At 62.5% G+C, this 56,365-nt stretch carries 56 protein-coding genes; 31 read left to right on the top strand and 25 right to left on the bottom strand.

The window, feature by feature from the left end:
• The first annotated feature begins 172 nt into the window (after positions 1-172).
• A complete protein-coding gene (locus tag NKJ67_RS33010) occupies positions 173-1,414 on the top strand; it encodes an MFS transporter (protein ID WP_128361821.1) in 1,242 nt (413 codons plus the stop codon).
• A gap of 71 nt (positions 1,415-1,485) precedes the next feature.
• On the opposite strand, the gene NKJ67_RS33005 is transcribed toward NKJ67_RS33010, so the two are convergent.
• The gene (locus NKJ67_RS33005) at positions 1,486-2,343 is read right to left on the bottom strand and encodes an alpha/beta fold hydrolase (protein WP_127267864.1); all 858 of its coding nucleotides are present in this window, start codon (positions 2,341-2,343) and stop codon (positions 1,486-1,488) included.
• Positions 2,344-2,494: 151 nt separating this feature from the next.
• Here NKJ67_RS33005 and NKJ67_RS33000 point away from each other — a divergent pair, with 151 nt between their 5' ends.
• A complete protein-coding gene (locus NKJ67_RS33000) occupies positions 2,495-2,923 on the top strand; it encodes a MarR family winged helix-turn-helix transcriptional regulator (protein WP_128307484.1) in 429 nt (142 codons plus the stop codon).
• Between the two features lie 92 nt (positions 2,924-3,015).
• Here NKJ67_RS33000 and NKJ67_RS32995 read toward each other — a convergent pair whose 3' ends face one another.
• A complete protein-coding gene (locus NKJ67_RS32995) occupies positions 3,016-5,022 on the bottom strand; it encodes a putative bifunctional diguanylate cyclase/phosphodiesterase (RefSeq protein WP_127408934.1) in 2,007 nt (668 codons plus the stop codon).
• Positions 5,023-5,316: 294 nt separating this feature from the next.
• Here NKJ67_RS32995 and NKJ67_RS32990 point away from each other — a divergent pair, with 294 nt between their 5' ends.
• The 7 genes from NKJ67_RS32990 (at position 5,317) to NKJ67_RS32960 (ending at position 11,444) form a co-directional block, all read left to right on the top strand.
• Positions 5,317-6,351, top strand: a complete 1,035-nt coding sequence (locus tag NKJ67_RS32990; protein ID WP_352585500.1) for a class I SAM-dependent methyltransferase — start codon at positions 5,317-5,319, stop codon at positions 6,349-6,351.
• Positions 6,352-6,600: 249 nt separating this feature from the next.
• Entirely contained in the window at positions 6,601-7,242 is a 642-nt protein-coding gene (locus NKJ67_RS32985; RefSeq protein ID WP_127270548.1) for a 50S ribosomal protein L25/general stress protein Ctc, read from the top strand.
• Between the two features lie 23 nt (positions 7,243-7,265).
• Positions 7,266-7,991, top strand: a complete 726-nt coding sequence (gene pth, locus NKJ67_RS32980) for an aminoacyl-tRNA hydrolase (RefSeq protein ID WP_127270550.1) — start codon at positions 7,266-7,268, stop codon at positions 7,989-7,991.
• 91 nt (positions 7,992-8,082) lie between these two features.
• The gene (ychF, locus tag NKJ67_RS32975) at positions 8,083-9,186 is read left to right on the top strand and encodes a redox-regulated ATPase YchF (protein ID WP_128307482.1); all 1,104 of its coding nucleotides are present in this window, start codon (positions 8,083-8,085) and stop codon (positions 9,184-9,186) included.
• A 218-nt stretch (positions 9,187-9,404) separates the two neighbouring features.
• Positions 9,405-10,379: a magnesium/cobalt transporter CorA gene (gene corA / locus NKJ67_RS32970; protein WP_127270555.1), complete on the top strand. Its 975-nt coding sequence runs from the start codon at positions 9,405-9,407 to the stop codon at positions 10,377-10,379.
• A gap of 121 nt (positions 10,380-10,500) precedes the next feature.
• The gene (locus NKJ67_RS32965; RefSeq protein WP_127269625.1) at positions 10,501-10,977 is read left to right on the top strand and encodes a MaoC family dehydratase; all 477 of its coding nucleotides are present in this window, start codon (positions 10,501-10,503) and stop codon (positions 10,975-10,977) included.
• Positions 10,974-11,444, top strand: coding sequence for a MaoC family dehydratase (locus tag NKJ67_RS32960; protein WP_127380574.1), 471 nt, complete (start codon positions 10,974-10,976; stop codon positions 11,442-11,444). Before NKJ67_RS32965 ends, NKJ67_RS32960 begins: the two co-directional genes overlap by 4 nt.
• Positions 11,445-11,608: 164 nt before the next feature.
• Here NKJ67_RS32960 and NKJ67_RS32955 read toward each other — a convergent pair whose 3' ends face one another.
• The 6 genes from NKJ67_RS32955 to petA form a co-directional block, all read right to left on the bottom strand.
• Entirely contained in the window at positions 11,609-12,154 is a 546-nt protein-coding gene (locus tag NKJ67_RS32955) for an adenine phosphoribosyltransferase (protein WP_352585496.1), read from the bottom strand.
• Positions 12,155-12,163: 9 nt separating this feature from the next.
• Positions 12,164-13,309 (bottom strand): alpha-hydroxy acid oxidase, encoded by a 1,146-nt coding sequence (locus NKJ67_RS32950; protein WP_352585494.1) that lies wholly within the window; start codon positions 13,307-13,309, stop codon positions 12,164-12,166.
• Positions 13,310-13,485: 176 nt separating this feature from the next.
• Positions 13,486-14,181, bottom strand: a complete 696-nt coding sequence (locus NKJ67_RS32945; protein WP_127269623.1) for an acid phosphatase — start codon at positions 14,179-14,181, stop codon at positions 13,486-13,488.
• 127 nt (positions 14,182-14,308) lie between these two features.
• Positions 14,309-15,181, bottom strand: coding sequence for a cytochrome c1 (locus NKJ67_RS32940; RefSeq protein WP_352585492.1), 873 nt, complete (start codon positions 15,179-15,181; stop codon positions 14,309-14,311).
• A gap of 28 nt (positions 15,182-15,209) precedes the next feature.
• Positions 15,210-16,511: a cytochrome b gene (locus NKJ67_RS32935; protein WP_127326789.1), complete on the bottom strand. Its 1,302-nt coding sequence runs from the start codon at positions 16,509-16,511 to the stop codon at positions 15,210-15,212.
• Positions 16,512-16,527: 16 nt separating this feature from the next.
• Positions 16,528-17,088 (bottom strand): ubiquinol-cytochrome c reductase iron-sulfur subunit, encoded by a 561-nt coding sequence (gene petA, locus NKJ67_RS32930; protein ID WP_352585490.1) that lies wholly within the window; start codon positions 17,086-17,088, stop codon positions 16,528-16,530.
• Positions 17,089-17,401: 313 nt separating this feature from the next.
• Here petA and NKJ67_RS32925 point away from each other — a divergent pair, with 313 nt between their 5' ends.
• A complete protein-coding gene (locus tag NKJ67_RS32925) occupies positions 17,402-17,746 on the top strand; it encodes a cupin domain-containing protein (RefSeq protein ID WP_127270961.1) in 345 nt (114 codons plus the stop codon).
• Between the two features lie 3 nt (positions 17,747-17,749).
• On the opposite strand, the gene NKJ67_RS32920 is transcribed toward NKJ67_RS32925, so the two are convergent.
• Genes NKJ67_RS32920 through NKJ67_RS32900 form a run of 5 tightly spaced genes read right to left on the bottom strand, consistent with a single transcriptional unit; the run spans position 17,750 to position 22,752 of the window.
• The gene (locus tag NKJ67_RS32920) at positions 17,750-18,061 is read right to left on the bottom strand and encodes a DUF6665 family protein (protein WP_127270963.1); all 312 of its coding nucleotides are present in this window, start codon (positions 18,059-18,061) and stop codon (positions 17,750-17,752) included.
• Position 18,062: 1 nt separating this feature from the next.
• Positions 18,063-18,542: a GNAT family N-acetyltransferase gene (locus NKJ67_RS32915; protein ID WP_352585487.1), complete on the bottom strand. Its 480-nt coding sequence runs from the start codon at positions 18,540-18,542 to the stop codon at positions 18,063-18,065.
• Positions 18,543-18,546: 4 nt separating this feature from the next.
• Positions 18,547-20,430: an ABC transporter ATP-binding protein gene (locus tag NKJ67_RS32910; protein ID WP_352585485.1), complete on the bottom strand. Its 1,884-nt coding sequence runs from the start codon at positions 20,428-20,430 to the stop codon at positions 18,547-18,549.
• Between the two features lie 10 nt (positions 20,431-20,440).
• Entirely contained in the window at positions 20,441-22,327 is a 1,887-nt protein-coding gene (locus NKJ67_RS32905) for an ABC transporter ATP-binding protein (protein ID WP_127271989.1), read from the bottom strand.
• A gap of 29 nt (positions 22,328-22,356) precedes the next feature.
• A complete protein-coding gene (locus NKJ67_RS32900; protein WP_127326784.1) occupies positions 22,357-22,752 on the bottom strand; it encodes a hypothetical protein in 396 nt (131 codons plus the stop codon).
• 443 nt (positions 22,753-23,195) lie between these two features.
• Between NKJ67_RS32900 and NKJ67_RS32895 the strand changes: the two genes are divergently transcribed.
• On the top strand, positions 23,196-23,654 hold the full coding sequence (locus NKJ67_RS32895) for a tRNA (cytidine(34)-2'-O)-methyltransferase (RefSeq protein ID WP_352585482.1): 459 nt from the start codon (positions 23,196-23,198) through the stop codon (positions 23,652-23,654).
• A gap of 132 nt (positions 23,655-23,786) precedes the next feature.
• Complete coding sequence (gene soxR / locus NKJ67_RS32890) at positions 23,787-24,248, top strand: redox-sensitive transcriptional activator SoxR (RefSeq protein WP_127269424.1); 462 nt, start codon at positions 23,787-23,789, stop codon at positions 24,246-24,248.
• Here soxR and NKJ67_RS32885 read toward each other — a convergent pair.
• Positions 24,245-24,502: a hypothetical protein gene (locus NKJ67_RS32885; RefSeq protein WP_127269425.1), complete on the bottom strand. Its 258-nt coding sequence runs from the start codon at positions 24,500-24,502 to the stop codon at positions 24,245-24,247. The genes soxR and NKJ67_RS32885 overlap by 4 nt on opposite strands.
• A gap of 166 nt (positions 24,503-24,668) precedes the next feature.
• Between NKJ67_RS32885 and hemF the strand changes: the two genes are divergently transcribed.
• The 3 genes from hemF (at position 24,669) to NKJ67_RS32870 (ending at position 26,572) form a co-directional block, all read left to right on the top strand.
• Positions 24,669-25,583 (top strand): oxygen-dependent coproporphyrinogen oxidase, encoded by a 915-nt coding sequence (gene hemF, locus NKJ67_RS32880; RefSeq protein WP_352585479.1) that lies wholly within the window; start codon positions 24,669-24,671, stop codon positions 25,581-25,583.
• A gap of 308 nt (positions 25,584-25,891) precedes the next feature.
• On the top strand, positions 25,892-26,152 hold the full coding sequence (locus NKJ67_RS32875) for a DUF1344 domain-containing protein (protein WP_127269427.1): 261 nt from the start codon (positions 25,892-25,894) through the stop codon (positions 26,150-26,152).
• 234 nt (positions 26,153-26,386) lie between these two features.
• Positions 26,387-26,572: a DUF1059 domain-containing protein gene (locus NKJ67_RS32870; protein WP_127269428.1), complete on the top strand. Its 186-nt coding sequence runs from the start codon at positions 26,387-26,389 to the stop codon at positions 26,570-26,572.
• Position 26,573: 1 nt separating this feature from the next.
• Here the strand turns inward: NKJ67_RS32870 and NKJ67_RS32865 are convergent, their stop codons facing one another.
• Genes NKJ67_RS32865 through NKJ67_RS32855 form a run of 3 tightly spaced genes read right to left on the bottom strand, consistent with a single transcriptional unit; the run spans position 26,574 to position 29,097 of the window.
• Positions 26,574-27,839, bottom strand: coding sequence for a CCA tRNA nucleotidyltransferase (locus tag NKJ67_RS32865; protein ID WP_352585476.1), 1,266 nt, complete (start codon positions 27,837-27,839; stop codon positions 26,574-26,576).
• Positions 27,836-28,468, bottom strand: a complete 633-nt coding sequence (locus NKJ67_RS32860) for a CoA pyrophosphatase (protein WP_352585474.1) — start codon at positions 28,466-28,468, stop codon at positions 27,836-27,838. The genes NKJ67_RS32865 and NKJ67_RS32860 overlap by 4 nt, the downstream gene beginning before the upstream one ends.
• Positions 28,468-29,097 (bottom strand): DUF1285 domain-containing protein, encoded by a 630-nt coding sequence (locus tag NKJ67_RS32855; protein WP_127271874.1) that lies wholly within the window; start codon positions 29,095-29,097, stop codon positions 28,468-28,470. Before NKJ67_RS32855 ends, NKJ67_RS32860 begins: the two co-directional genes overlap by 1 nt.
• 154 nt (positions 29,098-29,251) lie before the next feature.
• Between NKJ67_RS32855 and NKJ67_RS32850 the strand changes: the two genes are divergently transcribed.
• From NKJ67_RS32850 to NKJ67_RS32835, 4 genes are all read left to right on the top strand, one after another.
• Positions 29,252-30,256, top strand: a complete 1,005-nt coding sequence (locus tag NKJ67_RS32850; RefSeq protein ID WP_013529968.1) for an AAA family ATPase — start codon at positions 29,252-29,254, stop codon at positions 30,254-30,256.
• Entirely contained in the window at positions 30,256-31,221 is a 966-nt protein-coding gene (locus NKJ67_RS32845) for a DUF58 domain-containing protein (protein WP_256747473.1), read from the top strand. The genes NKJ67_RS32850 and NKJ67_RS32845 overlap by 1 nt, the downstream gene beginning before the upstream one ends.
• Positions 31,218-34,040 (top strand): DUF4159 domain-containing protein, encoded by a 2,823-nt coding sequence (locus NKJ67_RS32840; RefSeq protein WP_352585471.1) that lies wholly within the window; start codon positions 31,218-31,220, stop codon positions 34,038-34,040. The genes NKJ67_RS32845 and NKJ67_RS32840 overlap by 4 nt, the downstream gene beginning before the upstream one ends.
• A gap of 63 nt (positions 34,041-34,103) precedes the next feature.
• Positions 34,104-36,182 (top strand): hypothetical protein, encoded by a 2,079-nt coding sequence (locus tag NKJ67_RS32835; RefSeq protein ID WP_352585469.1) that lies wholly within the window; start codon positions 34,104-34,106, stop codon positions 36,180-36,182.
• 2 nt (positions 36,183-36,184) lie between these two features.
• Here NKJ67_RS32835 and clpS read toward each other — a convergent pair whose 3' ends face one another.
• The 4 genes from clpS to NKJ67_RS32815 form a co-directional block, all read right to left on the bottom strand.
• Positions 36,185-36,490: an ATP-dependent Clp protease adapter ClpS gene (gene clpS, locus NKJ67_RS32830; protein ID WP_023809857.1), complete on the bottom strand. Its 306-nt coding sequence runs from the start codon at positions 36,488-36,490 to the stop codon at positions 36,185-36,187.
• Positions 36,491-36,730: 240 nt separating this feature from the next.
• A complete protein-coding gene (locus NKJ67_RS32825; protein WP_127266561.1) occupies positions 36,731-37,096 on the bottom strand; it encodes a hypothetical protein in 366 nt (121 codons plus the stop codon).
• Between the two features lie 173 nt (positions 37,097-37,269).
• Positions 37,270-37,503 (bottom strand): hypothetical protein, encoded by a 234-nt coding sequence (locus NKJ67_RS32820; protein ID WP_013529962.1) that lies wholly within the window; start codon positions 37,501-37,503, stop codon positions 37,270-37,272.
• Positions 37,504-37,542: 39 nt separating this feature from the next.
• On the bottom strand, positions 37,543-37,845 hold the full coding sequence (locus NKJ67_RS32815; protein WP_127266560.1) for a hypothetical protein: 303 nt from the start codon (positions 37,843-37,845) through the stop codon (positions 37,543-37,545).
• Between the two features lie 252 nt (positions 37,846-38,097).
• On the opposite strand from NKJ67_RS32815, the gene NKJ67_RS32810 reads away from it, so the two are divergent.
• Positions 38,098-38,814 (top strand): response regulator, encoded by a 717-nt coding sequence (locus NKJ67_RS32810; protein WP_127290180.1) that lies wholly within the window; start codon positions 38,098-38,100, stop codon positions 38,812-38,814.
• Positions 38,811-40,217, top strand: coding sequence for an ATP-binding protein (locus tag NKJ67_RS32805; protein ID WP_127257508.1), 1,407 nt, complete (start codon positions 38,811-38,813; stop codon positions 40,215-40,217). Before NKJ67_RS32810 ends, NKJ67_RS32805 begins: the two co-directional genes overlap by 4 nt.
• 50 nt (positions 40,218-40,267) lie before the next feature.
• Here NKJ67_RS32805 and choV read toward each other — a convergent pair whose 3' ends face one another.
• The 3 genes from choV to NKJ67_RS32790 all read right to left on the bottom strand — a co-directional run bounded on the left by choV (position 40,268) and on the right by NKJ67_RS32790 (position 43,359).
• Positions 40,268-41,449 (bottom strand): choline ABC transporter ATP-binding protein, encoded by a 1,182-nt coding sequence (choV, locus tag NKJ67_RS32800; RefSeq protein ID WP_127266556.1) that lies wholly within the window; start codon positions 41,447-41,449, stop codon positions 40,268-40,270.
• Entirely contained in the window at positions 41,446-42,300 is an 855-nt protein-coding gene (choW, locus tag NKJ67_RS32795) for a choline ABC transporter permease subunit (RefSeq protein WP_127266555.1), read from the bottom strand. Before choW ends, choV begins: the two co-directional genes overlap by 4 nt.
• A 123-nt stretch (positions 42,301-42,423) precedes the next feature.
• Entirely contained in the window at positions 42,424-43,359 is a 936-nt protein-coding gene (locus NKJ67_RS32790; protein WP_127266554.1) for a choline ABC transporter substrate-binding protein, read from the bottom strand.
• 258 nt (positions 43,360-43,617) lie between these two features.
• Here NKJ67_RS32790 and NKJ67_RS32785 point away from each other — a divergent pair, with 258 nt between their 5' ends.
• Positions 43,618-44,229: a thymidine kinase gene (locus NKJ67_RS32785; protein ID WP_127266553.1), complete on the top strand. Its 612-nt coding sequence runs from the start codon at positions 43,618-43,620 to the stop codon at positions 44,227-44,229.
• Positions 44,230-44,298: 69 nt separating this feature from the next.
• On the opposite strand, the gene NKJ67_RS32780 is transcribed toward NKJ67_RS32785, so the two are convergent.
• On the bottom strand, positions 44,299-45,195 hold the full coding sequence (locus NKJ67_RS32780) for a DMT family transporter (RefSeq protein WP_352585465.1): 897 nt from the start codon (positions 45,193-45,195) through the stop codon (positions 44,299-44,301).
• A gap of 97 nt (positions 45,196-45,292) precedes the next feature.
• Between NKJ67_RS32780 and NKJ67_RS32775 the strand changes: the two genes are divergently transcribed.
• The 9 genes from NKJ67_RS32775 (at position 45,293) to NKJ67_RS32735 (ending at position 56,221) form a co-directional block, all read left to right on the top strand.
• The gene (locus NKJ67_RS32775; RefSeq protein WP_127320773.1) at positions 45,293-46,150 is read left to right on the top strand and encodes a LysR substrate-binding domain-containing protein; all 858 of its coding nucleotides are present in this window, start codon (positions 45,293-45,295) and stop codon (positions 46,148-46,150) included.
• A 94-nt stretch (positions 46,151-46,244) separates the two neighbouring features.
• Complete coding sequence (locus NKJ67_RS32770) at positions 46,245-46,634, top strand: c-type cytochrome (RefSeq protein ID WP_127320774.1); 390 nt, start codon at positions 46,245-46,247, stop codon at positions 46,632-46,634.
• Between the two features lie 311 nt (positions 46,635-46,945).
• Entirely contained in the window at positions 46,946-48,034 is a 1,089-nt protein-coding gene (locus NKJ67_RS32765) for a hypothetical protein (RefSeq protein ID WP_127266549.1), read from the top strand.
• Between the two features lie 31 nt (positions 48,035-48,065).
• Positions 48,066-49,211: a hypothetical protein gene (locus NKJ67_RS32760; RefSeq protein WP_352585462.1), complete on the top strand. Its 1,146-nt coding sequence runs from the start codon at positions 48,066-48,068 to the stop codon at positions 49,209-49,211.
• A 24-nt stretch (positions 49,212-49,235) separates the two neighbouring features.
• A complete protein-coding gene (locus tag NKJ67_RS32755) occupies positions 49,236-51,146 on the top strand; it encodes an AAA family ATPase (protein WP_352585460.1) in 1,911 nt (636 codons plus the stop codon).
• A 69-nt stretch (positions 51,147-51,215) separates the two neighbouring features.
• Positions 51,216-51,626 (top strand): endonuclease domain-containing protein, encoded by a 411-nt coding sequence (locus tag NKJ67_RS32750; RefSeq protein ID WP_352585504.1) that lies wholly within the window; start codon positions 51,216-51,218, stop codon positions 51,624-51,626.
• Between the two features lie 67 nt (positions 51,627-51,693).
• Positions 51,694-52,998, top strand: coding sequence for a DUF6638 family protein (locus tag NKJ67_RS32745; protein WP_352585458.1), 1,305 nt, complete (start codon positions 51,694-51,696; stop codon positions 52,996-52,998).
• 105 nt (positions 52,999-53,103) lie between these two features.
• Positions 53,104-54,228 carry a DUF2333 family protein gene (locus NKJ67_RS32740; RefSeq protein WP_127321324.1) on the top strand — a complete coding sequence of 375 codons (1,125 nt, stop codon included), beginning with the start codon at positions 53,104-53,106 and terminating at the stop codon, positions 54,226-54,228.
• 313 nt (positions 54,229-54,541) lie between these two features.
• Positions 54,542-56,221, top strand: coding sequence for a formate--tetrahydrofolate ligase (locus NKJ67_RS32735; protein WP_127321325.1), 1,680 nt, complete (start codon positions 54,542-54,544; stop codon positions 56,219-56,221).
• The last annotated feature ends 144 nt before the right edge of the window (positions 56,222-56,365 follow it).

The raw sequence follows: 56,365 nt of genomic DNA, 5'->3' as shown, positions 1-56,365 counted from the left end.
CGATATGGCCCACTTGCGAAACTATTGGACCAAACCACGAAAGAAGTCATCCCGCAAGCAGCTTATAAGGCACCGGTCCCAAGCGCTCCACAGGAGCGTCCGATAAGGCGGCCGCAGGTGCGTTCGTCAACTGCCTGCGGGCCTGCCCGCCAAAAAGACCACGGAGCCTACCTTGACCGATACGACAGCCGCCAGCGTCGCCCCACCGGCGACCACCAGTCACGCTTCAGCCCAGGCGACGGCCTTCACCGTCATCCTGGCGGTGAGCTTCTGCCACTGCATCAACGACATCATGCAGTCGCTGCTGTCGGCCATTTACCCGCTCCTGAAAGAGAATTATGGCCTCGATTTCTGGCAGATCGGCTTGTTGACCTTCACCTTCCAGGTGACCGCGTCGCTGCTGCAGCCTGTGATCGGCATGATCACCGACAAACGGCCGATGCCCTATTCGCTGCCCTACGGCATGGCGTCATCGCTGATCGGCCTGATTGTGCTCGCCTATGCCGGGCACTATTCGCTGCTCCTGATCGGCGCCTCGCTGATCGGCATCGGCTCGGCGATCTTCCATCCGGAATCCTCGCGCATCGCCCGCTTCGCCTCCGGCGGCCGCTTCGGCCTGGCGCAGTCGCTGTTCCAGGTTGGCGGCAATTTCGGACAGTCCATGGGGCCGCTGCTGGCAGCCTTCATCGTCGTGCCGTTCGGCCAGACCAGCATTTCCTGGTTCGCCGTCGGCTCGCTGATCGGCATCATCGTTTTGTGGCAGGTCGGCGGCTGGTACAGCCGGCTGCGTGCCGCACAGGGCACCCGCAAGGCGGCGAGCTTCGTTTCGCCCTTCCCGCGCCGCAAGGTGATGAACGCATTGATCGTGCTGACCCTGCTGGTGCTGAGCAAGAATGCCTACATCGCCAGCCTCGCCAGCTACTACACCTTCTATTCCATGCATAAGTTCGGCGTTTCGGTGCAGATGAGCCAAGTCATGCTGTTCCTGTTCCTCGGAGCCTCGGCGCTGGGCATCCTGCTCGGCGGCCCGTTCGGCGACCGCTACGGGCAGAAGGCGATGATCTGGTTCTCCATCGTCGGCGTGCTGCCCTTCACGCTCGCCTTGCCCTACGCCAATCTGGAATGGACGATGGTGCTGACGGTGCTGATCGGCCTGATCCTGTCCTCTGCCTTCTCGAACATCGTCGTCTTTGCGCAGGAACTCGTGCCGGGCCGCGTCGGCATGATCGCCGGCATCTTCTTCGGCTTCGCCTTCGGCATGGGCGGCATCGCGGCGGCCGTGCTCGGTATCGTCGCCGATATGAAGGGCATCGATTTCGTCTTCCAGATCTGCTCGTATTTGCCGTTTCTTGGATTGCTCACCGTGTTCCTGCCAAACATGAAGGAAGCGCGCAAAGCGCAGGCGGCCGCCTAGATCAGGCGGGTCTGCCGCTGTCACAAAAATGCACCCGCTTGATGACGGGTGCATTTTTGTGGGCCATGGCCTTAAGCCTTGAAGAAGGCCAGCAGGTCGGCGTTGATGATGTCTGCATGGGTCGTGGCCATGCCGTGCGGGAAGCCCTTGTAGACCTTGAGCTCGCCCTTCTTGAGCAGCTTGATCGTCAGCAGCGCCGAATCGGCGATCGGAACGATCTGGTCGTCGTCTCCGTGCATGACCAGGACAGGCACGTCGATTGCCTTCAGATCCTCGGTGAAGTCGGTTTCCGAGAAAGCCTTGATACAATCATAATGCGCCTTGGTGCCGCCCATCATGCCCTGGCGCCACCAATTGTCGATGACGCCCTGCGAGATGTCCGCGCCCGGACGGTTGAACCCGTAGAACGGACCTGATGGAACGTCGCGGAAGAACTGGGCGCGATTGGCTGCCTGGGCGGAGCGGAAGCCGTCGAACACTTCGATCGGCAGGCCGCCGGGATTGGCGGCAGTCTTGAGCATGATTGGCGGCACCGCGCCGATCAGCACCGCCTTGGCGACACGGCCGCCGGCGCCATAGTTGGCAACATAGCGCGCCACTTCGCCGCCGCCGGTCGAATGTCCGACATGAATGGCATTCTTGAGGTCGAGATAAGCGGCGAGTTCCGCGACATCGGCGGCATAGGTGTCCATTTCGTTGCCGATATCCGTCTGGGTCGAGCGCCCATGGCCACGCCGATCATGGGCAATGACACGGTAGCCTTGTGACAGGAAGAACAGCATCTGGGCGTCCCAATCGTCGCTGCTCAACGGCCAGCCATGATGGAAGACGACAGGCTGCCCGGTCCCCCAGTCCTTGTAGTAAATCTGCGTTCCGTCCTTGGTGGTGATCGTACCGCTGCCGGAGCTGGGCTTGGTTTGCGAGGTCATCTCAATCTCCTTGTGGTTATTTCCGCGATAAACAATATCGCGATAACCATATAGCTAGCGCGGCGCAAAACCCTTGTCCACAAAAATATGTATCGCGATATCATTTTTCGTGGTATCGAATTGATGCCCATATTGGCAAAAGGAATGCGCCGTGCCTCTCCCGTTGGACAATCAGCTCTGTTTCACGCTCTATGCCACCAGCATGGCGATAAACCGCACCTACAAGCCGATGCTGGACGAGATGGGCATCACCTATCCGCAGTACCTGGTGCTGAACGCGCTTGGAGAGGCCGATGGGATGTCGGTCGGCACCATCGCCAACCGGTTGGCTTTGGAATCGAGCACCGTCACGCCGCTGGTGAAGCGAATGGAGCAAGCCGGGCTGGTGACCCGCCAGCGCAGCCAGACCGACGAACGCCAGGTGCAGGTCGACCTGACATCAGCCGGACGCGCGCTACTGGTCCAGTGCAACTGTCTGAACGAGACCTTGGTCGAACGCTCGGGCATGACGCTGGCCGAGCTCGATGCCTTGAACCGGCAGATCCAGGCGCTACGCAACGCGTTGACCAGCGACCGGTAGCCCCTACGTAGCCGCTTGGCCCAGTCATAGGTTGATTGCAATCAGCACGGCTTTTGAGGGCGGCTAAGCCAAACGTCGGAAAGAGGCCACCATCATGCGGACTTAAGCACGGCAAATGACCGTTTGCGCATGGCCCGCTTTGCCTGGAAACTGACGGCGGGAGCGGGGCGGCCGACATGGAAGCCCTGGATCTTGTCTATGCCGAATTCGCGCATCAAAGCCATCTGTTCGTCGGTTTCCACCCCTTCGACCAGGATCTTGTGGCCGCGATTTCGAACCAGGGTGATGATGTCCTGCAGCATCGCCTTGCCGCTCAGGGAGCTGCAGTCGTGCAGAAACGATCGGTCGATCTTCACCGTGTCGAAATCGATCAGGCGAAGCCACGAAAGGCCCGCAAAGCCCGTCCCGAAATCATCAAGCCATATCTTGATCCCGAGCAGCTTCAGGTCGCTGATGCAGCGCAGAATGTCCGAGTGCATCTCCATCTCCAGCCCTTCGGTGATCTCGAAGGCCAGCCTGCTGCCGGCGACGCCGGTTTCGCCCAGAATGGTCGCGACAGACGTTGCGAAGCCAGGTGTCTTAAGCTGGATCGGGGAGACGTTGACGCTGACGACACGGACGTGGTCGTCAGCCAGGAGTTCGGCGCACACCGTCCTTATCGCCCAGCGCCCGAGTTCCAGGATCGCGCCGGTTCGCTCGGCGACGGGAATGAACAGGCTCGGCGGAACCGACGTGCCGTCCAGCATTTTGAGGCGCATCAGAGCCTCCACCGCTTCAACCCGGTCCGATTTGACATCCTGGATAGGCTGATAAACCAGTGAAACGAGATTCTGGCCGATCGCGATCTTCAGCAAGGCCGCGATGTTCTCGCTCTCGTCGCTGCTTTGCGGATCGGTTGGATCGAACAGCCGGGCACAATTTCGGCCGCCGGCTTTTGCCAGATAGAGAGCGCGATCGGCCTCGTGGATGATCTTCTCCAGCTTGGCGCCGGTCTGCGTCCTGGTGAATGCGGCGCCAACGCTCACCGTTACGATCGAGACGCCGTCGCGCCGCAGTTCGTGCGTCAGCGCCAGGTTCTCGACCGTGCTGCAAATGGCTTCCGCTATATCCAGTATCTGCTCTTTTTTCTCCATGCGAGCCAGGACGATGAACTCTTCACCGCCATAGCGGCCGATGGAGCCATTATACTGCTTGATCATGTCGCTAAGGGCATTGGCGACATGGATCAGGCAGCGGTCGCCTTCCTGATGGCCGTAGCAGTCGTTGAATTTCTTGAAGAAGTCCACGTCGATGAGGATCGCCCCGAAACTGGTGCCGACCTTTTGCCAATCGCTCCAATAGTCCCGCAGCTTCTCGTCGATCGCGCGCCGGTTCTCCAGACCCGTCAGCGGATCGGTCCGCGACAACCTCAGCAGGGCCTTGCCGCGTTCGGTCGCCTCATTGTGCTGGATCTTGGCTTCCAGGGCATTCAGAAAGACGTTGTAGCGTTCCTCATTCAGTTTCCAGTTCACATACGAGGTGAACGTGAAACAGGATATATAGAAAGCCCCGAATACCATTTTGTATGTAAGGGTTGAAGGAACGAAGTAATTTACGATGTAAAGTATACACAATATTATTGCCGAGGTTACGATAGAAAGCTTGAAATTGAACGTAAAGAAAAGATTTGCGCTCATCATGAATATGGTCCCAAAGACCATGTAGTAAGAGACGCTTTCCTTGTCCGCGCCAAGAACCGCTGGGCACAGCCAACCAACATAGCCGAAGATGATGGCTCCGGCGCAGGTCACGTCGAGCCATTCCGTTCCAATCCCCCGGCGAAGCTGTGCTTCGAGGATCAAAAGCGCGCTCAAGCCGACTGCGAAGCGCGCCGTGATCGTGTAGGCGGCAACATCCGGGATCAGCAGCAGATCCGTTGCCGAAAACAAGAGATAGATCGCAACCGCAATCCAGAGCCCTGGCCTGGCTTCTCCTCTTCGCGTCGCCTGCGCTTCGGTGCGGTAAAGGGTGCGGAGCTCGTCGGCGCTCAGTTCATAGCGCGGCTCGTACGGCTCCGCATCAACCGTATCGACCAATACGGAGGACAGGTGTTCGTTCATCACAATAGACCCCGTTTGAAAGGGATTTTGTTTTCCGAACTCATTTCCAGCTTCTGCCCCCACGCGGGCCGGCTCCTTTGGGACGCGACGGCGATTGCGACGCCGGGCAAACAAATGCAATCGCGCAAGACAAGTTTCCGTTAACTCGAACCCGGAATTCGGGCCGGAAGCCGTCTAAAGAGGAACATGGTTGGCGGGAAATTAATCATAACGATAAAATGCCGTCAGCCCGACATTGGCAAATGGAGCATTCTACGCAATAAGTTAACCGACTGTTAACTATGGAGTGATGGCGTGCAGACCATTCTTGATGGCAAAAGCTTGATTACTGCCGCGATGCTCGCCGGCACGCTGCCTCGGGGAAAGCTCGAGCATCATGGCGAAGCGTTCGAAACCGCGCGCGCGGAGCTGGCGCTCATTCTCCACGCGACACAGCAGCAGATCGAACAGGACAAGAACCCCGCCGAGATCGTCGGTCGTTTGCTGTCCTTCCTCAATGGCCTGCATTCCAAGGTTCATCCCGACGTCTGGCATGCGTTGATACCGGTGGCGCAGAACCATCCGATCCTGAAGTATTTTCTCGAGGATCCGCTGACGCACTGGTCCTTCACCAAGCCCAGGGGCTATTCCGGCGACGCGCAGTTGCTTGATTACATCTATTGCGATCCGCACGTGGCAGAGAGCGTGGCCAACGCCTCGGAGATCGGCAAGGCGCTCTATAGCCATACCCAGAACGTACCCTCATGCGTCGCGGCACGGGAACGACGCGACCTCCTGACCCGATATGTCGACGAGATTGCGGTCAAGAATGGACCGCAATCCGAGGTCCTGGCGATCGCGGCCGGCCATTTGCGGGAGGCCAATCGCTCGGTAGCCTTGACGGAGGGCCGTCTCAAGCGCTGGATTGCGCTCGATCAGGATCCCCAGAGCGTTGGGCTGATCGCGCGCGACTTCCAGGGCACCGCGGTCGAAGCCATCGACGGCTCGGTGCGAACCGTGCTCACGCGGGGCCACAAGCTCGGCAAGTTCGATTTCATCTATGCCTCCGGCCTCTACGACTACCTCGCCCACAACGTCGCGGTGAAACTCACGAAGACCTGCCTGCAGATGTTGAAGCCGAACGGGACGTTCCTGTTTGCGAACTACGCCGAGGGCACGCCTGACGCCGGCTACCGGGAGACATTCATGGACTGGGTGTTGCTGCTGCGATCGGAGGTCGATATGTGGAACATCGTCAATGCCAGCGTCGACCGCAACACCGTCGAGGCGCGGGTGTTCTTCGGCGAGAACCGCAACGTGCTTTATGCCGTCATCGAAAAGCGCGGATAGCGACCGCCTGGACTGCACCAGCCTGGGCGTGCCTTTGGCTTGCACCTCCGGCCGCCTTCCGCTATAGAGCCGCCACCCGCGTAGACACCCTTGGAGGCAACGCGGCGGAAGGCCGCCTTCCCGCATGATCCCGAAAAGTGGATTCCGGTTTTCGGACCAGATCATGCATGGGTATGTCGGCTTTCGACGTTTACGGTCCAGGCACTCTGCCCACCGTGAGCGCTCCAGAACAAACCGAAAGGAAATGCCATGAGCCACGACACTTACGAGCTCAAGGCCGAAGCACGCGAACAGGTCGGTAAGGGGTCCGCCCGTGCAGTTCGCCGCAACGGTAAAGTGCCTGCAGTAATCTATGGTGACAAGCAGCCTCCCCTGGCTATCGCGCTCACCTACAAGGATATCTACTACAAGATCCATGGCGGTGGGTTTCTGACCACGATCGCCACGATCGATGTCGACGGCAAGAAGATCCAGGTCCTGCCGAAGGACTTCCAGCTCGACCCGGTCAAGGATTTCCCTGTCCATGTCGACTTCCTGCGCATCGGCAAGGACACCGAAGTCAATGTCGACGTGCCTGTCCACTTCATCAACGAGGACAAGTCGCCCGGCATCAAGCGCGGCGGCGTGCTCAACATCGTGCGTCACGAAGTCGAGTTCCACTGCCCGGCCAATGCGATCCCGGAGTTCATCACCGTCGATCTCACCGGCGCCAACATCGGCGACTCGATCCACATCTCGGCGGTCAAGCTGCCGGCTGGCGTCAAGCCTGTGATCTCCGACCGCGACTTCACCATCGCGACCATTGCCGGTTCGTCGGCGATGAAGCCGGAGACGGAAGAGACGGCTGAAGCAGCTGCACCTGAAGCGGCTCCTGCCGCCGACGAGAAGTAACTCTTTCACGCCCGGAGCAGGCGATGCTGCTGTTTGCAGGTCTCGGCAATCCGGGCGCGAAATACGCTGACAACCGCCACAATGTCGGTTTCATGGCGGCGGACGCAATCGCCCGCCGCCATTCCTTTTCGCCCTGGTCGAAGAAATTCCAGGGCCTCATTTCCGAGGGCACGCTCGGCGGCGAAAAGATCGTCCTGATCAAGCCGCAGACCTTCATGAACCTGTCCGGCCAGTCGGTCGGCGAAGCACTGCGCTTCTACAAGCTCGAGCTTTCCGCGCTCACCGTCTTCTATGACGAGATCGACCTTGCCGAAGGCAAGCTGCGCATCAAGACCGGTGGCGGCGCCGGCGGCCACAACGGCATCCGGTCGATCGACGGTCATATCGGCAATGGCTATCGCCGCGTGCGCATCGGCGTCGGCCATCCCGGCGTCAAGGAAATGGTCCAGCACCATGTGCTCGGCAATTTCGCCAAAGCCGACCGCGAATGGCTCGACCCGCTGCTCGACGCGATCGCCGATAATGCCGCCATGATCGTCAAGGGCGACGAATCCGGCTTCATGAATAAGGCCAGTCTCGCCGTCCAGGGCAAGGCCGGGCCGGAGCCCGAAAAGCCAGCGCAGAAGCAGTCGGCGCACAAGCAGCAAAGTCATGTCCGCCAAGCACGGCCTCAACAGCCGGTGGTCAAGCTGCCGGAAAGCGGTCCAATGGCCGCCATGCTGAAGAAGCTGTTCGGCGGCAAGGACTGAGCATCAAGGGGACCGAAGGGCTTGACGTTGATCACCCCTATCGCCCATAGCCCTGATCAAATTTCTATTTTCCCGATAGGACCGAACAAAAATGGGTTTCAAATGCGGCATCGTTGGCTTGCCCAACGTCGGCAAGTCGACGCTTTTCAACGCGTTGACCAGAACGGCTGCGGCGCAAGCCGCCAACTATCCATTCTGCACCATCGAACCGAACACCGGCGAGGTGGCGGTGCCAGATCCGCGCCTGCAGAAGATCGCCGCGATCGCCAAGTCGAAGGAGATCATTCCAACTCGCATCTCTTTCGTCGACATTGCCGGCCTGGTGCGCGGTGCCTCGAAAGGCGAAGGGCTGGGCAACCAGTTCCTCGCCAACATCCGCGAGGTCGACGCCATCGTGCATGTGCTGCGCTGCTTCGAGGATGACGACATCACCCATGTCGAGGGCCGCATCGACCCCGTCGCCGATGCCGAGACGGTCGAGACCGAGCTGATGCTTGCCGACCTCGACAGCCTAGAGCGCCGCATCGTGCAGATCCGCAAGCGCGCCGGCAGCAAGGACAAGGAAGCGACGACCGTGCTGCCGTTGATGGAGGCAGCGCTCGAACTGCTGCAGGCCGGCAAGCCGACCCGCATCCTGCTCAAGGGTATTTCGGCCGAAGATTTGCGCATCCTGCAGGGCCTGAACCTTCTGACCTCGCATCCCGTGCTCTATGTCTGCAATGTCGCGGAGGCCGACGCCGCCACCGGCAACGAACACACCAGGGCCGTGGAAAAGATGGCCACCGCCCAGGGCGCCGGCACAGTGGTGATCTCGGCGGCGATCGAAGCCGAGGTCGCGCAGCTCTCGGACGAGGAAGAGATGGAATTCCTGTCCTCGCTCGGCCTCGACGAGCCAGGCCTCAACAAGGTCATACGCGCCGGCTACGACCTGTTGCACCTCATCACCTATTTCACCGCCGGGCCGAAGGAGACGCGCGCCTGGACCATCCATAAAGGCGACAAGGCGCCACAGGCCGCCGGTGTCATCCACACCGATTTCGAGCGCGGCTTCATCCGCGCCCAGACCATCTCCTACAACGACTTCGTCACACTGGGCGGCGAAGTGGCGGCCAAGGAAGCCGGCAAGGCGCGCGACGAAGGCAAGGAATATGTCGTCCAGGACGGCGACGTGCTGTTGTTCAAGTTCAACACTTGATGCCCTGAAGCGGTCGAGAACATCCCGACAAGCTGTCGGCGAAGTTCCTCGATACATGCTTCCAGGCGCCGGCGGCCATCCGCCCGCCGGCCGCTTGTCTTGATTTTGTCACGTCACAGGTCTAAGCGGCAGACGCACGGTCGGCGCTGACGTCGAGAACCGTGCAATCCAACACGACGCGTCAATCCGAACGCACCCCCAGCAAGGGATATCAGGCGATGATCAAGGCCTTCGTCGTGGACAATGACCGCCTGCGCGTCGTCGACGATCTCCTGGCAAACAGCGAGACCATCGTCTGGGCGGACCTGTTCAACCCGACAAAGGAAGAGGAAGCGACGATCGAGAGCTGGCTCGGCGTTGCCATTCCGACGCGCGAGGAGATGGAGGAGATCGAGATTTCGAGCCGCCTCTATGTCGAGGACGGCGCCTATTTCATGACCGCCACCCTGCCCGCCCAGACCGAAATCGACGATCCCTTGATGTCGCCGGTTACCTTCGTGCTCGCCGGCACAAGGCTGATCACGGTGCGCTACCACGAACCGAAAGCTTTCAAGACCTTTCCGCAGCGCGCCGAAAAGGTGGCGACCGGCTGCACCAGCGGCGACACCATCCTGATCGGCTTGCTGGAGGCGATCGTCGACCGTCTCGCCGACATTCTGGAACGCGCCGGCCGCGACATCGAGGCGATCTCGCGCGATATCTTCGAGGCGCGGTCGACCAAGGTTTCCAAGCGCAACCGTGATTTCCAGGAGTTGCTGAAAGCCATCGGCCGCAAGGAGGACATTGCCTCCTCGATCCGCGACAGCCTGATCTCGCTGCAGCGCCTGGCAGGCTTCTTCGCCCATGCCTCGACCCGCACCAAGATGAGCAAGGACACCAAGGCGCGCATCAAGACGCTGTCTCGCGACGTGCTGTCGCTCGCCGACCACGCCACCTTCCTGTCGCAGAAGATCTCCTTCCTGCTAGACGCCACGCTCGGCATGATCTCGATCGAGCAGAACGCCATCATCAAGATCTTCTCGGTCGCCGCCGTCATCTTCCTGCCGCCGACTTTGGTCGCCTCGATCTACGGCATGAATTTCGACATCATCCCCGAGTTGAAATGGCAACTTGGCTATCCCTTCGCCATCGCCATGATGGTGCTGTCGGCGATCCTGCCCTTCTGGTACTTCCGCCGCCGCGGCTGGCTCTGAGTGGCCTTGTCGATCCTGCCACAGGCTGGCGCAGTAGAAATCGCTTGACCAAATGAACGCCGGCCTGCATCCGGAAATCCCGATCCTGGGGATTGTGGGTCGACAAGCCGGATTCCAGACCATGACTGCAGAGATAAAAACATGGGCCTATGAGGACTTCATCGAGGGCGCATCGATCGACCTCGGCTCGAAGCTCGTGAGTGCCGCCGAGATCGTCGAATTTGCCGGAGAATTCGACCCGCAGCCGATGCATCTCGACGAGGAAGCCGGCAAGGCCAGCATCCTCGGCGGGCTGGCAGCGTCGGGCTGGCACACCTGCGCCATGTTCATGCGCATGCTCTGCGACGCGTTCCTGCTGGACTCGACCTGCCAGGGCGCGCCCGGCGTCGATCAGGTCAAATGGAAGAAACCGGTCCTGGCCGGCGACCAACTGACCGGCACCCTGATGGTTGTTGCCAAGCGCCTGTCGAAATCGAAGCCGCAACTCGGCTTCGTCACCATGCGCAGCGAACTGTTCAACCAGCGTGGCGAAAGCGTCTTCGAGCTCGAGAACTCCGTCATGTTCCTCACGCGCGATGCCGCGGGGAGCCAAGCATGACACTGGACGAGTTCTTCCGTATCGGCACCACCGTCACGCTCGGCTCGCACACATTCGAGCCCGAGGCGATCAAGGCCTTCGCCCGCAAATACGACCCGCAAATCTTCCATATCGACGAGGAGGCTGCAAAGAAAAGCGTGCTCGGCGGCCTCTGCGCGTCTGGCTGGCACACGGCCGCGACCTGGATGAAACTCAATCTGGAAAACCGTATGGACGCCGAGATCGCTGCGTGGAGCGGTCCCGGTCCGGTGCCGGAATTCGGCCCCTCGCCCGGCTTCAAGAACCTGAAATGGCTGAAGCCGGTCTATGCCGGGCAAGCCATCACCTTCACGCGCACCGCGCTGTCGCACCGCCCGATTGCCTCACGCCCCGGCTGGCGGCTTCTGGCGCTGCGTTCGGAAGCTTTCGATTCCACCGGCGACAAGGTGCTCGAGTTCGAAAGCGCCGTGCTGGTGAAGGTGGAGTAGCTTTTCCTTCGCCCCGTTTACGGGGAGAAGGTGCCCGAAGGGCGGATGAGGGGCGGCGCCAGCGTTGGTGTCTTAAACTCGACGGTCGTACTTACCCCTCACCCTGCTCCGCTCGCGTTGCTCGCTTCGCTTCCCTCTCCCCGTAAACGGGGCGAGGGAGAAACCTAATGCCCTTCGAACCCTATCAGCGTTCTGACCGGCACGCCGAGCGCCTCCAGCTTGGCGCGGCCGCCGAGGTCCGGCAAGTCGATGACGAAACAGGCGGCGAGGATGTCGGCGCCGATCTGGCGCAACAGCTTGACCGCCGCTTCCGCGGTGCCGCCGGTGGCGATCAGATCGTCGACAAGGATCACCTTCTCGCCAGGAGCAACGCCGTCCTTGTGCATCTCCATCTCGTCCAGGCCATATTCCAGGCTATAGGCGACGCGCACCGTCTCGTAGGGCAGCTTGCCTTTCTTGCGGATCGGCACGAAGCCGGCCGAGAGCTGATGGGCGACGGCGCCGCCAAGGATGAACCCGCGTGCCTCGATGCCGGCGATCTTGTCGATCTTCTGGCCGGCGTAGGGATGCACCAGTTCGTCGATGGCGCGGCGGAAGGCGCGCGCATTGCCGAGCAGGGTGGTGATGTCGCGAAACAGGATGCCGGGCTTGGGATAGTCCGGAATGGTGCGGATCGCGGCGAGCAATGTGTCTTCGTGGGAGGATTTCATGGGCCGAGATTACCTGAAACGGAGGTTGTTGCGCGACAATTGTTCGATCGAACTGCAGCCCATCAGCTTCATGCCGCGTTCGATCTCGACCCGCATCTGCTCAAGCGCCCGTTCGACGCCGGGCTGGCCGGCCGCCGCGAGCGGAAACAGATAATAGCGGCCGAGACCAACGGCCTTGGCACCGAGCGACAGCGCCTTCAGCACATGCGTGCCGCGCTGCACGCCGCCATCCATGATGACGTCGATCCTGTCGCCAACGGCATCGACGATCTCGGCAAGCTGGTCGAACGCCGCCCGCGAGCCATCCAGCTGCCGCCCGCCATGGTTCGACAGCACGATGCCGCTGCAGCCGATGTCGACGGCGCGTCTTGCGTCCTCCACCGACATAACGCCCTTGAGACAGAACGGACCCGACCAAAGCTTGACCATCTCAGCGACATCGTCCCACGTCATCGACGGGTCTAGCATCTCGGTGAAATAGCGGCTGATCGACATCGTGCCGCCGCCCATGTCGACATGCTCGTCGAGCTGCGGCAGCTTGAACCCCTCATGCGTGAAATAATTGATCGCCCAGGCCGGCTTGAGCGCGAACTGCGCCATTCCGGCAAGGTTGAGCTTGAAGGGAATGGCAAAGCCGGTGCGTTTGTCGCGCTCGCGATTTCCTCCGGTGATGCTGTCGACGGTCAGCATCATCACCTCGACGCCGACCGCCTTGGCGCGCTGCATCATCGCCCGGTTGAGACCGCGATCCCGATGGAAATAGAACTGGTAGACCTGCGGGCTGCTGCTGATGCTGCGCGCCTCCTCGAGGCTGACGGTGCCAAGCGACGAGACGCCGAACATGGTGCCATACTTGGCCGCGGCCTTGGCGACCGCGCGCTCGCCCTGATGGTGGAACAGGCGCTGCAAGGCGGTCGGCGAGCAATAGAACGGCATCGCCAGCTTCTGGCCCATGACCGTCACCGACATGTCGACCTCGCTCACCCCGCGCAGCACGTTGGGAACCAGATCGCAGGTCTCAAAGCTTTCGGTGTTGCGGCGGTAGGTGACCTCGTCGTCCGCCGCGCCGTCGATGTAATTGAAGATCGGCCCTGGCAGCCGCCGCTGCGCCATGTGGCGGAAATCGGAAAAGTTGTGACAGTCGCTGAGCCGCATCATCGAGTTCCAAAGGCCATGGCGGGACGAGCTTCTCGCCACCGTTCGATGCGTCGAATATCAACCTGATGCTGCTATGCCAACGGACTAATTGCCGAACTTCCGCCTCAGCACTGGCGCAGACGGAAAAGGAGCGCCTGAAGCGCCCCTTCCCGTCTAAATCCGGCTGACGAGGATTACATGCCGAGATCGGAACGAAGCTCGGCTCTGGCCACTTCATATTCAGCCTTGAAGTCGTCCCGGTTGAGCAGGACCGCGGCAATGACGCTGCCGGAAATCCTGCCCATCTCGACATCGGACGCAAAATGGATGCCGCCAACCACGCGGTTGTGGGCGTATTCGCTCGCACGTGCCATGATCTCGGCGCGCTTTTCCGGAACCATGTCGGACAGAATGATGCCCATCATCGTGCCGACGGTGGCGTGTCCGGAAGGCCAGGAACCGGAGTTCGACAGCTTGACCGCAGGCTTGACGAGATCGCTGAGTTGATGCGGGCGCGGGCGCTTCCAGACATCCTTGGCCGGATCGACGACAGCGCCTTCGGTAGCCACCACGCGATCGAAGAAGGCGCTGAATTTCGGCAGCGTTTCCTTGTTGAATTTCGGCCCCATGACGTCGGCAAAGCGCCAGACATTCTCCTCGGCATCGGCCACCGCGCTGGCGACCATCTCCGGGGTGCGCGTCACCTGCAGCGTCAGCACCTCGCCGAGTTCGGCCTTGGTTTGTGCCGAATCGTTTGCCGGCGGCGGCGGCAGGATCATCGTCAGGTCGACATCCTTGTTGGTGACGAAGGGCTGGGCGTCTTCCGCTTGCGCGGCCGAGCCGATGATGAGCAGCAACAGGCCTGCCGCGATCGATGCGTATCTTTTCATGAATGCGATCCTTTGATGAGAGCAGCACAGGATCGCCGGATGCGGTGACGGCCATGTGACATGACCAGCCTCCGGAAATGCAAAAGGGCGCCTCCCGGCGCCCTTCGCGATCACTTGATTGTGTGGCTCAATGCTGCACGCCTTCCCACACCTTGCGCTTGGTGAGATAGACCAGAGCGCCGAACAGAAGCAGGAACACCAGCACGCGAAAACCGGTCTTCTTGCGGTCTTCCATATGCGGCTCGGCCGCCCACATCAGGAAGGCGGAAACGTCGCGGGAGTACTGGTCGACTGTCTGCGGCGCGCCGTCATCATAGGTCACCTGGCCGTCGGACAGCGGGTTGGGCATCTTCAGCGACACGCCCGACATGAAATAGGGGTTGTAGTGGGTGCCTTCCGGGATGACCATGCCGGCAGGCGGTGTCTCGTCGTAGCCTGTCAGCAGCGAGTGGATATAGTCGGGGCCGCCCGCGTCATACTGGGTGAAGATGTCGAAGACGAATTGCGGAAAGCCGCGCTCGACGCCGCGCGCCTTGGCCAGCAGCGACATGTCGGGCGGAGCAGCACCACCATTGGAAGCGGCGGCCGCTTCGTCGTTTGCGAACGGTGGCGGGAAGTGGTCGGACGGCTTGCCGGGACGGTCGAACATGTCGCCGGCATCGTTGGGACCGTCATGGATCGTGTACTCGGCCGACAGCGTCTTGATCTGCGCATCGGAATAGCCGAGGTCCGACAGCGTGCGGAACGCCACCATGTTCATCGAATGGCAGGCCGCGCAGACTTCCTTGTAGACCTTGAGGCCTCGCTGCAGCTGCGCCTTGTCATAGGTGCCGAACGGGCCGGTGAAGCTCCAGTTCATTTCCTTCGGCTCGTGGATCGGGAAATGCGTCGGCGCGGCGGCGTTGTGCGCCTCTTCGGCGGCGATTGCCCAAGTGCCCGCCGACCCGATGCCGACGGCCACGAGGCCGACCAGCGCCAGCGAGGTGAGAATCTTTTTCATGCCAAATCCCCTTAGATTCTCTACCCGCTCAGCCTTTGGTTTCCGGCGCCGCCGTAGCGCCCGCCGGATGTCCGCTGCCGCCCTTGTTCTTCTCGAGGACCGCCTCGGTGATCGAGTTCGGCAGCCGTCGCGGCGTCTCGATCAGGCCGAGCACCGGCAGCGCGATCAGGAAGAAGGCGAAGTAGAACAATGTCGCCATCTGCGCCATGAACACATAGCTGCCTTCGGCCGGCTGCGAGCCCAGCCAGCCAAGCAGGATGGCATCGGCCACGAACAGCCAGAAGAACAGCTTGTACCAGGGCCGGTAAACGGCCGAGCGTACCTTCGAAGTGTCGAGCCACGGCACCAGGAACAACATGACGATGGCGCCGAACATGCACAGCACGCCGCCGAGCTTGGAGTTGATCGGCCCGACGTTGAAGGTGATGGCGCGCAGGATCGCGTAGAACGGCAGGAAGTACCATTCGGGCACGATGTGGGCCGGCGTCTTCAGCGGGTTGGCGACGATGTAGTTGTCGGGATGGCCGAGATAGTTCGGCAGGTAGAAGACGAAATAGGCGAAGAAGAACAGGAACACGATCATGCCGAACGCGTCCTTGATGGTCGCGTAGGGGGTGAAGGCGACAGTGTCGGTCTTCGACTTGACCTCGATACCCGTCGGGTTCGACTGGCCCACGACATGCAGCGCCCAGATGTGCAAAACGACGACGCCGGCAATCATGAACGGCAACAGATAGTGCAGCGCAAAGAAGCGGTTCAGCGTCGGGTTGTCGACGGCAAAGCCGCCGAGCAGCAGCTGCTGGATCCAGTCGCCGACCAGCGGAATGGCGCTGAAGAAACCCGTGATGACGGTGGCACCCCAGAAGCTCATCTGGCCCCATGGCAGCACGTAGCCCATGAAGCCGGTCGCCATCATCAGGAGATAGATGATGCAGCCGAGGATCCACAGCAGCTCGCGCGGCGCCTTGTAGGAGCCGTAATAGAGGCCACGGAAGATGTGGATGTAGACGGCGACGAAGAAGAACGAGGCGCCGTTCGAATGCATGTAGCGCAGCAGCCAGCCCGAATTCACGTCGCGCATGATCTTCTCGACCGAGCCGAAGGCGAGATTGGTGTCGGCCGTGTAGTGCATGGCCAGCACGATGCCGGTCAGCATCTGCGCCACCAGCATGATCGACAGGATGCCGCCAAACGTCCAAGCGTAGTTGAGGTTGCGCGGCACCGGATAGGCGACGAAGCTGTCATAGACCAGCCGCGGCAGCGGCATACGGGCGTCGAACCAGCGTCCGAGACCGGTTTTGGGCGTATAGGTCGAGTGTCCCTCGCTCATCGAAATGTCCCCTGCCTCAACCGATAAGGATCTTGGTATCGGAAATGAACTTGAATACCGGCACCGCCATGTTCTCAGGCGCCGGGCCTTGGCGGATGCGTCCGGCCGTGTCGTAGACCGAGCCGTGGCATGGGCAGAACCAGCCGCCGAAATCGCCTTCCTGGCCAAGCGGAATGCAGCCGAGATGCGTGCAGACCTGAACCATCACCATCCAGGCTTCCTTGCCGGGTGTGGTGCGGTTGGCGTCGGTCGCCGGTGCATCGGCCGGCAGATTGGCGTTGCGGGCGATCGGGTCCTTGAGATCGGCCAGCTTGACGGCCTCGCCGTCCTTCATTTCCTGTTCGGTGCGGTTGCGGACCACGACCGGCTTGCCGCGCCATTTGACGATCAGCGACATGCCCGGCGTCAGCGAGGCGACGTCGACTTCGACGGAAGCGAGCGCCAGCGTCGAGGCATCGGGGCGCATCTGGTCGATGAACGGCCACGCGAAGGCACCCGCGCCGACCACTGCGGCCATGCCGGTGGCGACGTGGAGAAAATCACGACGGTTGGGATCCTGGGTGTCGGTTGCGCTCACGGGTGCCTGATCCTTTCGCCTCTTCCGTGCCGGTGGCTGAGCCTTGTTCCCCGCTCAATTACGCCAACCCGACAGCGCATGGCGAACAGGCTTGCGAATTCCTCCGGCATTTGGACTTCGGTTTATGCGTGAAGCCCGTTTTTGTCCAGACGGGTGAAGGCACAAGGGCAGATTGTCGCGGGGACAAAATCCGCCACCGCTCAACGCGACGCCGGATAGCCGCCAAACATCGCTAAACAACCGGGAAACAACCGCAAATCCGACGCCCCTGTTCGGCTCGACACAAGGCGCCAGCCGGGTCTATCCTTGTATCATGGCACACGTCATAGACCGCGACACCTGGTCTGTTCGCTCCGACCATTGGAAGGGCGAATTGCAATGTGGCGCCTACGGCTCCAACTCCTGCCTGATCTTCAACTATTTGCCTGGCGTCGGCGGCGGCCCCCGCCTGCACACGCATCCCTACGCGGAGATCTTCATCATCCGCCAGGGCACCGGCCTGTTCACTGTCGGCGACCAGGAGATCGAGGCATCCGCCGGCCAGATCCTGATCGTGCCGCCCAACACGCCGCACAAATTCACCAATCTCGGCCCAGGCCCGCTGGAAACGACCGACATCCATGAAAACGGCAGCTTCATCACCGAATGGCTGGAGTGACCCCTATTTCGCGCCGAGCCTGGCCAGCACCGCTCTCGGGATGTTGTATTCACGAATGACGGCATCGTGCTTGCGCAAGCCGCACAGCTCGCGCTGGATGAAATAGCCATGCACCGCCTCGGCGGCATCCTTGAGCAGCCGGGGGCGCAGTTGCTCGTCGGCATTGTCGCGCAGCCTGGCCAGCGTTTCCTCTACCCGCTGGCCGGCGCGGCCGAGTGCTGCCGCCTTTTCCGCCAATATTTCATGGCCGAGCGCGTCGAAGGCGGCTTCGGCGGCCGAGCCGCCGGCAAGATGAGATGGCGGACGCAAGGACATTTCAGCCTCCTTTCCCGAAAATCATGCGGTGAGTGACGAATTCTTCGCCTTCCACGTGCGTAAATCCAAGCCGTGCGTAAAAACCAAAAGCCTCTTGCGGCGCGCGGGTGTTCAGCGCGGCGAAATGGTGACGTGCCCTGTCGATAACGGTTTCAACCAGCATCCGGCCAAGGCCGGCGCGACGGTGGCGCGCACTGACGAACAGGTGCCGGACCCGGCCCTGGTCCCTGGCCTCGAAATAGGGATCGATGTTCAACCCGCACACGCCGGCGAGTTCCCTTCCATCCCAGGCTCCGTACAGCGCCTCGCCCCGTTTCAGGAACTTGTTGCGGCCACTTGCCCAGCCATCCGTCAGGCGCACCAGCATCCAGTAGCCTTCCTGCCGGCTCTCTTCCTTCAGCGTGTCGAAAGCCGGCATGGTCGGCCGGAGCCGCTTGAGAACGTAGCCGACCTCTGAGATGGCGCCTGTTGATCCACCCATGGAGCTACTCCGCCGGGCGTGTCTCTTCGAGCATGCTGTCCTCGTGATAGAGAAAACCGCCGGACTGCCGCTTCCACAGCCGCGCATAGAGCCCGTCGAGTGCTACCAACTCGTCATGCGTGCCCTGTTCGACGATGCGGCCGCCGTCGAGCACCACCAGTCGGTCGAGTGCCGCGATCGTCGACAGCCGGTGGGCGATGGCGATGAACGTCTTGTTTTCCATCAGCCGCGTCAGATTCTCCTGGATCGCCGCCTCGATGTCGGAATCGAGTGCGGAGGTCGCTTCGTCGAGGATCAGGATTGGCGCATCCTTGAGAAACACGCGGGCGATCGCCACGCGCTGGCGCTGTCCGCCCGACAGTTTGACGCCGCGCTCGCCGACAAAGGCTTCGTAGCCGGCGCGTTCCCTGTTGTCGCGCAAGGTCAGGATGAACTCGTGCGCCTCGGCCTTTTTCGCCGCCGCGATCACCTCCGCATCGGTCGCATCTGGCATGCCGAGCTTGATGTTGTCGCGCAGTGAACGGTGGAACAGCGCCGTGTCCTGGCTGACGACGCCGATATTGGCGCGCAGCGAATTTTGCGTGACATCGGAGACGTCCTGGCCATCGATCATGATGGAGCCGCCCTCCAGATCGTAGAGCCGCAGGATCAGGTTCGCGAGCGTCGTCTTGCCGGCGCCCGACGGTCCGACCAGCCCGACCTTCTCGCCCGGCTTGACGACAAGGTCGATGCCGTTCAGCACGCCGAACCCTTTGCCGTAATGGAACTCGACGTTCTTCACCTCGATACGCCCACCTGCCACCACAAGTTCCTTGGCGTCGGGCGCGTCGGTGAGGCCGAGCGGCTGCGAAATCAGCGCCTTGGAGTTCTCCAGCACGCCGAGGTTTCGCAAGATGCTGTTGAGCTGCATCATCAGCCGGCCGAGCAGCATGTTGAGCCGCAGCACCAGCGACAGCGTGAAGGCGACCGCGCCGACGGTGATCGAGCCCTCGACCCAGAGATAAACGGCAAAGCAGCCGATCGCCGTGATCATAATGCCCGACAGCGTCGTCAACGCCATGCGCACGCCGGTCAGCCGGCGGGTGAACGGGCGCAATGCGTCGAGGTAGATGTCGAAACCGTTCCTGATGTAGCGGTCGTCGCCGTCGGCCGAGAACAGTTTCAGCGTCTGCACGTTGGAATAGGAATCGACGATGCGGCCGGTGATCATCGAGCCGGCCTCGGCGGTTTCCTCGGCATGCTTGCGGATTGCCGGCAAGTAGAGCTTGGCCAGCCAAGCGAAAGCGGAAATCCAGATCACCACCAGCACCGCCAGCCTGAGATCGAGGCCTGCGACCAGCGCCAGCGTCGTCACCGTGTAGACAATCATGAACCAGACGACCTCGATGAAGCTTTCCATCAGGTCGCCGGTGGCTTGCCCCGCCTGCCAGACCTTTGTCGCGATGCGGCCGGCGAAATCGTTCTGGAAAAAGGCGTAGGACTGGCGCGAGACATGCCGGTGTGCCTGCCAGCGCACCAGATTGTAGAAGCCCGGCGTGATGGACTGCTCATCGACCAGCGCCGACAGGCCGACGACGACGGTGCGGATGACCAGCACCACCACGACCATGAAAACCAGTTCAGGACCGGCGGCGGCCCACAGTGCGTGCCAGCTGCGCTCGGCGGGAAGCTGGTCGAGAATATCGACCAGCCGCCCGACGAAGTAGAACAGACCGGCCTCGACCAGCGGCGCGATGCCGCCGATGACCAGCATGGCGAAGAAGGCGAACTTCGCCTGGCCGACATAGTGCCAGAGGAAACCGCCGACGCTGGTCGGTGGCCGAAGATTCGCTGGCTCCCTGAACGGATAGACCCAGTTCTCGAACCAGCGATAGACGGCAGTCATCATGCGGCGGCCATCATTCTGCGGCTTGCCCCTTTGCAAGTGCATCGTTGGCGGGGTCGGCGGGACCGCCCTCAAGCAGGAACCCGCCCGACTGGCGCTGCCAGAGCTGGGCGTAGAGCCCGCCGCGGGCGACGAGTTCCTCGTGCGAACCTTCCTCGATGACACGGCCTTTGTCCATCACCACCAGCCTGTCCATCGCCGCGATGGTCGACAGCCGGTGCGCGATGGCGATGACGGTCTTACCTTGCATGAGCTTGTAGAGGTTCTCCTGGATCGCCGCCTCGGCTTCGGAATCAAGCGCCGAGGTCGCTTCGTCAAGGATAAGTATTGGCGCATCCTTCAACATAACGCGAGCAATGGCGATGCGTTGACGCTGGCCGCCGGACAATTTGACCCCGCGGTCGCCGACATGGGCATCGAAGCCCTTCCGGCCACCGGCATCCGAAAGCCCTGATATGAAATCCAGCGCCTCGGCGCGCCGCGCTGCCTCGACAAGCATCTCGTCGGTGGCATCGGGCCGGCCATAGAGGATGTTCTCGCGCACCGAACGATGCAGCAGCGAGGTGTCCTGCGTGACCATGCCGATCTGCGCACGCAGCGAATCCTGCTTCACACCGGCGATCTCCTGGCCGTCGATCAATATCTGCCCGGCTTCGAGGTCGTAGAAGCGCAGCAACAGGTTGACCAGCGTCGACTTGCCGGCGCCGGAGCGGCCGACGATGCCGACCTTCTCGCCCGGCTTCACCGCCAGCGACAGGCCTTCGATCACACCCTTCTGCTTGCCGTAGTGGAAGCGGATATCCTCGAAGCGGATCTCACCCCTGGAAACGCTGATCTCCTTCGCGTCCGGCCTGTCCTCGACAAGACGCGGCAGCGAGATCGAGGCGATGCCGTCCTGCACCGTGCCGATGTTCTCGAACAGGCCCGACATTTCCCACATGATCCATTGCGACATGCCCCACATCCTGAGCACAAGGCCGATGACCACGGCGACCGCGCCGATCGTCACGGCTTGCCCCAGCCACAGCCACAACGCCATCGCGGTGACGGAGAACAAGAGCAATGCATTCAGGATGTAAAGCGAGCCAAAAAGCACTGTCACCAGCCGCATCGACCGGTAGACCGTTTCGAGAAAGCCGGACATGCCGTCTTTGGCGAATGACGCTTCGCGGCGTGCATGGCTGAACAGCTTGACCGTCTGGATGTTGGAGTAGCTGTCAACGACCCGGCCGGTCATGATCGAGCGCGCATTGGCCTGCTCCTCGCCGACCTTGCCCAACCGCGGGATGAAGTAGCGCAGCAAAAGGATATAGCCGACCAGCCAGACGCCTAGCGGCGCGGCCAGCCGCCAGTCGGCCGAGCCGACGATGAGCAGCATGCCGAGGAAATAGACGATAACGTAGTTCAGGACGTCGATCACCTTGATGACGCATTCCCGCACGGCGAGAGCCGTCTGCATCAGCTTTGTCGCGATGCGGCCGGCGAACTCGTCCTGGTAGAAACTCATCGACTGCTTGAGCAGATAGCGGTGCACCTGCCAGCGGATGCGCATGGGATAATTGCCCATCAGCGTCTGCTGGTTGAGAAACGAATGCAGCCATACCGTGCCCGGCAGCGCGAACAGCACGATGAAGGCCATGCCGGCGAGCTTCCAGGCTTCCGTCTGCAGGAAGGTTTCGCGATTCTGCCCCGACAGCCAGTCGACGATGCGGCCGAGGAAGCCGAACATCCATACTTCCGCGATCGCGATGGCCGTCACCAGCACCGCGTCGAAAAGGATATAGGGCCATGCGCCGCGCGTATAATGCAGGCAGAAGGCAACCAGCGTCTTGGGCGGCTCGACCGGTTCCGCTGCGGGGAACGGATCGAGCCTTTTTTCAAACCAGCTAAACAACAACATAGGTTATGCCTGTGAAATGTGTTTGCCGCTTACGCGGCACGTGAGCGTACGAAATCCCCGGAACCCATGGCGTCAAGGGCCGACGGTCTGGAATCACCCGGACCGTCGGCCCTGCTTCGCGCAATATAGGGGCTCGCGGGCTTTTCGCCGACAGCTGCGCCAGACGATCCTGACGACACGGTGCCGCCAGCCCGGTTTTTCGCGCCCGGCCGGATCAGCCGGATGATCCGGCGCACCAGCGAAGGCCGGCTCAGATCGGGAACCGCGCGCGAAAAATCGACATCCGGCAGCATGCCGCGATGCGGCCGGCGGCGAACCTCGGCGTGCACCGCCGACGAATAGGTGTCGCCGATCAGCAGCGCCCAGGTCGGCAGTCGATGGATATGCAGGCTCCTCGAGCCAGGTATTCTGTAGGGATCGAACATCGGTCCGTCCTCCGTGTGAAAATCGAGATAAAAAGGCGAAGCAATATCGTCCGCCGGCATTCGGCCGGAGGCACGCATTGCGTCGGTCTGGACATGACAAGCATCGGTCCGGACAGGTTCAGGTGGGGCGTTCAGCCCTTTTGACTTTTTGAAAAACATCGCAGGATTCCTTCGAGAGCCGAAAAATCGTTTCGGCGGGAATCGGTGCGATCAAGTCTTAGAGAGTCAGGAGAATCGTCGTACCGAAACCGCCGGCAGGCAGGTAAGCCCACGAGAGGGGCGCTGGATGTGCATGGTCATCATGAATTACCCCTCCATCGGTTCGGGTTGACAATGCTGGCTGTATACCCGACTTCGCAGAAAATGGCCACCCGCAGGTCCAGCAATTTCCAAAACCGCCAAGCTGCTGTGGCCGATCCGCCACTTATTAGAAGGACGCGGAAATGAACTGTCGTCTCCGCATCGCGCTCTACCAGCCTGACATTGCCGGCAACACCGGGACAATCCTGCGCTTCGCCGCGTGCCTCGGACTTGGCGTCGACATCATCGAACCGGCCGGATTTCCGCTCTCCGACAAAGCGCTCAAGCGCGCCGGCATGGACTACCTCGAAATGGCTGCCCTGACCCGGCATGTCGACTGGCATGCCTTCGAGGAATGGCGCAAGGCTGGTTCGCGCCGGCTGGTGCTGCTGTCGACCAAAGCCACGACGGCCTACACCAGCTTCATCTTCGCCGAAGGCGACATACTCCTGTTCGGCCGGGAATCCGCAGGCGTGCCGGATCCTGTCCATCAGGCGGCGGATACGCGGCTGACCATCCCGATGCAGGGTACGGCGCGCAGCATCAACGTCGCGCTCTCCGTCGCCATGGTGGCGGGCGAAGTCGTCCGGCAACTCGGATAACGGCAGTCCGTCTCCCGTCATCTTGACCCAGGCGCACATCGCCTTCTCCTTCGTTTGCACATCCAGGGTTTCTTCGCTACAAGCTCAACTTAACTTGAGGTCAAGCGGAAAAATCGGGGCGGAAAATCAGACATGGCGCCTATAACGGAATTGACGGTCGGCCAGGTGGCCATGCGCAGCGGGGTGGCGGTGTCGGCGCTGCATTTCTACGAGGCCCGCGGCCTGATCCGCAGCCATCGCACGTCGGGCAACCAGCGCCGCTACGGCCGCGATGTGCTGCGGCGCGTGGCGATCATCAAGGTTGCACAGGAGGTCGGCATCTCGCTGGCCGAAATCGGTGCCGCACTTGAATCACTGCCCGAAGGCCGCACGCCGACGCGCGACGACTGGAACCTTTTGTCGACCGCCTGGCGCGACGGGCTCGACCACAAGATCGCCCAGTTGAAGAAACTGCGCGACGGGCTGACCGACTGCATCGGCTGCGGCTGCATGTCCATCGACAAATGCCCGCTGCGCAACAAGGGCGACCGGCTGGCGCGCGAGGGGACAGGGGCAAGAAGGCTGGTTGCTCCGCCTCTCTCAAGGACATCCTAGTCAGCCGCTGGCAACCGCCTGATGGTGAACTCAATCAGGTCGCCCGGCCGCTCGAACCAGCTTTCGATCTCGGTCCAGTAGGCCTGCTTGGGAAAGCGCTCGAACCATTCCTTGGCCTTGAGCCGCGCATCGGAGCGCGGCAGCACGAAGGTCTCGCGCAGGAAACCGTCACGCGGCATACGCACGCGCTCGGCACGGCTTTGGTCGAGCCTTCTCTTCAGGCCATCCAGCGGCGGTCTTGCCGGGGTGCGCACGAAACAACTCCTTGCACCTGGCGCATGACCCGAAATCGGTATCGAGTTTCGGAAAGGATCATGCGCAAAACCAAAGTGACTTGACCCTTGCCCTTAAGAGATTAGGGATCGCGCCGGCAAAAGACGAGTCATTTGTGGGACTCGCCGCCCCAACCGGAGACGGCACTTGGAACGACCAGAAATACCGGCAGGCCTGCCCGCCGACATCGAACAAAAGAAGATGAAGGCACGGCTGTGGTTCGAGGCCCTGCGCGAACGCATCTGCGCCACCTTCGAGCAGATCGAGCAGGACCTTGGCGGGCCGCTGGCCTCGTGGTCGCCCGGCCGCTTCGAGAAGACGCCATGGGAACGTGACGAGGGGCGCGGCGGCGGCGGCACCATGTCGATGATGCACGGCCGCGTCTTCGAAAAGGTCGGCGTCCACACTTCGACCGTCCATGGCGAGTTCTCGCCCGAATTCAGGAAGCAGATGCCCGGTGCCGAGGAAGACCCACGCTTCTGGGCATCCGGCATTTCGCTGATCGCGCACCCGTGGAATCCCAACGTTCCGGCCGTGCACATGAACACGCGCATGGTGGTCACTTCCAGCCAATGGTTCGGCGGCGGCGCCGATCTGACACCGGTGCTCGATCGCCGCCGCACCCAGGACGACCCTGATACCCTCGCCTTCCACCGCGCCATGCAATTCGCTTGCGAGAAGAATGCCGCGGTCGCCGATTACCCGAAATTCAAGACCTGGTGCGACGAGTACTTCTATCTGTCGCACCGCAACGAGCCGCGCGGCACCGGCGGCATCTTCTTCGACTGGCTGCATTCGGGCGAGGACAAAGGCGGCTGGAATGCCGATTTCAACTTTGTCCAGGATGTCGGCCGCTCCTTTCTCGTCGTCTACGGTCACCTCGTGCGCGCCAACTTCAACGAGAACTGGACCGATGGCGACCGTGACGAACAGCTCATCCGCCGCGGCCGCTATGTCGAATTCAATCTGCTTCACGATCGCGGCACCATCTTCGGACTGAAGACCGGCGGCAATGTCGCGTCCATTCTCTCCAGCCTGCCGCCCGAGGTCCGCTGGCCGTAACAAAATGGTGAGCCCTGCGTGAGTCGCATTGATGTCCCATTCGCTCGAAATGGGCATGGAATGTGGCATACGGTGCGGCGCAAAATTTCTTTTTCGTCTAATAGGCCGTTGAAAAGACTGGCCTATTTGTGGGGCCGGGTCGGGAAGCGCCGGCGGTTCGCCTGCGCGCAATTCCAGGAAAGTGCGAAACGGCTTTCCGACCGGAATTGCGTCAGACAAAGCGAGCCGCGACCCGACGCGACCGGACGGCCCAGACGACGCGGGGCACCTCATAGAGAGGGATGCCCTACTTCCAGGAGTACTTCGCAATGCGCAAGATCATTGTTTCGGCGGCCGCCGCTGCCCTTCTCGCTTCCGGTTCGGTGGCATTCGCCGCCGTCAAGCACACCACCGGAACGATCAAGACCTTTGACGCAACGGCCATGAGTCTGGTCCTCGACGATGGATCGTCTTTTACGCTTCCCAAGACCTTCAAGGATCCTGGCCTGCAGGTCGGTGAAAAAGTCCGTGTCTCATGGGATATGAAGGGCAAGAACAAGGTCGCCGAGGCCGTCAAGGCCGCAAAATGATGGCTTGCCCGCCAGAGCAGGATGAGACGATGTCCGGTCCTGTTTCGGGATAGTGTTAAGAGGGCGGAGCAGCGCTGCTCCGCCTGTTTGCCGTTGACCGCAACCAATGCCGCCCCATCTGTGTTATGCTTCTCACCCGCTCGCGGTCCGTGGATTCAACCCTGGAACTGGACCATGAGCCAAAAAAAGTACCGGAGCCTCGACCAGGCTTCACGGAGGAAAAGGAGAAATCTCATGAAGGAATTTCACTGCGGGTCGCTCGTGCCCGGCTGTGACTGGCACACGCGTGCCGACGAGGAGGCCGAGGTCATGCGCCGTGCCGTCGAGCACATGCGCGAGACGCATGGTGAGACGGTCATCCGCGAGACGATGATCGAGGCGATCCGCTCGCGCATCGAAAAGAGCCGCGACGCGGCCTGATCTACCCGGCCTTCAAGGCTTCGGCGGCGCGCTTGAGGAGCGCGTCGCGATCAGGGGTAAACCCGGCTTCGACCCATTCCGCCTCGAGATTCCTGAGGATTTCGCCGAGTTTCGGTCCTGGAGTTGCGCCGAGCGCCGTGAGATCGGCACCTTTCAGCGGAAACAACGGCTTTTCCCATTTGACGGCGAAGGCAAGCAGGCGCGAAAAGCCACCGGCTTCGAGCAGCGCCTCATTGTCCTCGACGGCGCGCACCCTGGCTGCCGCAAGCGACAGCCGCAGCCGGTCGACAAACCCGTTCCGGTCGCCGCGATAGAGCCTTTTCGCCAGTTCGCCCTCGGTCGTCTTCGGTTCGACGGCGGTGGCAAGCGCCCAGTGGCGCAGGCGATCCGCTTCGGCTGTCGAGAATTTGAGCCGCTCGGCGAGCGTCTTCATGCGAGCGGCATCGGGCGGCACGATCGCTTCCAGTCTGAGCAGCGGGTCGGGTGCCCAGCCCAGATCCTTCCCGGCCTTGGCCAACCCATGGATGGCATCGATGCCCCATTTCTCGCTTTCCGGCAGCGCTGCGGTCAAGACGCCTGCCTGCCGCATCCAGAGCAGCGCCCGTGACGGATCGGGCGCCGACAAGAGCTTCTTCAGTTCCGACCAGATGCGCTCGGCCGAAAGCTGGGCCAGCCCTTCCTTAAGCCGGGCGCAGGCTTTCAGCCCTTCGGCGTCCGGCCGTCCATCGCCGTACCAGGCGAAGAAGCGGAAGAAGCGCAGGATACGCAGATAATCCTCGCGGATACGCGCTTCCGGGTCGCCGATGAAGCGCAGCCGGCGTGCCTCGATGTCGGCAATGCCGCCGACCAGGTCGACAACCCTGCCGTCGGCCTCGGCATAGAGCGCATTGATGGTGAAGTCGCGCCGCTCGGCGTCAAGCTTCCAGTCGCGCCCGAACGACACTTTCGCGCGTCGCCCGTCGGTCTTGATATCGGCGCGCAAGGTGGTGATTTCATAAGGTTTTCCGCCGGCAACCACGGTGATTGTCCCATGTTCGATGCCGGTTGGCACCGCCTTGAACCCTTCCGCTTCGGCGCGGCGGAGGGTTTGCTGCGGCAGGCAGGTGGTGGCGATGTCGATGTCGGCGACGGGCTGGCCCATCAGCGTGTTGCGCACCGCGCCGCCGGCGACTCGCGCCTCTTCACCGCCTTCGGCCAGTGCGAACAGCAGGCGCTGCAGATGCTTGTCGCCGAGCCAGTCGGCCCTGTCCGCGATCGAGACACTCACGCATAGAGCCTTTCATAGAGGGTACGGATGATGCCGGCGGTGACGCCCCAGATGCGCCGGTCGCCGTAAGGCATGTCGTAGAAGAACCATTCGAGATCGTTCCACATACGGCTGTCGCGCTTGTGGTTGGCCGGATCCATCAGGAAGCGCAGCGGCACTTCGAAAGCGGCGTCGACCTCGTCGGCGTTGAGCGTCAGTTGGAAACCGGGCAGCACGATGCCCAGCACCGGCGCGATGCGGTAGCCGCTGCCGGCCACATAGTCGGGCATGCGGCCAATGATCTCGATGCGGTCTCGGCCAAGCCCGATCTCCTCGAAAGTCTCGCGCAGCGCCGCCGCCTCAGGGCTCGGATCGGTCGGATCGATGGTACCGCCGGGAAATGCCACCTGCCCCGAATGGCTGCGCAGCTTTTCAGCCCGCTTGGTCAGGAGAACCGTCGCATCGCCCTCATGATCGACCACCGGGATCAGCACCGCGGCATTGCGCAGCGCCTTGCCCTGGTCGAGGCGCGGATGGCCGGGGTTGAAGCGATGATCGCCATAATCGTCGCCGGCATGCGCATCGGGCTGCACGGCAAAACGCGCGCGAAAATCCGCGGATGAAAACGGCGCCGGCGTCACCTGGTCCATCACGCGCTCAGCCGCTTCAACTGGTCCGCCGGCATGATCGGGAACACGGCGCCCTTGGAGCGCACCGCGAACATCGTCTCGCCGCCGATCTCGACCTCCTCGCCATGCCCGACCAGCTCATACATAACCGGCCGCGCCACCAGCGCCTCCAGACGGCCCCGCACCAGCACATAGGGCTTCAATCCGCCGGTCTCGTTCTCGTCGACAAAGCGCAGCGGCCGTTCCGGCCCGGCCTCGACGACATCGCCGACATTGGTGCGGAAGGTGATGGTCTGCGCTTCGCCGCTACCCGAAACGTCCATTTCGACGGCGATGAACGGCGCATCGGCAACGCGGATGCCGACCTTTTCCACCGGTGTCACCAGATAGGTCCTGCCATCGGCGTCCTTGCGCAGCACCGAGGAGAAAAGCTGCACCAGCGGCATGCGCCCGATCGGCGTGCCCAGATAGAACCAGGTGCCGTCGGACTTGATCTCCATGTCCAGATCGCCGCAGAAGTCGGGATTCCAGCGTTCGACGGGTGCCGCGCCCTTGCCGGCACGGGCGGCGCGCGAGATGAGCGCCTCGAGGCCACGCGCCTCGGTGGCATCCGTCAGGCTTTCTTCACGATGTCCCAAGGGTCCGGTCATGGTCACGAAATAGTCACTGTTGTTGCGCTTGTCAGCCTAAGTCTGTGATTTAAGTTTCGACATAGGCGCCACGCGAGGCCGAATCGCGGCAACTTATGGTATGGTGCAGCCGTTGTTCCAGCCATGGTATTCCAACCACAAGGATCGATGCGGCATGAGCGTGATGGTCAAGGAAAGCCCGATCAGCGAAAAGGACATGATCGCCGAGGCCGAAAAGGCGCTTGCCGACATCTCCCGGATTCGTGACGGGGTCGGCCGGGTCATCTTCGGACAGGAAAGCGTCGTCGAGCGCACGTTGGTGGCGCTGCTGGCCGGTGGCCATGCGCTTTTGGTCGGCGTGCCGGGCCTCGCCAAGACCAAACTGGTCGAAACACTTGGCATCGTGCTCGGCCTCGATTCGCGTCGCATCCAGTTCACGCCGGACCTGATGCCGTCCGATATCCTCGGCTCCGAAGTGATGGAGCAGGACGAAACCGGCAAACGCTCCTTCCGCTTCATCTCCGGGCCGATCTTCGCCCAGTTGCTGATGGCCGACGAGATCAACCGCGCGTCGCCGCGTACCCAGTCGGCGCTGCTGCAGGCCATGCAGGAATACCACGTCACCATTGCCGGCGCCCGCCATGACCTGCCGGCCCCCTTCCATGTGCTGGCAACCCAGAACCCGCTGGAGCAGGAAGGCACCTATCCGTTGCCCGAGGCCCAGCTAGACCGCTTCCTGATGCAGGTGGATATCCTCTATCCCGAGATCGAGGCAGAGCGCCGCATCCTTCTGGAAACCACCGGCATCGAGGACGCGAAAGCGCAAAACGTGCTGCAGCCGGTGCGGCTGAAGGAGATCCAGACGCTGATCCGCCGCATGCCGGTGCCTGAAAGCGTCGTCGAGGCGATCCTGACGCTGGTGCGCTCGGCGCGTCCCGGCCAAGGCAATGCCGAGACCGACAAGAACGTCGCCTGGGGTCCCGGCCCGCGCGCCAGCCAGGCGCTGATGCTGTGCACAAGGGCGCGCGCGCTTTACGACGGACGGCTGGCGCCCTCGGTTGACGACGTGCGTGCGCTGGCCGAGCCGGTGCTGCAGCATCGTATGGCGCTGACCTTCGCCGCCCGCGCCGAAGGCACCAGCGTGCGTGACGTGGTGGCGAAACTCGTGAAAGGGATTTGATGCCGCGCATCGGCGAGGTCCAGGCTCCGGCAGCGACGCGCGACGCGCTCGCCCGTGGCCGGTTGCGAGCCTCGCTTGTGCCAGACCTGCTGGTCGAGGCGCGCCGCATCGTCAACACCGTGATCGCCGGCTGGCATGGCCGCCGCAAGCGCGGCATCGGTGAAAATTTCTGGCAGTTCCGGCCCTATGTCGAGGGAGATTCCTCGCGCATCGACTGGCGCCGCTCGGCCCGCGACGACCACACCTATGTGCGCGACCGCGAATGGGAAGCCGCCCATACGGTCTGGCTGTGGGCCGACCCCTCGCCGTCGATGCTCTACAAATCCACCGGCGCCAGCGTTTCCAAGCAATCGCGCGCGCTGGTGCTGGCGCTGGCCATGGCCGAACTGTTGTCGCGCAGCGGCGAGCGCATCGCCTGGCCGGGCCTCACCGACCCGTTCACCGCCCGCAACGGCGCCGAACGCATCGCCGCCCAGTTGATGCATGCCGGCGATTTGCCGGCAAAACCCGACCTGTCCGACATCAGGCGCTTCTGCGACATCGTCATCGTCAGCGACTTCCTCGATCCGGTCGAAGAGACGATGGCCTGGCTCGACGTGCTGGCCCGCCACGGCGTGCGCGCGCACCTGATCGAGGTCGCGGACCCGGCCGAGGAGACCTTCCCCTATGCCGGCCGAACCGAGTTCACCGATCCCGAGACCGGCGACAAGCTGACCGCCGGCCGCGCCGAAATGCTCGGCGATGAGTATCGCCTGCTCTACGCCGCCCGGCGCCACGAACTGGCGGCCTGGTGCAAACGTCTTGGCTGGAGCTTTACCGTCAACCACACCGATCGGCTCGCCTCCGACGCGCTGGTGCGGCTGCACATGGCGATGACTGCTGACGGCCCCTCGGCCAGGCCGACCGCCGGCAGTCGTGCCGGCACGATCGCCGGTGGCGATCGGCCAGGAAAGGCTGTCGCATGAGTTGGCTGCCGCTTTCCTTTGGCGCCCCCATGGTGCTGTGGGGCCTGCTGGCACTGCCGGTGATCTGGTGGCTGCTCAGGCTGACGCCGCCCAAGCCGCAGACCGAAATCTTCCCGCCGCTGAAGATCCTGGCGCGCGTGCTGAAGCGCGAGGAGACGCCGCAGCAGAGCCCGTGGTGGCTGACGCTGCTCAGGCTCTTGATGGCGGCCCTCATCGTCGCGGCATTGGCCGACCCGGTCTTCAACCCGCGCGAAAAGCTGCCGGCCGAGGGAGCCGCCCTTGCCCTGGTCATCGACAATGACTGGGCAAGTGCCGCCGACTGGGGCAAACGCGTCGCCACCGCCGAGCGGCTGATCAACGATGCCGGCGCCAACGGCGTGCCGGTCGTCATCGCCTTCACCGCCGAAAAGGCCAATGCCGAGGTCGGCCCGTTCGATGCCGCCACCGCGCTTGACCGGCTGCGCGCCGCCAAGCCGCGGCCGATCCCGACCGACCGGCCCGCCATCTATGCCCGCGTGGCCGGCGTGCTGGAGACCTTGCCCGGGGCCAGCGTCGCCGTGCTTGCCGACGGCCTGGCGGCAAAGGGCGATGAAGCCGCCTTCAACACGCTTTTGTCGAAAAATGCCGCGCGTGTCGTCTGGGCAACCGCGGACAGGCTGTCGCTGACCGGCCTGACCGCCGCCGACAACCAGGTCGACGGCTTTGCACTGACCGCCATCCGCGCGCCGGGCGACCCTGCCCCGGCTCAGGTCACCGCCGGCGCCTTCGATGACAAGGGCCGCCGCATCGCCGATGCGACGCTGACCTTTTCGCCTGGCGAAACCACCGCCACCGGCACCATGGCGGTGCCGTTCGAGCTGCGCAACGACTTCGCTTCCATCGCGCTCGACGGCGAGCGACAGGCCGGCGCGGTCCGCGTCCTCGACGAAAGCTCCAAGCGCCGCCGCGTCGGACTGCTGTCGCAGGCCGAAGCCGACCAGGCACAGCCGCTTTTGTCGCCGCTCTACTACATCAGGCGGGCGCTGCAGCCCTTCGCCGATCTGGTCGAACCCTCCAGCGCCGATCTTGCCGACGCCATCCCGCAAATCCTCGACCAGAAGCCCGCGATGATCGTTATGGCCGATATCGGCACCATTCCCGGACAGGTCCGGCAGAGACTTGTCGATTGGGTCGACAATGGCGGCACGCTGGTGCGTTTCGCCGGTTCGCGGCTGGCCACGGCGGGCGATGACGACGATTTGCTGCCGGTCCGCCTGCGCACCGGCGAGCGTTCGCTCGGCGGCGCGCTGTCATGGACGTCGCCGCAGCCTGTCACCGAATTCCCCAAGGCCGGCCCGTTCGCCGATCTGGCGCCGCCGACCGAGGTCACCGTCAGCAGGCAGGTGCTGGCCGAGCCGACACCCGATATCGTCGAGCGCACCTGGGCGGCCCTTGCCGACGGCACGCCGCTGGTCACCGGACTGAAGAAAGGCAAGGGCACGCTGGTGCTGTTCCACGTCACCCCCGAGGCAACCTGGTCGAACCTGCCGATCTCTGGCAGCTTCGTCGAGATGCTGCGCCGCATCGTGCAGCTGTCGCGCAACCAGGGCGCGGCCATCGCCAATGCCGAAGCGGCCGCGGCGTCGCTGGCGCCTTATCGCATGATTGCAGCAGACGGCTCGCTGGTGCCACCGACGCCGGATGCACGGCCGCTTGTACCGGGCGCCGGCGCGCTGCCGGTGACTTTTGAAAACCCGCCCGGTCTCTATGGTTCCGAGACGGGTGTATTTGCCCACAATCTGCTGGAAGCCGACAGCACGCTGGCCCCGCTGGCGCGCCCGCGAATCACTGTTCCGGTCACCTCGATCCAGTATGCCTTTGACGAATCGCGCAATTTGAAAGGCACGCTGGTCGCGGCCGCCCTGGTGCTGATGCTGCTTGATACGCTGGCGGTGTTCTGGATGGGCGGCCTGTTTTCACGCCGGCCGCGCCGCGCCGGTGCCGTGACAACCACCGCCGCCGTCCTGATTGCGCTGGGTAGCTTGTTCGGTCATGCCGACCTTGCCCGCGCCGACGACGCCAAGCCGGGTGACGAAATTGCCATCGAGGCGATTTCGAAGACCCGCATCGCCTATGTGCTGACCGGCGTGCCGGGCGACGATTCGATCAGCCGCGCCGGGCTCGAGGGGCTGACGCGCTTTCTGGTCGAGAAGACGGCGCTGGAACCGGGCGAGCCGGCCGGCGTCGACATTTCGAGGGACGAGTTGTCGTTCTACCCGCTGATCTACTGGCCGATCGATCCGGCCGCACCGATGCCCAGCCAGGCAGCGATCGCCCGCGTCGACGCCTATATGCAGCAAGGCGGCACGGTGCTGTTCGACACCCGCGACCAGTTCGCCAACGGCATCGGCGCCGATTCGACCAGCCCGGCGACGGAGCGGCTGCGCGACATCCTCGGCAATCTCAACGTGCCGCCGCTGGAACCGGTACCGTCCGACCACGTGCTGACCAAATCCTTCTTCATCCTGCCCGAATTCCCCGGCCGCTTCGCCGGCAGCCCGCTCTGGGTCGAGGCCTCGCTCGACGCCAGCAACGCCGAGAACCGGCCGGTGCGTACCGGCGATGGCGTCTCGCCGATCATGATCACCGCCAATGATTTCGCTGGCGCCTGGGCGGTCGACGAGAACGGGGATGCGCTGCTGCCAACCGTGCCGGCAGACCCGATGCAGCGCATCTACGCGCTGCGCGCCGGCGTCAACATCATGATGTACATGCTGACCGGCAACTACAAATCCGACCAGGTGCACGTGCCCATACTGCTCGAACGGCTGGGGCAGTAGAATGAGTTTGTTTGATGCCCTCCGGTCGCGGATAAACCCTCCCCAAAAAGAGGAGGGTAAGGAATGAACTGGTCGATCTCCTTCGAACCGCTGATCTCCTGGCCACTGCTGACCTTGGCGCTGGTGCCGCTGGCGCTGCTTGCGCTGGTCGGCCTGTGGTTTCGCCAGCGCGGTTCGGTCTTCCGCTTCATCGCCCTTCTGGCGCTCGCCGCCGCTTTGTTCAACCCGGTGTTCCTCAACGAGGAGCGCGAGCCGCTGAAAAGTGTTGTCGCCCTCGTCGTCGACCGCAGCCAGAGCCAGGATATCGGCGACCGCACCAAGCAGACCGACGAGGCGTTGGCCGGGCTGCAGCAGCGGCTTGGCCGCTTCAAGCAGTTCGACGTGCGCGTCGTCGAGGCCGGCAAATCCGAGGCCGCCGAGGAACGCACCGAGACACGGCTGTTCGGCGCGCTTGAAGGCGCCTTCCGCGACGTGCCGCCGTCACGCATCGGCGGCGCCATCATGATCACAGATGGCGAGGTCCATGACGCCCCCCCGGGAGCGCCCGATTTCAACGCTCCGCTGCATGCGCTGATAACCGGCAACGATCACGAGAAGGATCGCCGCATACGTTTCGAGAACGCCCCGCGCTTCGGCCTTGTCGGCAAGCCGCTCGACATGACCTACCGCGTCATCTCGACCGAAAACGAGACCGGCCCGGTCGATGTGCGCGTTTCGGTCAATGGCGAACAGGTCGCGGTCGAGCACGCCACAGTCGGCCAGGCGATGCCGTTGCAGGTCACCATTCCGGGCGCCGGCCGCAACATCGTCGAACTCGCCATCGATCGCGAGCCGGGCGAACTGACCGACACCAACAACCGCGCCATCGCGCTCATCGACGGCATTCGCGAGAACTTGCGCGTGCTGCTCGTCTCCGGCGAGCCGCATGCCGGCGAACGCACCTGGCGCAACCTGCTGAAATCCGACGCCTCGGTCGATCTCGTCCATTTCACCATCCTGCGGCCGCCGGAAAAGCAGGACGGCACGCCGATCAACGAATTGTCGCTGATCGCCTTCCCGACCCGCGAACTGTTCGTCGAGAAGATCAAGGATTTCGACCTCATCATTTTCGACCGCTACCAGCACCGCGACGTGCTGCCGATCCTCTATTACGACTACATCTCCGAATATGTCGAAAAGGGCGGCGCGCTGCTGATCGCGGCCGGCCCCGAATATGCCGGCGAAAGCTCGATCGCGCGTACGCCGCTGATGTCCGCCCTGCCGGCGATGCCGACCGGCGAGGTGGTCGACAAGGCCTTCTATCCGCGCCTCACCGAACTCGGCCAGCGCCACCCGGTGACGCGTGGGCTGGATGGCTCTGCCACCGAGCCGCCGCACTGGAGCCGCTGGTTCCGCACCATCGGCGTGCAGAATCCCGAAGGCGCAGTGGTGATGAAGGGCGCCGACAACCGGCCGCTGTTGTTGCTCGACCGTAAGGGCGAAGGCCGCGTCGGCATGCTGCTGTCCGATCAGGGCTGGCTGTGGGCGCGCGGCTTCGAGGGCGGCGGCCCGCATGTCCAGCTCTACCGGCGCATCGCCCACTGGCTGATGAAGGAGCCTGAGCTCGAGGAAGAGCGGCTGACCGCCGACGGCCGCGGCATGGTGCTGGAAATCCGCCGCCAGACGATGGCCGACGATCCCGGCCCCGCGCAGATCATCACCCCGTCCGGCAAGACCTTGACCGTCAAGCTCAAGAAATCCGAGCCCGGCGTTTTCCTCGGCAGCGTCGAGACCAGCGAGATCGGCCTCTATCAGGTCGCCAATGGCGACCTCACCGCGCTCGCCCATGTCGGGCCGGTCAACGCACCGGAATTCGCCGACGTCATTTCCACCGAAAGCCGGCTGAAGGCGCCGGCTGAAGCCACCGGCGGCAGCGTGCGCCGGCTGGCGTCGTCCACAGCCCTTGGCAGCGACGTGACGCTGCCTTCCATCGTGCCGGTGCGCTCGGCTGGTGCTGCGTCCGGCAACGACTGGATCGGACTGCGCACCACGGACGACAGCGTGCTCAAGGCCGTCTCGCGCGTGCCGCTGTTCGGCGGCTTCCTCGGCCTCGGCCTGCTGCTTCTGGCAATGGGTTCGATGTGGTACCGCGAAGGACGGTAGAGCTACTCTTCCGGCTCCGTCGTGAACATCAGCGGATAGCCCTTGGCCTTGCCGGCATCGGTGGCGCGCGTCGCCTTGGTCTCGGCGACATCCCTGGTGAACACGGCGACGACGCAGACGCCGCGACGATGCGCGGTGATCATCACCCGATGCGCCTGGTCTTCGCTGAGTTTGAACTCACCCTTCAGCACCGTCACGACGAATTCGCGCGGCGTGAAATCGTCATTGATGAGGATGACCTTGTAGAGCTTTGGCCGTTCGACCTGCGGCTTGACCTGGACGCGCGGTTTTGTGGTGATTTCAGGCATTGGAACCGACAGTTAGAGCAATTCCAGGAAAAGTGTAAAAGGGTTTTCCGCCCGGAATTGCGTCAAGACAAAGGATCAGAACGGTTCGCCGTTTCCACGAAACGGTGAATTGCTCTGGCGTAGCAACCCTGCCGCCATTCTGGCACCAGCGAAAGCGGTCGTCCATTTTGGTCGACGCGCGAAAACCAGTGTCCGCCGACGCGGCCATTCACAATCATGTGGGAAAGTGTCGGTTGCCGTTCAACGGCCCTGGCGGCCGAACATGCGGCGGCTGGGAATCTGCCGCGCGGTCGTGGCGGGCCGGATATCGGGGTGAAAGCGGTTTCCACCCGCATCCGCCCGGCGTTCCAGCCAGACCGTGATCGGCCACGCGGCGACGCAGATCAACGTCGCGCCTGTCAGCACGATCAGCAGCCAGGTCTGTGCCGGCGTGATGTAGTCCCAGTTGGTGGAAATCGCCGGCGCGAACAGCGAAGGCTCGGTGCGTCCGGTGGCCGGATCGGGCACCGGGCTGGCGGTGAACAGGATCAGCACCCTGGCGACGCCGGTGGCAACCAGGCCGCCGATCACCATCGAGCGCAAAATGGACGAAAGCCGCTTCTTCATGCGGATTGTCCTACACGGCCGGCGTTGCAAACGGGTTAAGTGTCAGTCGAGGCGGAAGCTGCCGGTGCCAGACTTCGTCAGGGCTTCGGTGGCTCGGACAGGAAGAAGGCCGCTCCAGCCGAAACCAGCTGGAGCGTCCTTGGCCAACAGCCGGCATTTTATGCCGGACCTGATTACGTCTTCGGGGCGTCCTTCTTGACGGCCTTCTCGGCAGCCTTCTTGTGCTTCTTGACGGTCTTCTTAACGACCTTCTTCGGAGCAGCCTTGGCCGGAGCGGCAGTCGCCGGAGCTGTGGTCGTCGAAGCAGCCGGAGCAGCGGTCGTGGTGGCGGCGGCGTTGCCGAGAGCCGGCATCGCGAAAGCCAGAGCGACGGCGAGACCGGTGGCGGAGAGGATGGACTTTTTCATGGCTTCGTTTCCTTTTTATGCGGGTCAAGTTTCTGAGTGTTACTGAACCGGGTCGTTCGGCGTCACTCCAAGCAGCTTCAAAGCATTGGCGAGCATCCGGATGCCCTGCGCCTGTTTCTTGGCGGCGCAGTACCGGTTGCCCTTTCTCTGAAGTGCCTTTGCCGCGGTGACCTGCGTTGCCGTGGCGTGGGTTTCGAGGGCTTCATCAAATTGGTGGCTGAGATTGGCGCACCGTTCGCTCCGGGTTGTGAGCGTCACCTTTGCGTCCGATTGTCCGACAGCGGCAGTGACCAGGCAGAAGCCCAGCAACGCACCCAACAAACTGATCGACAACCTTGGCATCGGTTTATCCGTAAACCCGGAGACTAGCGTCGCAGCCGATGACCTGACCGCCACGAGACCAGTTATGCCCTTGAAATTTTTCAGGAGTTTTTCTGAACTGTAGAATTTTGTTTCTGGATTGTGTCTGAGAAAGCCGGTGTGAACCCATCATAGCCACTGGCCAACATATGGCCTGAATTCTATCGTGTGGGTTGTGACAGAAGGGCTTGGCAATCAAAGACAGAAGGGCTTGGCAACAATGACAGGGCTGCTGTGAAATCCGACGCACACATACTGATCGTCGACGACGACAAGGGCATCCGCGACCTGCTGCAGGAATTCTTCCAGAAGCGGGGCCTGCACACCTCGGTTGCCGCCGACGGCATTGAGATGGAGACCATCCTGCGGCGCGTCCAGGTGGACCTCATCGTCCTTGACGTGATGCTGCCCGGCAAGAGCGGGCTGGAGCTGTGCCGCGACCTGCGCGCCCAGTATTCGACGCCGATCATCATGCTGACCGCCGTCACCGAGACGACCGACCGCGTCGTCGGCCTGGAAATGGGCGCCGATGACTATGTGCCCAAACCCTTCGACCCGCGCGAGCTTTTGGCGCGTATCCGCGCCGTGCTCAGGCGCAATGGCACCGCCGAGCCCAAGCGCGCCACCACCAAGCAGATCTACCGCTTCGCCGGCTGGACGATGGATTGTGCTCGGCGCCGGCTGATCGCACCCGACGATGTCAGGGTCGAACTGACCATGGCCGAATTCAACCTGCTGCAGACCTTCGTCAAGAGCGCGCAGCGCGTGCTGACCCGCGACCAGCTAATCGAACTGTCCGGCGGCGACAGCGACTATTCCTTCGACCGCAGCATCGACATCCTGGTCAGCCGGTTGCGACGCAAGATGGAGGACGACCCGAAGACGCCCAAGCTGATCCTGACCGTACGCAGCGGCGGCTACCAGTTCCTGCCCGAGACGACCTCCGAATGAGGCGTTTCCTGCCGCAGACCTTGCCTGTCTGGGTGCTGCTGATCGTCATTGCCGGCCTGCTGATCAGCCAGGTCGCGACCCTTTACATCGTATCGCGCGACCGCGCCGCCGCCAACGACGTCGTCGACCTCTACCGGCTCAACGACCGTGCCTTCTCGCTGGTGCAGCTCATGCATGACGCCAGTCCGGACGAGCGCAAGGCGACGGCGACCGGCCTCTTCAACTCCACCTACGCGCTCACCGTTTCGGACACGCCGGCGGTCACTTCGTCGATCGCCGGCGACGACGAACTGGCCGAACTCGAAGACATCCTCGTCGGCCGGCTGTCGAAATTCGGCATCACCGATGCACGCGTGCGCCGCGATCCGGCGACGCGCGAGGCCGATGACGCGGACGGCACGGCGCCGGGACCCGACATCGGCCAGGTCGAGCGCGACCTTCTGGTATTGGCCGCCGACTTCGCCCAGAGCGACAAGCTGACGGCCTCGCTGCGCTTCGCCGACGGCCAATGGCTGAACTTCACCGAGCCGATCACGCCGGTCGGCCCGATCCTGAGCTTCGACAGCCTGCCGCTCTATTCGCTGATCGCAGGGCTGGTGGTGATCATGTCGATCTGGTCGCTGCGCCGGCTGACGGCGCCCTACCGGATGATGGAAACCGCCGTGAACCGGATCGGCAAGGATCTGAAGAGCCCGCCGATCGCCGAGAGCGGCAGCCGCGAGGTGCGTGCCGCCGCCAAGGCGATCAACGCCATGCAGGCGAGGTTGCGCGAATATGTCGAGGACCGCGAACATCTGGCGGCGGCACTGGCGCATGATCTGCGCACGCCGATGACCAGGATGCGCCTGCGCCTGGAGCTGTTGCGCAAATCGGCGGTCCGCGAGGCGTTGGCGCACGACCTCGCCGATGTCGAGAGCATCGCCAGCTCGGTGATCGACTTCGCCACCTTCGAAGTGACCGAGGAAAAGAACGAACGCATCGATTTCTGGTCGCTCGTGGAATCGATCGCCGACGGCTATGACGACGTGTCGTTCGACGATGAGACCCGTTCGCGCGGGCTGATCTGCATGGCGCGGCCGGTCGCGCTCAAGCGCTGCGTCACCAATCTGGTGCAGAACGCGGTCACCTACGGCAAGAAGGCGCATCTCAGCCTGCGCCGGTCGGAGGACATGATCCTGCTCACCATCCGCGATGAAGGGCCTGGGATACCGCAGGCCCAGATCGACGCCGTGTTCGGCTCCTTCGTGCGCCTCGAACAATCGCGCAACCGCCAGACCGGCGGTCTGGGCCTCGGCCTGACCATTGCCCGCAACATCGCGCGCGCCGCAGGTGGCGAGATCCGCCTGTCCAACAACCCGGGCGGCGGCCTGCTGACCCAACTGCGCCTGCCGCTGGCGGCTTAAAAAAGAGGCGCGATTGGTCGCCGCCTCGTCAATATTGAGTTCCGAAGAACCTACCTTCTCAGCACCGCGCTCAGCACGTCGCGGATACCGATGGCGCCGACGAAGCGCGACTGGTCGTCGAACAGCGCCACGGGAGCGGTCTGCGAACGGTGCATGGCCAGCATCACGGTTTTCAGCGAAGTGCCCGGATTGGCCCAGAACACTTGCGCGGCTTCCTCGGATTGGCCTTCGACGTCGGCGCACGACACCCAGACCGCCGGCTTGCCATCGCGTTCGGCCGCCGCCACCAGCCCATGCTCATCGATCTTGAAGCGCGTCGTCTTGCGGCGGTCGAGCCACACCCAGCCATCCTTGCCGTGCTCCAGATCGCGACGGTCGCGCATCACGTTCCAGGCGGTCAGCACCGACAGCGGGTTCACATTGGCGATGAAGTCGCGGACATAGTCGTTGGCAGGCCGCAGCACGATGTCCTCCGGCGCGCCGGTTTGCACGATGCGCCCGCCCTCCATGATGGTGATGTGGGAGCCAATCTTCAGCGCCTCCTCGAGGTCGTGGCTGACGAAGATGATGGTCTTCTTCAATTCCGCCTGCAGCTGCAGCAATTCGTCCTGCAGCTTGGTGCGGATCAGCGGGTCGAGCGCCGAGAACGGCTCGTCCATCAGCAGGATCGGCGCCTCGGTGGCGAAGGCCCGCGCCAGACCGACGCGCTGCTGCATGCCGCCCGACAGCTCATGCGCGTATTTCTTCGACCACTGGTCGAGATTGACCAGCTTGAGCTGGCGTTGCACGCGCTCCTTGCGCTCGGCTTCCGGTACGCCGGCGAGTTCGAGGCCGAGACCGACATTCTCCTCCACCGTGCGCCAAGGCAAAAGGCCGAACTGCTGGAACACCATCGCCACCTGTTTCTGGCGCAGGCGCCGCAGGGTCGCCTCGTCGCAGGTGACGACGTCGACGGTCTTGTCGCCATCCTTGACCAGCACCTGGCCGCGCGACACCACGTTGAGCCGGTTGACCGCCCGCAGCAATGTCGACTTGCCCGAACCGGAGAGACCCATCAGCACGGAGATTTCGCCCTCGTTCACGGTCAGGCTGGCGCCGGCGCAACCCAGTACATTGCCGGTCTTTTCGAGGATCTCGGCGCGGCTGGCTCCGGCGTCGATCATTTTCAGCGATCCGGCCTGGTCGGCGCCAAAGACGATATCGACGTTCCGGAAATCGACGGCGACGGTCATTTCTTGCCTCCAACGGCGATGCGGGTCATCCGGTCGAGCACGATGGCCAAAACGACGATGGCGAGGCCCGCCTCAAGCCCGAGGTCGATCTTGCGCGAACCCAGCGCCCGGTTGATTTCGGTGCCGAGGCCGCCCGCGCCGATCAGTGCGGCAAACACCACCATCGACAGCGACAGCATGATGCACTGCGTCAGACCGGCCATGATGGTGGGCAGCGCCGAGGGCAGCTCCACCTTCCACAGCAACTGGCTCTTGGTGGCGCCGAACGCCTCGCCGGCCTCGACGATCGACTTCGGCACCGAGACAACGCCGAGATGCGTCAGACGAACCGCGGTCGGGATGACGAAGATGATGGTGACGATGAGGCCGGGCGCATTGCCGAGGCCGAACAGCGTCAGCACCGGGATGAGGTATACGAAGGTCGGCAGCGTCTGCATCAAATCGAGCACCGGCAGCATGACGCGATAGACCTTCGGCTTGTGCGCCGCCCAGATACCGAGTGGCACACCGATGGCCATCGAGGCGGCGGCGGCGGCAACCACCAGCACCAGTGTCTCTACCGTCTGCTTCCAGAGGTTCTGGTTGAGGATGAACAGCAACCCGAGAAAGACAGCCACCGCCAAGCCTCTCGATCGCTGCAGATAATAGGCAAGCAGTGCAATCAGCGCGATGAGAAGGACCGGCGGTACCAACAGCAGCGTGTCAACCACTCCATCGAGCAGGAAATTCAAGCCGCCGGAGAGGCCGCGGAAGAAGGTGTTGAAATTGTCGGTAAGGAAGGTGAAGAACGCTTTGCCCCACTCGCCTATGGGGATTTTATAACTGACAAAGAATTTTGAAATCGGATCCATCTTGCCCCTCTTTGGCAGTCGCCGTCCTTGCCGGACGGTCATCTTGTCACAGGATATGAAAAAGGGCAGCCCTTTCTACAGTGACTGCCCTTCTTGATCGGTCACGCCGAACGCAAGACCTGCTCAGCTTCCGAGCGCAGTCTTCACGGCTGCAGCGGCGTCGCCGCCATCGAAAGTGGTCACGCCGGCAATCCACGGAGCAACCGCGTCCGGATGCTTCTTGAGCCAGTCGGTCGCAGCCGTATTGGCGTCAGCGCCCTTGAGGATCGCGTCCATTATCTCGCCTTCCATATCGAGATTGAACTTCAGGTTGGCGATGAACTTGCCGGCATTCGGGCACTCGGTGGTGTAACCCTTGCGCACATTGGTATGGACAGTGGCGGCGCCGAAGCCGCTGTCGCCCATGCCATCGAGATAGGTGATCTTCATGGCACCCATCACCGGATGCGGCGTCCAGCCGAGGAAGGCGATCCATTCATTGCTCTTCATCGACTGCTCGGCCTGCGTCAGCATCCCGGCCTCCGAGGATTCGACCAGCTCGAAGCCTTCGAGATTGTCTTTCGGGTTCTTGATCATGTCGAGGATAATGCGGTTGCCGTCATTGCCGGCCTCGATGCCATAGATCTTGCCGTTGAACTTGTCCTTGAACTTGCCGATATCGGTCAGCGATTTCACGCCGGCGTCAGCGACATAGGTCGGCACGACGATGCCGTAGCCGGCGCCGGTCAGGTTGGTGCTGATCGTCTCGACCGAGCCATCGGCGGTATAGTCCTTGATGTCGTTGGTCATCGACGGCATCCAGTTGCCGAGGAACACGTCGAGATCCTTGTTCTTCAGCGACGCCATGGTCACCGGCACCGACAGCTGGATCGTCTGCGGCTCATAGCCGAGCGCGGTCAGCAGCACGGAGGCGATGCCGGTCGTCGCCTGGATGTCGGTCCAGCCGACATCGGAAAGGCGCACCGCCTTGCAGCTCGCCGGATCGCCGGCAAAGGCAGCGCTGGTGGACAAAAAAGCCGCCAGACCGAGGCCGGCGACGAAAGAGTTCATACGCGACATAGACAGTCTCCCATTGTGATTCTTTGGCGAAGCGTAGCTACGGTTTCTATGCCCGCCTTGTTTCGTCAGCCAAACACCATTCTGGTGTGGTTTCAAGCATTAAGACAATCGCGATCAACGGCGCGGGCTGGCCAATCAGCGACACATCAGGCGCTTTTGCCATGCCGGACGGGTTTTTCGAAGACGGGGCGGCTTTTTCAGGGGAATGCGGGCGACCGCCCCTCCCCGTATCAGGGCAAGTCGGCTTAAAAGAGCGGCATGGCCAAGCTTTACTTCCACTACGCGACGATGAACGCCGGCAAGACGACGATGCTCTTGCAGGCCTCTTACAATTACCGCGAGCGCGGCATGGGCACGATGCTGTTCGTCGCCGGCCACTACCGCAAGGGCGACACCGGCCTGATCTCGTCGCGCATCGGCCTGGAGACGGAAGCCGAGATGTTCCGCGATGGCGACGATCTGTTCGCCCGCGTCACCGAGCATCACGCGCATACGTCAGTGCATTGCGTCTTCGTCGACGAGGCGCAGTTCCTCGAGGAGGAGCAGGTCTGGCAGCTCGCCCGCATCGCCGACCGGTTGAACATCCCGGTCATGTGCTACGGCCTGCGTACCGATTTCCAGGGCAAGCTGTTTTCCGGCTCGCGCGCGCTGCTGGCCATCGCCGACGATTTGCGCGAAGTGCGCACCATCTGCCGATGCGGCCGCAAGGCGACGATGGTCGTGCGCCTCGGCCCCGATGGCAAGGTGGCGCGCCAGGGCGAGCAGGTGGCAATCGGCAAGGATGTCTATGTCTCGCTCTGCCGCCGCCACTGGGAGGAAGAGATGGGCCGCGCCACGCCAGACGATTTCATCGGCTTTATCAAAGGCTGACTCTGTCTCTTGGTTATTGGAGCAATTCCAGGGGAAGCGCTATGTGCTTTCCCGGGAATTGCTTCGGGCTCACACGGTCGAGACACGCCGTCTTGGAAACCGCCAGCCAAGCCGCACACCAAGCGTTGCCAGCGCAATCAGTGCCATGCCGGCTGCCTGCGCCGGTCCGAGCGGATGCCCATAGATAGCCCAGTCGACGATGATGGCGACGACCGGGTAGATGAAGGTGATGACGCCGATCACCGGTGTCGTCAGGCGTGGGAAGGCCGAATTCATCAACACATAGGCGATGCCAGTGTGCAGCACGCCGATGCCGAGCAGCCAGCCCCATGATGCAGGCGCAATATGTTGGCCGATGCCGGCGAACGGGGCGAGCATGACGACCCCCACCAGTGTTTGGCAGAGTACCGTGATTTCGGCGCGCTGCTGGCCCAGGCCTTTGGCTAGGATCGTTGTAACGGCATAGAGCAGTGCGCCGCCCAGCGTCAGCGCAATGCCCGGCAGCCAGTTGGCATCGGCATGACCGTGCGCGAAAACGAGGCCGCTGGCCAGCACGACGCCGAGAAAGGCAGCGAGCATCCACAGCAGTTGGTCGGGCGAGATGCGTTCCCTTAGGAAAACCACGCCGATCAGGACCACGAAGAACGGCTGGATATGGTAGATAATCGTCGTCGTGGCGATCGACGTCATGGCGAAGCCTGCGAAGAAGGCCGTCCAGCTCAGCACCATGCACACGCCGGCAAGTGCTGCAAGGGCAAGCCGGGACGGCAACAGCGTCCGATCCGGCAGGTAGCCGCGCAACAGGCACCACACGAGAAGGAAGATCGCGCCGAACACGCATCGCCAGAAGACGACGGCAACGGGATGCAGCCCCGATTCCGTGGCGAAGGCGCCGACCGTGCCTGCGATCACCATTGCCAGAGCAAGGCTCGCGGCCGGGAAGCGGGCTGTCGAGGCGTCCGTCATGTGGTGGTTCCCAGCGATCCCAACCATCTGGTCACTGGCGCCACCTTCAAACAAGCGAATAGATTTGGAATGATCTATTCGATATGCTGATAGCACCATGGCCGCGCCACTCGATCTCAACCTGCTGAAAACCTTTGTCGCCGTCGTCGAGAGCGGCAGCCTTTCCAATGCAGCACCTCGGGTCGGCCGCAGCCAGTCGGCGGTCAGCATGCAGATGCAGCGGCTGGAGGAGATGGTCGGCAACCAGCTTCTGGTGCGTGGTCCCAGAACCGTCACTCCCAATGCGATCGGCGAGGATTTCCTGATCTATGCGCGCCGGTTGCTGAAACTGTCGGATGAAGCCTGGGCAAGCGTCACCCGGCCCAAGGAGACAGGCAGCGTCCGCTTGGGGGTGCCCGACGACTATGCCGCCTTCCTCCTGCCGCCCGTGCTCTCACGCTTCGCGGCGGAGCATCCCCTGGTGACGGTGGAGTTGATCTGCGAACAGTCGACCGCGCTGGTGAAGACGCTGGCGGAGGGGCGGCTGGATCTGGCGATCATCACCCGCTTGCCGGAGCAGCCGCTTGAGGTGATCCGGCTGGAACGCTTCGTCTGGGTCGCCTCGCCCAACCATGTCGCCTGGGAGGCCGACCCGCTTCCGGTCGCCTTGTTCGAACCGGGCTGCGCCGCCAGGATGAATGTCCTGCAGGCGCTTGGCGATGCCGACCGCTCCTATCGCTGTACCTATTCAAGCGCCTCTCTGCTTGGCCTGATCGCCGTCGTCCAGGCCGGGCTCGCGGTGGCTGGCCTTGCGATGCGCAGCGTACCGCCATCGCTGCGCATCGTCGGCGGCAATGAAGGGCTGCCGGTGCTGCCGGACCTCGAAATCGGCATCCTGCGCAACCCGCTGTCGACGACCCAGGCGGTCGAGCGGCTGAATGATTTCCTGCGCCGCGATCTGGCACAACAGGCCTGACTCGCGGGCCTGTCTTCCGCAATCCCGCCGCGATGCAGCGTTTGTTAAAGGCTCGGTACTATAAGGCCGCCAGACAGAACTCTCCGGGGGCAGCATGTTAAGAGCCGCTTCGTCCGCCAGCATCCTTCTCCTCGCCAGCTCGCTTGTGGCCCATGCCGGCGGCGACCCGACCCTGGGCAAGAAGGCCTTCAACCGGTGCATGGCCTGCCATGAAGCAGCCACCGACCGCGACAAGGTCGGTCCGCATCTGTTGGGCGTCGTTGGCCGCACCGCCGGTAGCGCCGAGAGTTATCTTGGCCGCTATTCCGAGGCGATGAAGAGTGCCGGCGCCGCCGGCCTGGTCTGGGATGAAGCCAATATCGCCGAGTATCTCAGGGCACCCAAGCTGAAAGTGCCCGGCAACAAGATGGCGTTTGCCGGCCTGACCAAGGACGACGACATCGCCAATGTCATCGCCTATCTGAAGGCCGATCCCAAGCCCTGATCCGCTGTTCGCCAGCTCTGTAAAACCGGCTTTCTCGTCGCATATCGCGGCCGCGATTGCTTCGGTGGTTTGCCCAATACAAAGGCATCCGTGCGCCTTCGCCTTGCCGCATGAAAGTTCAATGACAGCTGAACTATGGCTGGTCGGCAAGCTAATCACGCTAAGCCCAAGCCTTCACTGGCTTTCAAGACCCTGGCGAATTTTTTTGTTTTCACGCCGCCCTTGTCTTCACGTCTTTCAATCCCCTGATGCCCCACATATATTCGCCGCTGTTCGCGACCAGCGACGTCATGCCGAAGCGGGAGGCCCCAATGGCGACATTGCAGAATTTCGACGCCGAAATTGCCAAGACCAAGCAGGTCGTGCAGGACATGCGCTCCAAGATCGAGCAATCCGGCACCATGCTTGATACGCTTGCCACATCAGACAAGAAGATCGGCGACGCCAATTTCGACCTCGAGAACGCCCGCATCGAGGATGTGCTGAAGCAGCAGAAGGTGATGGAAGGCAACATTGCCGACCTGATCATCGGGCTGGAGGACGCCACCAACGTCTTCGGCGCCGAGTTCGAGAGCATGAAGAACTACACCGGCTGGGAAAAATTCATTGGCATCTTCTCCAGCCAGAGCAAGCAGCGCATGCGCACCGACCGCGTTCGCAACATGTCGCTGGCCGGCAATCTGCAGGAACTGCTGGTCAAATCCGACACCATCGTCGGCATATTGAAGGCGCAGAAAGAGGTTCTCGACCAACGCTACAAGACCTCGGAAACCAGCCTGTCGCAGGTGATCGAGCGCCGCAAGACCACCATGACCAACCTCGAAGCCGTGCAGAAGCGCATCGAGGAGCTCAACCCGATGCTGCTCGACATCGAAAACAAGATCGCCGCTTCGACCAGCCAGAAGGACCGCACGCAGCTCGAAGGCGAACGCTCCAAGCTGGCGACGGAATACAACGAAAAGCAGGCCAAGGAGCAGGAACTGCTGGCCGAGAGCCAGACGCTCGAGCGTTACACCTCGATGTTCCAGACCTTCGTCGATTCGCTCAACAACCAGATCGCCGCGCAATCGACGCTGATCAACAAGCTGACCATCGATACCGAGCAGCGCATCGTGCTCTACAAGGCGCTGGAAGATTCGCTGAAGACCGCCGCCCAGCAGGACGTCGCCCACAAGATCAACACGCTGGGCAGCCAGGTCGACAACACCGCCGAGGAAACCATGGCCGGTATCGGTGCTGCTTCGCAAAAGCACATCGGTGACCTGCTTGAGATGCACGAGAAGAACATGGTCGCCACCGCCGATATCCAGCGCCGCAAGAAGCTGGCCGACGATGCCTTCGCCCGCCGCTTCGACGAGGTGCTGAAGAAGCACAATTCGGCTAACTACGTGCAGTCTTAAGGGTGAAAGCACTGCCCGCGAGCGACCAGGCATGACCCCCGAAAACGAAGCGGCGGCACGGTATTTTTCCGCCATCACGGCCGCGCTCAGCGGCCTTGAAGTGTTCATGCGCGACGATCGCTCGCCGCTCTACCGGCACGGCATCGTCGCCAAGATCGTCGCCGAACACATCGCCAGGCTCGACAAGTCGTTTTCCTGCTGGCGCAACCGGCTGGGCTTCATGGACACATTCCGCATTTCGCGCGCCGAAAGCGGATTTCCGGTGTTCCAGAACCTGCTCGAACTGGAAAACGACCGACGCCAGGCCGACGCGCGGCTTGCCAACATTCCGCTCGCCGGCGAGTTGCGCCAGGAGATGGCCGACTTCATCCTGCGCCACAAGGAATTCCCCGCGGCGCTGCAGAAGTCGATAGCCGAGCGGCTTTATCTCGAGGACGTGAAAAGCGAGAACACGTTCGGCCCGTTCACCCTGGCGCAAACGGCCAAGGTCTCGGTCAATCCGAAGACGGGGCGGCCCTATTATCTCGTCCACTGGGCGACGTTCGACGGCAGCGCCAACCTGCCTCTGGTCTACATGGTGACGGTGGAGGATTCGTCCGAAACGATGATCCGCCAGCTCGTCGACAGAAACGGCAAGCTGAACGAGACGATCGATATTCCTCTGCCGGTCGATGGCCTGCTCAATCCCGAGCTTGCCCACCGTTTCGACGATTTCACCGAGAAGAACTCCGCCTACACGCTGTCGCCGGCGACCATCGCGGTCAATCTCGACAAGGATTTCGAGCCGCTGCATCCCAAGCAGCTGCGCCGCGTCGTGCTCGGCCCGTTCTATTCGGCTGGCATCACCGACAACAATTCGACGGTGACCGAAGTCCTGGCCAAGGTGCGCAAGCCCGAAAATGCCTGGCTGCTGACCTGGACCATCCAGGAGGTCTATTCCAAGGCCGAGAAACCCGGCCGCAAGGGGCTGTTTTCCAGCGAGAAGACGACGCAGGAATTCTTCATCAATACCGACGATCTGGAAGCCGCGCGCCAGGGCGTGTCGAGCTACGAAAACCATGCGCTGATCCCGCACGAGGCCTATCAAGCGCTCTACGCCGCCGGCGAGGCGCAGAAGATCTTTGCCGGCTACAAGGTTCACATTCTGTCCAACGGACAGGTCATCTCAGACGTCTGACCGTCACACCACGGAGCACCCTTCATGGATACCGGCCTGACTACCATCCCGGAAGCCGCCATCGAGAAGCACCGCGCCACCGCGCAGAGCTTCATCACCCGCGTCGTCGTGCTGGAGGACCCGTCTAGCTCCTCCGGCACAGCACTTGCCGGCACCAACCGCCGCTTCGTTTCGACCGTCTCGGCCGGTTCGGTGCGCCGCACGCGCGAGGTCGAGCTGGCCAAGACCGTTGGCGCCGTTCATCCCGATGATCAGTTGCTGACCATCCCGCAGCACACGCTGTTGTTTCGCGCCCGGCGCGGCACGGCGATCGCGCTGGCAATATCGGACGTCTTTGCCGAGGGCTCGGACCTTGAAAGTCTGCAGGCCAAGAACACCCGCGCGCCGCTCGAGGGCGACGAGGCGTCCACCTTCAAGAAGCTTCTGTCGGCCTCGGCTTACATTTCGGCCTTCAGCCTCGCCTCCTACCTGTTCCAGCTGATCGACAGCGACGGCGAGGCGCCCAACGATAGTCCCGAACCGGACTTCCTGTTCGACACGCCGCAGGATGCGGTGAAGTCGATCCTGGCAGGCCTCGACAAGGCGATCTCGGGATCGTCCGACGACGCCGACCTGATGACAAGGGCGCGCGCCTTCGCCCGCGTCGCCATCGACGGGCTTCTGGCCCGCAAGGGCCGCTTCGACGGCATCGGCCCGTTCGAGAACGCGCATATCCGTATCGATGCCGACGATTTCACCCTCGATGGTTTCGACGTCGCGCCGGGCAAGCGTTCAAAACCGCTGGTGATGACATTCAAGAAGCCGGAAGAGGTCGTCGGCAACCACATCGCCAAATACCAGTCGGTCAAGCTCGCCAAGATGCTGATGGCCTACGATTTCGAGCGTGAGCTGAACCCGTTCGTCGAGCTCGGCGGCTTCCTGTTCACCTTCATCGGCGACGGCGCGCCCGGCACCGGCAAGACGACCCTGATCCAGATGATCGCCGGCCTCGTCAACGGCTATTGCCAGGTCGCCGGCTATCCCTTCGCCTACGAGAATTTCGGCGTCGACCAGATCTCGTCCTATCAGGGCAAATCAGGCCAGAACTGCCGCCAGTTCATCAACAATGTGCTGAACCCGCGCGTCATCGGATTCGGCACCATCGACGACATCGACCAGGTGGCGGCGCGCCGCTCAGACGACCGCGCCTCGGCCGGCCAGCAGGAAATCACCGGCGTCTTGATGGATGCCTTCGCCGGTGCCGCGACCGTGGTGCGCGGCAACTGCTCGTTCGGCATGTTCTCCAACTATCCCGAAAATGTCGACGACGCGCTGCGCCAGCGCGCCGGCGCCCGCTGGCTGGTCGACGGGCCCCAGAGCCGCAACGACTACATCGACATTTTTGTCCTGCTGGCGGGAAAAAACCACAAGATCCCGCTCGGCGACCACGATCTCTACGCCGCGCAGGAAATCCAGCGCGCCGTGACCGAAGCCTATGAGGAGCACGAGAAGCCGCAAGAAGACGGGCTGGTGAAGGTCTACGAACGCTACATGAAGGAGAACGGCGCACCGAAATCGATGGCCGACATCGGCACCTATCTGCACCTGATCAAGGATGCCGAGCCCCGCTTCACCGGCCGCGCCATCAAGAACGTCACCGACGCTATCAAGATGCGCGCCATGGACATCGAGCTTCCCGACGACTGGTTCGAGAAGCCGGAAGTCTTCATTCACAAGAGCTACGACGAGAAGAAAGCGATGATCGAGGAACTGCGCGGGCCGTTCTCGATGGACATGGTCATGCAGGAGATCAACCGCTACGCCGACTCGGAGTTCCGCTATTCCGACAAGTCCGACGACTCCGCCGTGCAAAAGCTGCTGCGCGACGCCCGCTTGCGCGAGCGAGCCGCGCGCGAGATGGAGGAGATGAAGAAAAAGGGGCTATGGAATGCGTGAGCCTGGCACCTCTTCCTTCTCCCCGTTCACGGGGAGAAGGTGCCCGAAGGGCGGATGAGGGGCAGCGCTGTGCGAGGCAGTAATGAGCCAAAGGTAGCAAGGGCCCGGCAGCTTCGGAAAGTCGAGAATGATGCCGAGGAATGGCTGTGGCACGAAGTGCGTGGAAGGCGGCTGAATGGCCACAAGTTTGTCCGTCAGCTCCCGGTCGGCCCATATTTCGCAGACTTCGCCTGCCGTGAGGCTAATCTGGTTGTGGAAGTCGATGGAAGTCAGCATGCAAATCGGCCCCACGATCGATACAGGGATGAGACGATGAACAGGAACGGCTGGTCGGTGTTGAGGGTTTGGCACGCTGATGTTTTGACGAGCCGTAAGAGCGTGCTGGATACGATTGTTGCTGCGCTGGATGGTCGACTCTATCGGAAAATGATTGCTGTCGATGTGAAGTTTTTGCCAGCTTCAACGTCGGAGGAAAGGTGATGAGCGTCTGCGCCGCCCCTCATCCGCCCTTCGGGCACCTTCTCCCCGTAAACGGGGAGAAGGGAAGATGAGCCCCGCCAAGAAACCCGATCTCCTGCGCGACAACGAGCTGATCTATGGCCGGCTGCTGACGGTCGACGAGCCGCATCTCATCCAGCGCTACAACAAGGCGCTGGCCGCGTTCGGCTTGAAGCCGACGAAACTGCAGAGCTTCCAGATCGACCGCACCGGCTTCTCGCCAGAAGTGGCCGAGGAATGCGACGATTATGACTATCTCGATCCCAATGAGGTCAACCGCCGTTTCATCATCCTGACGCCGTCGCAGATTGACCTGCCGGTGGTGCACACCGCCTTCTCCAACACCTCGCAACTGATGTTCGAGTTCATGTCCAGGAACCGGCGCGCCATCGATGCGCTGACGATCAAGGACGTCATCTACGGCGAGATCGAGGATTCCATTCCCAAGGTCAACGACATCGAGGACTTGCTGTCGATCAGCCAGGTCGAATTCAAGGTGCTGTCGGCCGAGGATGTGCTGGGCAAGGCAGCCGAACTCGGCAAGCTCGTCGACCGGCTGAAGCAGGAGCCAGATGCCTGGCGCGACAACGCCATGCTGACCCGCATGGTCGAGCTCGCCAAGATCTGCGGCGACATCCGCGAGAACGCGCTGGTACCCGACCAGGTGATCTTCCGACACAACGCCTACTGGACCAGCCATTTCGGCGGCCTCTACGTGTTCGTCGATCCGGATGTGACGACGGTGATCAGCGATCCGGCCGCCCCCGGTTTTCGCCGCTCGCGGCCGTGGCAGGTCAGCTATCTCTCGATCAACGACGCCGACAAGGTGTTCAAGTTCCTCGCCACCACCGGCCGCATCGAGCTGCCGCGTGCCTCCTGGGTCGAGGCCTCGGGCTATCTCGAGCACCGCGCCGAGATGGTGGTGCGCGCGCTGATCCGCGACGCCGAGCCGAACCGCAACTTGACCAATGTCGACAAGGTCTGGCTGCAGACCTGGATCCAGAGCCATGCCGACCTGATCACCAGGGACGGCAATTTCCCTTTCCTCAACGCCGCCAAGCGCGAGATCGCCCAGCTCGGCCACCTGAAGATCGAGGATGTCTTCCCGCAGCAGCGTTTCCTGGTGATCCGCGCCAAGCCAGACCACCCCGACGCCTGGCTGACCAACCGGCTGATCTCGGATTTCGTACCGTCGGACTTCGTCTCGCGCTACATCTTCAACAAGGACGGCTTCTACAAGGACTATGACGGCTTCAGCGATGCCTGGCGATCGCATGTTGTGGACGTTCTCAAAACCACATATTTGAAGGACAAGGTGGCGTTTCGCACACGCCTCTACGGCCTGACTGACTAGAACGAAATGAACCGTTATTTCGTTCTAACTTCTTGTTTTGGCGCATGATGTTATCCAAAAAGTCTGCAACTTTTTGGCATCATGCTTTGAGGGGGTGACACAGCCATGCTCGATCCGATCGTGAATTTCTTCACCCGTATTTTCCAGTGGATCGGCCGCGGCATCGGCCTCCTGATCGGCGTCATCCTGTGGCCCTTCCTGTGGGCCGGACGCTGGTATACGCAGCGCGGCTGGATCCTCAAGGCGGCGGTCGGCCTCGCTCTGCTGGTGCTGATCGGCCTCTATGCCAATTTCTTCTACGCCACCCAGTGGTGGAACAATTTCAACCCGAACTATCCCGACACATACACCTTCGAGAAGCGCAATGTCTCCGCCGGCGAACAGGTCGCCGCCGGCGCCGGCACGGACACCGCCAAGACCTGCGGCAACTCTGGTATAGCCCAGATCGCCGCTGACCTGACCGACTTCAACGTCAACCAGAATGCCTGGATCTCGTCGATGATCCTCTACAAGCTGGGCCTGTTCGGCATCGACTGGGACCACACGCCGTGGATGGACAACAAGGCCTCCTTCCAGCGCGGCATCAACCAGGCGGTGCGGCGCACGGCGACCGAACTTGCCGACAATCTCGGCCGCGTCCGCACCACCTCGCAGATCGACAGCGATCTGCAGAATGCCCGCGGCAACCTTCAGTTCGACGAAGAGACCTGGTATTTCGGCCTGAACCCGTTCGGCCCCAAGACGCCGACGCCAAGCTACTATCGCGACGCCGTGCGCATGCTGCGTTCCTTCAACGCCCGCCTTGCCACCTGCCAGGCGACATTCGACGCCCGCGCCGACAATCTGAAACAGTATATCGACCGCATCTCGTCCGACATCGGCTCGACCTCGGCGATCCTCAAGGAACGCGCCGAGAACCACAACAATGGCTGGTTCGACTTCCGCGCCGACGACCGCTACTGGTTCGCCTATGGCCAGCTCTACGGCTATTACGGCCTGATGAAGGGAGCCCAGGCCGACTTCGAGGACGTCATCAAGGAAAAGCATCTGCAGAACCTGTGGGACACGATGGACTCGCAGTTCGTTTCGGCGCTGCGCATCCAGCCCTTCATCATCGCCAATGGCCGCGAGGATGGCTGGCTGTTGCCGACGCATCTGACGACGATGGGCTTCTATGTGCTCAGGGTGCGCTCCAACATGGTCGAAATCAGCAACGTTCTGACGCAGTAGCGCTGTTCCATTAGGGACCAGGCGATGGCGAATTTGCGCCGTCGCCTCTGTCGCATTCCGTGCATTGTGCGGCTGTTTTGAGACGGCGGAACGGCGCGTCCTCTGGCTTCTATACGGCGCGGCAACGGAGCCGGGAAGAACCGACGACAGGTCGGCCGGTCCGCAGAGGAACTTTCTCCAGAGGAAAGATAGTTGCATACAAGTTGACGCCGTGGCAGCGACAGGGTTAGAACATGCCCGCGCCCGGTTCCAACCTGCTTGCCAGTAAGATCAAACCCGTCCCCTCCACCGTCCAATCCAGAGGAAAGCCGTCATGGCCGAAGTGAAGTCCGACATCGAGATCGCGCGCGGCGCCAGGAAAAAGCAGATCCAGGAGATCGGCCAGAAGATCGGCATTCCGACCGAACACCTGCTGCCCTACGGCCACGACAAGGCCAAGATATCAGCCGAATTCATCAAGTCGGTGAAGGGCAACAAGGACGGCAAGCTGATCCTCGTAACCGCCATCAACCCGACGCCGGCCGGCGAAGGCAAGACCACGACTACGGTTGGCCTTGGCGACGGCCTGAACCGCATCGGCAAGAAGGCGATCGTCTGCATCCGCGAGGCCTCGCTAGGCCCGAATTTCGGCGTCAAGGGCGGCGCTGCCGGCGGCGGCTACGCGCAGGTCGTGCCGATGGAGGACATGAACCTTCACTTCACCGGCGACTTCCATGCCATCACCACGGCACACAACCTGCTCTCGGCGCTGATCGACAACCACATCTACTGGGGCAATGAGCTCGGCATCGACACCCGCCGCGTCGTCTGGCGCCGCGTCATGGACATGAACGACCGGGCGCTGCGCGAGATCATCTGCTCGCTCGGCGGCGTCGCCAACGGTTTCCCGCGCGAGGGCGGCTTCGACATCACCGTTGCTTCGGAAGTGATGGCTATCCTGTGCCTGTCGACCGATCTGAAGGACCTGGAAAAGCGCCTCGGCGACATCATCGTCGCCTATCGCCGCGACAAGTCGGCCGTCTATGCCCGCGACCTCAAGGCCGACGGCGCCATGGCCGTGTTGCTCAAGGACGCCATGCAGCCGAACCTGGTGCAGACGCTGGAGAACAACCCGGCCTTCGTGCATGGCGGCCCGTTCGCCAACATCGCGCATGGCTGCAACTCGGTCGTCGCCACCACGACGGCGCTCAAGCTCGCCGACTACGTCGTCACCGAAGCCGGCTTCGGCGCCGACCTGGGTGCTGAAAAGTTCTTCGACATCAAGTGCCGCAAGGCAGGCCTCAAGCCGGCGGCGGCCGTCATTGTCGCCACCGTGCGCGCCATGAAGATGAATGGCGGCGTCAAGAAGGAAGACCTCGGCAAGGAGAACGTCGAGGCGGTGAAGAAGGGCTGCGCCAACCTCGGCCGCCACATCGAGAATATCCGCCAATTCGGCGTGCCGGCGGTGGTTGCGATCAACCACTTCTACTCCGACACCGACGCCGAAATCCAGGCGATGAAGGACTATGTCGCCTCGATGGGCGAAGAGGCGATCCTGTGCAAGCACTGGGCGCACGGCTCGGCCGGCATCGAGGATCTCGCCAACAAGGTGGTGGCACTGGCCGAATCCGGTGCTTCGCAGTTCGCGCCGCTCTATCCCGATGCGATGCCGCTGTTCGAGAAGATCAACACCATCGTCCAGCGTATCTATCGCGGCTCGGAAGCGATCGCCGACAAGTCGGTGCGCGACCAGCTCAAGGCCTGGGAAGACGCCGGATACGGCCACCTGCCGGTGTGCATGGCCAAGACGCAGTACTCGTTCTCGACCGACCCGAACCTGCGCGGCGCGCCGACCGGCCACACGGTGCCGGTGCGCGAGGTCAGGCTTTCGGCAGGTGCGGGCTTCGTCGTCATCATCTGCGGCGAGGTCATGACCATGCCCGGCCTACCGAGGGCGCCGTCCTCGGAAAAGATCTTCCTCAACGAGATGGGCCAGATCGAAGGCCTGTTCTAGAATCCTTCTATTCGAACAGAAAGGGGGGCCCCCCCGCGGGGGGGGCCGTGGTTTTTTTTTTTTTTGGGTTTTTTAAAAAAAACCGGCCCCCCGACGGACCGCAGAGTGGGGGTGGGGGGTGTTGTGTGATAATAAAAAATGGGG

The sequence above is a fragment of the Mesorhizobium sp. M0088 genome (assembly GCF_040322895.1).
Classification (GTDB): domain Bacteria; phylum Pseudomonadota; class Alphaproteobacteria; order Rhizobiales; family Rhizobiaceae; genus Mesorhizobium.
Note: the sequence above shows the minus strand (reverse complement) of the source record. Positions and strands in the feature narration are given on the sequence as shown.

Excerpts from the sequence above, each read along its gene's own strand:
- NKJ67_RS32995 (WP_127408934.1), bottom strand. The coding sequence starts at position 5,022 with ATGAACGAACACCTGTCCTCCGTATTGGTCGATACGGTTGATGCGGAG.
- NKJ67_RS32825 (WP_127266561.1), bottom strand. The coding sequence starts at position 37,096 with ATGAAGAAGCGGCTTTCGTCCATTTTGCGCTCGATGGTGATCGGCGGC.
- NKJ67_RS32745 (WP_352585458.1), top strand. The coding sequence starts at position 51,694 with ATGAGCCCCGCCAAGAAACCCGATCTCCTGCGCGACAACGAGCTGATC.
- NKJ67_RS32920 (WP_127270963.1), bottom strand. The coding sequence starts at position 18,061 with ATGTCCTTGCGTCCGCCATCTCATCTTGCCGGCGGCTCGGCCGCCGAA.
- NKJ67_RS32870 (WP_127269428.1), top strand. The coding sequence starts at position 26,387 with ATGAAGGAATTTCACTGCGGGTCGCTCGTGCCCGGCTGTGACTGGCAC.
- NKJ67_RS32820 (WP_013529962.1), bottom strand. The coding sequence starts at position 37,503 with ATGAAAAAGTCCATCCTCTCCGCCACCGGTCTCGCCGTCGCTCTGGCT.
- clpS (WP_023809857.1), bottom strand. The coding sequence starts at position 36,490 with ATGCCTGAAATCACCACAAAACCGCGCGTCCAGGTCAAGCCGCAGGTC.
- NKJ67_RS32765 (WP_127266549.1), top strand. The coding sequence starts at position 46,946 with ATGGCGACATTGCAGAATTTCGACGCCGAAATTGCCAAGACCAAGCAG.
- ychF (WP_128307482.1), top strand. The coding sequence starts at position 8,083 with ATGGGTTTCAAATGCGGCATCGTTGGCTTGCCCAACGTCGGCAAGTCG.
- NKJ67_RS32790 (WP_127266554.1), bottom strand. The coding sequence starts at position 43,359 with ATGTCGCGTATGAACTCTTTCGTCGCCGGCCTCGGTCTGGCGGCTTTT.
- choW (WP_127266555.1), bottom strand. The coding sequence starts at position 42,300 with ATGGATCCGATTTCAAAATTCTTTGTCAGTTATAAAATCCCCATAGGC.
- NKJ67_RS32740 (WP_127321324.1), top strand. The coding sequence starts at position 53,104 with ATGCTCGATCCGATCGTGAATTTCTTCACCCGTATTTTCCAGTGGATC.
- NKJ67_RS32775 (WP_127320773.1), top strand. The coding sequence starts at position 45,293 with ATGGCCGCGCCACTCGATCTCAACCTGCTGAAAACCTTTGTCGCCGTC.
- NKJ67_RS32945 (WP_127269623.1), bottom strand. The coding sequence starts at position 14,181 with ATGAAAAGATACGCATCGATCGCGGCAGGCCTGTTGCTGCTCATCATC.
- NKJ67_RS32840 (WP_352585471.1), top strand. The coding sequence starts at position 31,218 with ATGAGTTGGCTGCCGCTTTCCTTTGGCGCCCCCATGGTGCTGTGGGGC.
- NKJ67_RS33005 (WP_127267864.1), bottom strand. The coding sequence starts at position 2,343 with ATGACCTCGCAAACCAAGCCCAGCTCCGGCAGCGGTACGATCACCACC.
- NKJ67_RS32780 (WP_352585465.1), bottom strand. The coding sequence starts at position 45,195 with ATGACGGACGCCTCGACAGCCCGCTTCCCGGCCGCGAGCCTTGCTCTG.
- NKJ67_RS32985 (WP_127270548.1), top strand. The coding sequence starts at position 6,601 with ATGAGCCACGACACTTACGAGCTCAAGGCCGAAGCACGCGAACAGGTC.
- NKJ67_RS32735 (WP_127321325.1), top strand. The coding sequence starts at position 54,542 with ATGGCCGAAGTGAAGTCCGACATCGAGATCGCGCGCGGCGCCAGGAAA.
- corA (WP_127270555.1), top strand. The coding sequence starts at position 9,405 with ATGATCAAGGCCTTCGTCGTGGACAATGACCGCCTGCGCGTCGTCGAC.
- NKJ67_RS32955 (WP_352585496.1), bottom strand. The coding sequence starts at position 12,154 with ATGAAATCCTCCCACGAAGACACATTGCTCGCCGCGATCCGCACCATT.
- NKJ67_RS32845 (WP_256747473.1), top strand. The coding sequence starts at position 30,256 with ATGCCGCGCATCGGCGAGGTCCAGGCTCCGGCAGCGACGCGCGACGCG.
- NKJ67_RS32785 (WP_127266553.1), top strand. The coding sequence starts at position 43,618 with ATGGCCAAGCTTTACTTCCACTACGCGACGATGAACGCCGGCAAGACG.
- NKJ67_RS32935 (WP_127326789.1), bottom strand. The coding sequence starts at position 16,511 with ATGAGCGAGGGACACTCGACCTATACGCCCAAAACCGGTCTCGGACGC.
- NKJ67_RS32815 (WP_127266560.1), bottom strand. The coding sequence starts at position 37,845 with ATGCCAAGGTTGTCGATCAGTTTGTTGGGTGCGTTGCTGGGCTTCTGC.
- NKJ67_RS32855 (WP_127271874.1), bottom strand. The coding sequence starts at position 29,097 with ATGACCGGACCCTTGGGACATCGTGAAGAAAGCCTGACGGATGCCACC.
- NKJ67_RS32875 (WP_127269427.1), top strand. The coding sequence starts at position 25,892 with ATGCGCAAGATCATTGTTTCGGCGGCCGCCGCTGCCCTTCTCGCTTCC.
- NKJ67_RS32925 (WP_127270961.1), top strand. The coding sequence starts at position 17,402 with ATGGCACACGTCATAGACCGCGACACCTGGTCTGTTCGCTCCGACCAT.
- NKJ67_RS32915 (WP_352585487.1), bottom strand. The coding sequence starts at position 18,542 with ATGGGTGGATCAACAGGCGCCATCTCAGAGGTCGGCTACGTTCTCAAG.
- NKJ67_RS32770 (WP_127320774.1), top strand. The coding sequence starts at position 46,245 with ATGTTAAGAGCCGCTTCGTCCGCCAGCATCCTTCTCCTCGCCAGCTCG.
- NKJ67_RS32905 (WP_127271989.1), bottom strand. The coding sequence starts at position 22,327 with ATGTTGTTGTTTAGCTGGTTTGAAAAAAGGCTCGATCCGTTCCCCGCA.
- NKJ67_RS32850 (WP_013529968.1), top strand. The coding sequence starts at position 29,252 with ATGAGCGTGATGGTCAAGGAAAGCCCGATCAGCGAAAAGGACATGATC.
- NKJ67_RS32755 (WP_352585460.1), top strand. The coding sequence starts at position 49,236 with ATGGATACCGGCCTGACTACCATCCCGGAAGCCGCCATCGAGAAGCAC.
- soxR (WP_127269424.1), top strand. The coding sequence starts at position 23,787 with ATGGCGCCTATAACGGAATTGACGGTCGGCCAGGTGGCCATGCGCAGC.
- NKJ67_RS32910 (WP_352585485.1), bottom strand. The coding sequence starts at position 20,430 with ATGATGACTGCCGTCTATCGCTGGTTCGAGAACTGGGTCTATCCGTTC.
- NKJ67_RS32835 (WP_352585469.1), top strand. The coding sequence starts at position 34,104 with ATGAACTGGTCGATCTCCTTCGAACCGCTGATCTCCTGGCCACTGCTG.
- NKJ67_RS32965 (WP_127269625.1), top strand. The coding sequence starts at position 10,501 with ATGACTGCAGAGATAAAAACATGGGCCTATGAGGACTTCATCGAGGGC.
- NKJ67_RS32805 (WP_127257508.1), top strand. The coding sequence starts at position 38,811 with ATGAGGCGTTTCCTGCCGCAGACCTTGCCTGTCTGGGTGCTGCTGATC.
- NKJ67_RS32895 (WP_352585482.1), top strand. The coding sequence starts at position 23,196 with ATGAACTGTCGTCTCCGCATCGCGCTCTACCAGCCTGACATTGCCGGC.
- NKJ67_RS32940 (WP_352585492.1), bottom strand. The coding sequence starts at position 15,181 with ATGAAAAAGATTCTCACCTCGCTGGCGCTGGTCGGCCTCGTGGCCGTC.
- NKJ67_RS32900 (WP_127326784.1), bottom strand. The coding sequence starts at position 22,752 with ATGTTCGATCCCTACAGAATACCTGGCTCGAGGAGCCTGCATATCCAT.
- pth (WP_127270550.1), top strand. The coding sequence starts at position 7,266 with ATGCTGCTGTTTGCAGGTCTCGGCAATCCGGGCGCGAAATACGCTGAC.
- NKJ67_RS32760 (WP_352585462.1), top strand. The coding sequence starts at position 48,066 with ATGACCCCCGAAAACGAAGCGGCGGCACGGTATTTTTCCGCCATCACG.
- choV (WP_127266556.1), bottom strand. The coding sequence starts at position 41,449 with ATGACCGTCGCCGTCGATTTCCGGAACGTCGATATCGTCTTTGGCGCC.
- NKJ67_RS32950 (WP_352585494.1), bottom strand. The coding sequence starts at position 13,309 with ATGCGGCTCAGCGACTGTCACAACTTTTCCGATTTCCGCCACATGGCG.
- NKJ67_RS32960 (WP_127380574.1), top strand. The coding sequence starts at position 10,974 with ATGACACTGGACGAGTTCTTCCGTATCGGCACCACCGTCACGCTCGGC.
- NKJ67_RS32860 (WP_352585474.1), bottom strand. The coding sequence starts at position 28,468 with ATGGACCAGGTGACGCCGGCGCCGTTTTCATCCGCGGATTTTCGCGCG.